Source organism: Mucilaginibacter gilvus (assembly GCF_004054195.1).
Classification (GTDB): domain Bacteria; phylum Bacteroidota; class Bacteroidia; order Sphingobacteriales; family Sphingobacteriaceae; genus Mucilaginibacter; species Mucilaginibacter gilvus.
Map to the genome: position 1 here is coordinate 1 of NZ_SBIW01000009.1, position 55,802 is coordinate 55,802.

Here is a 55,802-nt window from a genome sequence, read left to right on the forward strand (position 1 = left end):
ATGTATTAATAACCGGCGGCATATCGGTTATTTGGGTTTTTAAATTTGCTTGTATGTTTTTATATGTGGTCAAAACTTCGGCTGCACTGTTAGTGGCCTGGGTCATATTAGTGAAATCGTGGGTTTGCCCCGAAATGAAAGCATAGTACTGATTATATACCGATTCGATTGCGTTACCGGTTTGCAACATGCCATCGATCATCAATTGATAATAATCTAATGATACTATGGGTACATAGTTCATGGGGTTGGCATAATAATCAAGTCCTTGCCTTAGTTGATCCATTAAAGCACGGCACTGACGGTAAATACCGTGAAATTCTCTTGCCAGACTTGCAGTATCGGTTGCCTTTGCCGTCAGCCGTGCTATCCATTGATAGTAGTCTAAAGCCGGTGCTAGGTTACCTTGTAAATATTCTGCTTCGGCATACCTCATGCTCAATAATAACAATGCAAGCATGCTGGTATTTTGCACCAATAAATTTGTCTCATCATCACTACGCGCCCCTGCATATGCGCCGGCGTTACCTGCGGTGGCTGCAGTAGTGTTGCCGTCTACCGCGGTATTCCCATCGGCACCGCTGTCAGTACGGTCATCGCTTAATTCCCATATTTCGCGGTGAAAATGATCTTGTGTAGTTGTTTGAATGGCGATACGACCGCCTATGCCCCCTTTGCCGTTCCGGCCCGCCTTCCCTGCCGTTGCCGTGTCCCCGGCACTGCCGCCAACATTATTATGCGTTATTTGGTCATCGCCCAAGGCAACAAATACATTAACATTAATAGCACCGCCGTTACCGCCATTGCCCGAACGGCCACTGTTGCCGCCTTTGCCCGCATTTCCGCCACTCTGGCCGCCAGTAGCCGGCGTAACATCATAGGTATCCGGATTCCTCCTGTCATGTACCACCCGCCGTATTATCGCATCGGTGCCGTTACCACCGTCCCGGCCGTCGCCACCATCTTGCCCAGTCTGCGCCTGCTGCCCCTTGCCCCCATTAGCTTTCAAAATAAGCCGACCGTTGATCGCGCCGGCATTTATAGTAATGTTGCCTGCGTTATTACCAGTTTTAGCAGTAGTTTCCGATGTTATGCCCCCATCCTGGCCATCTGTCCCACCCTGGCCGCTGCTTTCACCACTGTTAGCCTTCGGATTGGAATATGGCATAACCATCGTATTATCATCATCAGCCGTGACGTTAAGTATCGCACCGGCATCGCAGTTGATCACGTGCGCGTAGATAGTGATGTTTTTACCTTTTAATATAAACTCTTTTCCGGGTATTTGAAGCCTGTCCACGTATAGTTCAAGATGCGTGGTTGGGTTAAAGTCAATTTGATCCAATGTATAATTGGCAGCAACTAATGTGGTAATGTCGCCTACGGTTTGCTTTTGAACAGCAAAAAATGGTGGAGTATTCAATGGTTGGGAATCTTTAACGTGATAAATAAGGAGCTTAATATTACAAACAATAATTGAGTTACCAAAGCAGCAAATAAAAAACTTCGCATTATGTGTTACCAAGCACTTTCGTTCCGGCACAGTTATAACGAAATATCCTACATGGTATCGGGTTTTAAACTCGATTTAATTATTTGAGAATACTAAAGACAAGTGTGGCGAAATAGACTTGCTTCTAGCATTTTGCCGAGGAATATTTTTAATGAGATAACTGCACCTGGTTATGAAGTATATGTTGAAGCTTCAGTTCTTCTATAAAGTGGTTAGAAAGTTTTGAGAGCTTTACAAAGCATTCTTCAGTTCGATTTAGCGTTTATTTGGGCCACATGTAAACTAGGGACGTAGCATTCTTGCAGAATTTAAGGTAGATGGCTAGCAAGTAATTGGTTCGATTCCTGTTCCGGCTACCAAACGCGAAATAGCGGCATAGTTCAGTTGCAAGACTGGTATGCCGCTTTCGCTTTTTAGCATAACTTGCTTTAAATAAGCGAAATACAAAAACACAAAATTAATTCTCGGGGTTCGACATTTGTCCGTTTCCCGGTTGTACAAGACACCTTCGGGAAATACCAGATTTTGCAGTCTTTGCTTGATATTGTAGTCCGCCGTTAGCCACTTTTTTGGCAGATTTATAGCTAAATCTATAGCGGTATCGACGCAAGCATCAAGGTTCGACATTTTTAGCGTTGCCTTTGAAAGTTCTTTTTCTAATTCGTCCTTTTCCTCATTACTTCGCTATATACCTGTAATAGAGTTCGCTCGTATTTCCTCCCCGATTAACCGCTCCTCCAAGCGAACAATTTTCTTTTGCAACTCCATGTAATTTTGTTTCACCACTGTCTGCTGCTCGACATAGCCACGTGAATATTGATTGAAATTTACAATAGCCTGTTGTTTGATCAGGTGCAAAACATCTACAGGAAAATCCAAGACAAACCATTCCAATATCTCTACAAAGCGCTGATGTAATACGTTGGCATTACGATTCGTGCGACAGCCTATAGTAGAGCACTTGTAGTAATAGATGTTTTTCTTTTTAACAATATAGCCCCGCAACGGTTGAGAACACTTGTCGCAGTGCAGAAAACGCTTCAGCGGTATACGGTCGTTTTCTTCCTTAATAGAATAACCATGAGTTGTTTCAGCCAAGATGCCGTTCACTTGGAGAAACAGTTCCTTTGAAATGATACCCTCATGATTTCCAGGCAGGATAGCCCCGTCAAGCATTCTGTGCACAATCAGGCCGCAATAGAAGGGATTGCGAAGTATGTCGGCAACCCGCTGATGGCACAGGGCAATGCCGTTCGATGCAAGCCGCTGACGGATTGCCTTACACGTCAAATTCTCTTGCGCCTTCCATAGAAAAGCCTGGCGCAGTATTTTGCCCTTTGCGTTAATTACGATCGTTCGTTTGCCGTTTACATTTACGCTGTTATACCCCAATGGGGGTTTGGTCGGCCAATTGCCTTGCAAGAGCATCTCTTTTAAATTTCAATTTGGCGATCAAATCATAACTAAAGAAGCCCTAAACAAATTTAAAATCCATATAAACCCCAAGCCTGTGATTGGTGTAGTTCCAGTTTACGTCTTACCTTTGGGAGCAGCCGCAGCGGAAGAATATGGTGTCGCTGAACTTAAGACTATTGCTGATTTCTTAAGAGATCTGGTGACAGCAATGAATTTAGCAAAAGGAAGCGGAAAAGATCGCTCAACAGATATTCCTTCCTGGGCTAAAGCGAACAAACCTAAAGAGGGGGAAGCTGGAAAAGATTTTGCTAAGAGATTACTGGATGATCAATATGGTGAAGGAAATTGGTCTGGAACAGGCGGGGGCAGCGAATTTAGTAAACTCAAAAAGTATGGAGACAGATTTGACAAATAAAACTGTAAAAAGAGAAGAAGTATGGATTATTAAAATAAATCTTTACGCTTTTATTTTTAATAACGATGCTTATCTATTGTTTTTAGCTGGCGATATAGACAAACCCTTATTGTTGGACAAAAAGCTTTGTGTTTACACAAAAGAAAGCATGATTGATAAACTGAGTAATATCGGGATATTGATTTTAAATTCAAATGTTTTGGAAGAAGTAGACTTTACAATAAATATCAGTCAAGTTTTAAAGCTAATTACCCTTAATAGCATTGATAATAATGCCGTCATAATAAATGCTTTGAATACTGCTTTTGATGTCCTAAATGCCTTAGAAATTGATTTCCCCAAAGATTATAAATCTATATTATTTTCTTTTGCTGATCATTTGACATTTAATAGAAGATACGGTGCGTTCTTTGTACGAAATAATTTGTCTCGAAGGCAATTGATAGAGGCCACGAGTTGGTTGCTGGAGACAATCTTCCGTAATGTTGTTTTTTGCTAAATGCGGTATCCGATCTCAGTAAGTATGCAACAATAAGACATGCTTGCCATCAAATTCCTAACGTGTGAGAATATAAGGTAAAGTGTTAGGGGGGCAAATGCTTTTTGACAGCGGGTTTCATCTCAGCCTGGCGCGGGTAGGGCGAATCGTAATTACATTTAAGTTCAATTACGTTGTGTGAAGTTTGCACTTATTAATAAATGTTGCAAATTTGGACAACTTAAATTACATCTGTATGAATATCGTACAAAAGGCTCGTGCTATTGGAACAGTATTAGTCTTGTCGGCAATCATCATAGGGGGAGTAGGGTTGAAAGCCCACCTGGCTACTAATGAGTCATATACATGGGGCGGAACATTATTTATGTTTTCCATGCCTGTGCTTGTAATAGGTCTTTTGTTTTGGTCATTTACTATAAATTTTAAAAGACGAGGATAATTACCCGTTTTGGTTCTCCCTGTTTCTTGTGCGTATTTCAATTGCCGCCGTTTTGGTTCGTTCTGGAATTTTAAATTTCAAAAGTACACTTGTGAGACCTGCTGATCACTGTGACCACAGGTATCGGTAAAAGCTCTATCGTTTCTGCGATAGGTTATCAGGCCTGTACCCTCGGCTACAGGGTCTTATATATGCCAATACACCTATGTTATTCTCTATGCTTAAAATGGCCAAAGCTGATGGCTCATATTTCAAAGAAGTAGCAAAAATAGAACCGCAAGAACTACAATTATAAATTCGGTGGCCACCAGTTCGATATCCGGGGCGTCTGTTCTTCTAACCCTGCACGGTAAAAAGGTCGTGTTAAGACTGTTGAACAACGACGCTATGAAGTTCGACCTGAATACGAAGTGTCGAGAAACATCGCGCATGAAGAAGATGAACTTTCCGGGGATTTTAGCGAGCGTGTTAGTATATTGTTAAATGCCTTTAAAAAACCATCTGTCAGGCCTGCCGTCACCGGAAACGAACCCGAATTGTGGCTGCCTGTGGGCGTGGATATAAAAAAACAGATGGAGATCGTCTTGCAGGAGATGATGGTCAATATGAATAAACACAGTAAAGCCACTCAGGCATTTATTGGATTCTCGGTAGTCGACAATTACCTAAAAATAGCATACCGGGATAACGGTGTTGGCGTAGCCAATAATAAAAAGACGGGAATGGGTTTGAAGAATACGGTTTCCCGCTACCCAGAAAATTAGAAAGCCTCAAGTCTTTACGATTTGAGGCTTTTGATTTCTAAACGGCGGGTCGACAAAATCCGGGCTTCCTTGCAAGAAGGAACAAACATTGCGGATGTTATGGCCGCGATGAAGATTAACATAGTGCGGGATGGAGCAGTTGGTAGCTCGTCGGGCTCATAACCCGAAGGTCATAGGTTCGAGTCCTGTTCCCGCTACCGAATCGGGCAAGCTTGAAAAATCAAGTTTTGTCCGATTTTTTTTTGCCCCTAACTCACTGTTTATCACTTAAATTAAGTGTGCCGCTTCGTTCACCCGAGCGGTTCGATAAGTACTCCGTCAAAACACAGTTTTTCAGATATATTATTGAACCGATGATACTGCGCTTAACTGTTGTGTCTGCTTCTAAGTATATTATATTCAAGCAAGTAAAGTGTATTCAAAGCCTTCTCAACGCACCCGTTTAAGTCATATGCAGACCTGCCGAACCCGTCAATTTGCCCTCAAGGATAAGCAGCTTTTTCTCAGATTCCATTTTGATGGTTTTGTAAAAGATCAATTTAACAAGTATATTTATTACTTGTTAAATTGATCTACCGGTTCGTATCTACTCGCCTTCAACACGTAAAAAGATATGAAAACCTAATTACTGCGTTATGGTAACGCTTCCAAGGTCTTTAACGGAACCATTAACTACGGTTACATTGTCGATTGTCTTTACCGCATACGGCGTTACAGGTGCAAAATTTACCCGGTACGTGCCGGCAGCTAAACCAGGAAAGTAAAATTTGCCGGTGGCATCGGCAACCGTCCCCACGGTGTCTGTTCCCATAATCGCATAAACTCTTGGGAATGCAGCTGCCGGGATAACTACTCCCGTCAAAGCGCCCGAGACAGCAGCCGGAATGGCCCTTATCACTGGCTTCAGATTGTATTTGCCGTTACCGGTGGTTACAATTGATTGGGCTGCATCAAAGTCTAACAGCAAAGTATAGGCAATACCAGAGGTAAGGTCATCCTGAACTTTGAGTTTTACCCCTGACGTTTGTCCACTTGGCGTATTCAGGTCATACGAAACGCCATTGATAACTACCCGGTTACCGGTATTATTCAATACTAACCGAACCTCCTGTAACCGACCCGCCGGAACGTCAACGCCTGCCAGCAAGGTATCTTTGCCATTTCTAAAACGAAGGATGTCTATCGGGTTTCCGTTAACCTCTACAATTTTTTCACCACCTGATGAAAGAATAACAACTTGCTTGATATTCAGAATCACGGCATCATAAGCACCTGGAGCATCAGTCAGCTTCACACTAACGCGGGCAGTGCCGGCTGAATTTGAGCTGTCTTTCTTGCAGGATGCAAAACTTAAACCTACAATGGCAACGGAAAATAAAATTAACTTTTTCATATAATTGATTTAAATAGTGTGCTGTGTTAAACGGAAATTTCTTAATAAGGTTTAACCACCGCTTTCCGATAGCATGCGTGGCTCAGTGGTTTATCAGTTGACTATATAAAGCGCAAAACGGGTAAAAAAAGTTAGTGATCATTTACTCTACCTATAAAAGTACTGGCTGGCGGCCTGAAATAGCAAATGCTTTCAAAAGCATGAAGCTGGAGTTGTTTGCGAACAGCCCCATGAAAGCAGCTTATGATGCAATACCGCCCGACAAGACAAAATGGATAAAGTTCCTGGAACAAATAATCGCTTATGCTGGCGAGCCATTTGACATGGGGATGCCAATATTGCCAAACTCAACTCGCCTGTATTGATTATTTCCGGCGACAATGATGGTACGGACAAAGTTGAGTTGATGAAAACGCATCAATTATTGGGGGGATAACTACTGATATGAGCCCGATGCCAAAGTCGCAATTGGCTATTGTTCCTTCGCAGACAGCAAATGGTTCGACTTTAGTCCTGTTCCCGCTACCTCAGAAGCCCTTAGTGAAAACTAAGGGCTTTTTTTGTGAGAAATATTTAGCTCTTCGGGCTTATATACAGAAGGGGTTTACGGAAATATTGAGCAAGCTTGAGATTGGTAGTCCTATTAAACAACTGTAATTAAAGGGCCGTGATCCTGTGATTTTAACCTTCCAAATGCTGTAACATCATATCCATTTTCCTTAAGTTTTTGCTCAAATTCAGGTACCCCTTCTTCGGCAATGGCTACTAACAGTCCGCCGCTGGTTTGCGGGTCGGCCAGAATGTATCTTTGCTCATCAGACAATGTGCTTATTTTATACCCGTAGCTGCTCCAGTTTCGCTGCGTACCACCCGGAAAACATTGCTGCTTTAAATAATAGGGTAACGATGCAATTACCGGAACTTTTTCAAAATCGATCTCTGCAGATAAGCCACTACCTTCGCACATTTCGGAAAGATGGCCTAATAAACCAAAACCGGTTACATCTGTCATTGCTTTTACACTTTCCATCCCCCCGAAAATTTCTCCTAAATTATTTAAGGTTGTCATGCTTTTTAAGGCTATAGCAGCATCTTCGGGAAGTAATAGGCCACGTTTTTGTGCAGTAGACAGTATACCTACGCCAAGCGGCTTAGTTAGGTACAAGCGGCAGCCTATAGTGGCGGTCGAATTCTGTTTAAGGTGCGGGATATTGACCATACCATTAACCGCAAGGCCAAATACAGGCTCGGGGCAATCAATACTATGACCACCCGCTAAAGTAATACCGGCCTCCGCGCAAACCGCTCTGGATCCCTCCAATACTTTTTGCGCCACTTCCGGCGATAGTTTATCAATAGGCCAGCCTAATATGGCAATTGCCATTACAGGTTTTCCACCCATGGCATATACATCACTAATTGCATTGGCAGATGCGATACGGCCAAAATCATAAGCGTCATCTACAATAGGCATAAAAAAGTCTGTGGTAGAGATAAGCGCGGTTCCGTTTCCTAAGTCTAAAACCGCCGCGTCATCTCGTTTGTCATTGCCCACCAATAAACGGGCATCGGGTTTTACCGCAACAGGGTTGTGCAGAATTTTATCGAGCATGGCCGGGCTTATTTTACAGCCACAACCTGCGCCATGCGAATATTGGGTGAGTTTAACCTGTGTAGTGTCCATTATGCTTTGCGGATTGAATATTTGAAACGAAATTTAAGATAGATGCTGTGCTGGCTGGCAAATCTTCAGGATCTATTGTCAATGTATAAACCTTATCTACATCCCGCTTTAACAAGCCCGTACGGTAGGTTTTGTCATAATAAACCAGGGCCAGCCTAATAAATTCTTCCATAGGGCCTTCGCGTATAGCATTAATAGCATTTTTTGTTTGTGCGGGGCCAAGGCGCTTTCGGATACGTTCTGTGCATTCGATCAGAAAGGTTTTATCCAAGCCGCCATATTCCTTTGTGAGCGTGGCTACACGATGTTCCAGGTCGACTTGTATATCTATCATCACCGCGTTGCGCATCTGATGCCAAAAAGCGTTTGGGATAGAACGTTTGCCGATAGTGAGACTTTCATCTTCTGCCCATATCCGCTGTTCTGAATTCATGCTTTTCAAATCGTTGGCTAAATTATTTTCAAACTGTTCCTGTGTGGGTTGTACCATTTTATTCATGGTGCCATAGGTTGAACCTTGATGCTGCGCAAGGTCTTCGAGGTCGATTACCTGTTGGCCACCCAACCTAAGCTCATGAAGTAGTTTTGTTTTGCCCGAGCCGGTCATGCCGCCTACAATGGTTAACATGTAATTGTTTTCAAACTGTAGGTGTACCCAATTGCGATATTTTTTATAACCTCCCTGTATAAGGTATACTTCAAAGCCATACAAGTCAAGCGCCCAGGCCATGGCTCCGCTGCGCATACCGCCCCGCCAGCAATGAACAGATATCTTTTTGTCAGGGGCGATCTGAAGTGCCTGTTTAATAAATCCGGACCATTTGGAACCGGTTAGGTCAAATCCTAAAAGGATTGCTTGTTCTCGCCCTAACTGCTTGTATGTCGTACCTACTTTTACCCTTTCTTCATCATTAAACAAGGGAACACTAAAAGCTCCGGGTATGTGTCCTTGTAAAAATTCGGCAGGTGTACGCACATCAATCAGCGGAATATTTTCTTTAAGCCCGATGAAATCGTTGATAGTGATACTGCGGATCATAGTTTTAATAGGTGAAAATATGGCTTAGACTATTGCCCATGAAATTATCGGATGCAGCCATTAAAAATCCAGTCATTTGGCAGCTAAGGGGTAGCCTTTAGTAACCCAATTCGTATTTAGGTTAACAGGTAAGTTAAGCAGTTTAATATCGGTGAAGCCTGATTTTTTCAGTTCGTTAAAAGCCGGTCTGATGTTTGGACATTTAGTAAAAGGGCAACAACCGCAATATATTACCACCTCTGTATTTTTAGGTAAATCAGCTATAGCACGTCGCAATTTTACCAGGTTTTCGGCGTCGCTCACTGCACCGATGTGTTGGGCACCTTTAATATCCTCGACGGCTCCAATATTTAGGATCAATGGTGTTTTAGCTGCACCGCTCTTAATAGCAGTCGCCAGTTCAGATGGTGCTAATAATTCTTTTTCAATCCAGGGATTATTCATCAGCAACATCGGAATGGCTTTGGGGGATGTTTGTGCTTGCGTAAGGGTGCCAAATGCCAGCAAACCTAAAAGGGTGATCAAACAGATTTTTTTCATAGACAAATTATAATACCGTTATCAGTCAAATATGAGGGTTATAAGTGAAAGGACATAAAATCATTAGGCTAATGATAAGAAGAAAGCATTACTTCGCTACCAAAGCCTCGCCCTCAAAAACCACCCCCGGCCAGCCATGGGCAATAAACTGCCTGATGTTTTGATGGTCTGTAGCGGCAGGATGTGCCAGTACCGACTGATAATGCTCGGCAAATAAGTAAAGCGTGTCCGCAGCGCTTAAGCCGTTTATTTGAGCAAAGGCAAAAACCTTTGCGCTTCCCTGGTTTTGTGTTGCCTCGTTACAGGCCTCGCCATTTTTAAACGCGGTTGGCTGGTGCTTGTAATAGGTTTCTATAAATGTAATGACCTCGCTAAACGCGATAGTGTTTTCTTTTAAACCCGAAATTAAAGTAAGCAGTTGTTCTTTCATGGAGCAGAATAGTTGCCCGAAAATAGAATTAAATAATCTTTTCCCTATATCAATGGAAATTATCTAATAGTGCAAATTAGCAGCTGATTATTGCTTTTCGGCCGACCAGCGGCCCGGGTTTTCAATTGAGCCATCGCTGGATCCTGTCCAGATGCCGTTCATTATTCTGTTATTGGTCGACACATTCATGGTATAAGTTACGCTTTCTATATTACCACTTATGGTTACCGACCGCATGGTGAGCACCTGCGTGGTAGTGTTGTATTCGCCGGTAACGCTATCGGTACCTGAGGCGCTGCCGTCAACGGTGTCCCAAAGAAAAAGGCCGGTGAATTTGTTGTCGCCGCCATCCTGTATCAGGGTGAAGGAGCCTGTCCAGTGCCGGCCATCGTTACCAAGGGCGCTTGTGATTTTCCATTTTCCGGCAAGGGATGGTTCGGGCAGCGATTTCGAACTGCACGATACGATCAACTGTATTATCAATACAGCCAAGAGAATTTTTATAGTACGCATAACCATTAGGAATAAAAGATTGACTTACAGGATAAAGATACGTAATCCTGCTATTTGTTTTATATCCCGATATAATATTGCGCTGAGTTATATCTCGATAAAAAGCGCATATCGGGTGTACCCGGAATACAGAAATCTCGCGGCCGAAATCTGAAGCCTTTACATTTGTGCGTTATCGCTGAAGAATAAAAGCAAAGCCTTTCAAAGGATTAACCAAATATTTCGCACCCATCACAAATGTTTAGTATCTAAGGTTTTACAAGGTTAAAAGGCTAAAAATCACCTAACTTAAAAAAGCAGGTAGAAACCCCTGATTTTAAAATATTTGATTGTAATCACTTATATGCTGTGTATGTTTACATCACACACCTACCGATATGAACGTAAATTTATCACCACTGGAACAACCGACGACCTGCCATACGGACGATTATCTGGATATGCTGCTACATGGTCCTCATAATTCATCTGCTATGGATATGGAATTGAAAAAAATAAATGCCCACGTTGTTCAAGAGGAGGCTCGGATGAGCAGATTGATCACTTCTATCGGTATAACGCTGTTCCTGGTAATGCTCTTTTGCCTGTTTTGCCTTCCGGGAATAGCCTCAACCGGGGTTCTTGTTTTCCCGCGTTAGTTTTCAGACCGGTTGCTTATAATTTATGATGTTACGCTTTGGGGGCCAATCACCATACACTAACTGCCGACTGAAAAACAAGAAAGCCCTAAATCCGAAGGAATTAGGGCTTTTCTATGTATAACGGGTGTTAGTTCTTACTTCAAATTCTCTGCAAAAAAATCAATCGTGCGTTTCCAGGCCAGTTCTGCCGCTGCTTTATCATAACGCGGGGTGGTATCGTTATGGAAACCATGGTTTACGTTCTCATAAACAAAGGCCTGGTATTTTTTACCGTTCTCTTTTAAGGCGGCTTCGTAGGCCGGTGCGCCGGCCATGATCCTGGTATCCAGCGATGCGTTATGCATCATCAGTGGGGCGTTAATCTTGGGCACATCTGCCGCGGCGGGCTGGCTGCCGTAAAAAGGTACGGCTGCTGCCAGGTCTGGTAACCGTACGGCCATCATGTTGGCTATGCCGCCGCCGAAGCAAAAGCCCACTACGCCAACCTTGCCGTTGCAATCTTTGTGTGCTTTAAGGTAATTGTATGCCGCAATAAAATCTTCTTCCATTTCGCCTTTGTCGCGTTTACTTTGCATCTCGCGCCCGGCATCGTCATTACCCGGGTAACCGCCAAGCGGCGTAAGCGCGTCTGGTGCAAGCGAAATAAAACCGGCAAGCGCGGCCCTGCGGCCCACATCTTCAATATAAGGGTTTAAGCCACGGTTCTCATGCACCACAATAATACCGCCGAGCTTCTTTTTAGTATCAATAGGTTTTGATAACAGGCCTTTGATAGTGCCGCCTCCTTTTGGTGAAGGGTAATTGATATATTCTGATTTTAACCGAGGATCGTCTGCTTTGGTCTGCATATTTCCCTTGTAATCGGGCATAAGGAAACTCATTAACGCTGGTACGGTTAGGCCGCCAACGGCATACAGAGATAGTTTTTGTACAAAAGCGCGCCGGTCCAGCCGGTTGTGCGCGTAATCATCATACAGGTCAAACACTTCCTGCTTAATGTCGTCTTTGTTGATCTGGCTCATCGTTATTGGTTTTAATCAAATGTATGTATTCGGGGCAATGGCTTGCAAACCAAATAGTAACAGTGTCGTTACGTGTAATGTTTTGATTTTTATTTTGAGGGATTGATGTACAGAAGAAACGCTTGCTTTACTGCTTTTTAGTATATTCACCGAATACGACAATTGCTTATGAAGAAATCCCTTACCCTTAGCTTACTGATGCTGTCGGCAGCAAGTTTCGCCCAGCAAAAACCATTAATTGGCTTTACGCCAGCATCATCCGCCAAACAAGTAACAGCCGAAAAAACTTACGACGCAGCATTGAGCGCGCAACGCATTGGCGAAACCATAAAAACGCTATCGGCTTACCCGCATAACTTAGGTTCGCCCGGCAGCAAAGCCGTGGCCGATAAAATTTTGGCTATGTATAAAAGTTACGGACTGGATGCCCATATAGAAACCTACACCGTTTTGTTCCCAACGCCAAAAACAAGGGTACTGGAATTAACCGGCCCAATAGCCTATACAGCTTTGTTAAAGGAGCAGGCATTGGCGGAGGATGGTACATCGGCACAGGCCAACCAGTTACCAACATACAACGCCTGGAGCGCCGATGGTGATGTAAGCGGGCAACTTGTATTTGTAAACTATGGCCTGCCCGACGATTATATTAAGCTGGCAGCAATGGGGATAGACGTAAAGGGTAAAATTGTGATAGCCAAATATGGCCGGTCGTGGCGGGGTATTAAACCAAAGGTGGCTTATGAGCATGGCGCTATCGGCTGCATTATTTATTCGGACCCTGCTGATGACGGTTACACTGCGGGAGATGTTTATCCTAAGGGTGCCTATAAAAACGAGTTCGGCGTACAGCGTGGCTCGGTGATGGATATGGTGCTTTACCCCGGCGATCCGCTTACGCCGGGCGTTGGCGCTACCAAAGATGCCAAACGATTGAATAAAGAAGATGCGACTACCATATTGAAGATACCGGTACTCCCCATCAGCTATCATGATGCGCAGCCCCTGCTTGCCGCATTAGACGGCCCCGTGGCTCCTGAGGGATGGGCGGGTTCCTTGCCTATAACTTACCATGTTGGTGGCGGCAAGGCCCTGGTGCATTTAAAACTGGCGTTTAACTGGGATATGGTGCCCGCTTATAATGTTGTCGCGAAAATTAAAGGCTCGGCTTACCCGGATGAATGGGTAATGCGCGGTAACCACCACGACGCCTGGGTAAACGGCGCTAACGACCCTATTAGCGGGCAGGCGGCTATGCTGGAAGAAGCCCGCGCCCTTGGCGAATTACTGAAAACCGGTTGGAAACCCAAACGCAGCATCGTCTATTGCTCCTGGGATGGCGAAGAGCCCGGTTTAATAGGTTCTACGGAATATGCCGAGGCGCATGATAAAGAATTACAGCAAAAAACGGTGGTGTATATCAACTCGGATAGTAATGCCCGTGGATTTTTGGGTGCCGGCGGCTCGCAGGCGCTGGAAAGTTTTATAGACGAAGTAACCCAGGGCGTAACCGACCCACAAACCAAAGTAAGCGTTTTCGACCGTAAAAAAGCGATGCAGCTGGTTAACGCGTCTTCCACAAGCGATAAAAAGGAGATATTAGAGCGCAAGGGGCAAAAACTCGAAGCCTTGGGTTCGGGATCAGATTTTTCCTCGTTCCTGCAGCATTTAGGTATTACCACGCTCGATCTTGGTTTTGGCGGCGAGGACGGCGGCGGCGAATACCATTCCATTTACGATTCCTTTGATGATTACAGGCGTTTTAAAGACCCTGATTTTGCCTATGGTGTTGCCCTTGCTCAAACCGCGGGTCATTCAGTACTGCGCATGGCTAATGCAGAGGTGCTTCCTTTCGATTTCAGAAGTTTGCAGACCACTATCAGCAAGTATGCCACCGAACTTAGCAAACTGGCGGATGATACCCGCGAGACCACAAAAATGGATAACCAATTCGTCGCGGCAAATTACTACAGCATTGCTGCCGACCCAACCCGGCAATACAAAGCTCCCGCAGCTAAAGATACCGTACCCGCCATTGATTTTAAACCGCTTACCGTCGCGTTGGATTCGTTGAAGAAAAGTGCCGATAAACTGGCTGTTTACTGGAGCGCCGCCGTGCTTAAAGATGGCGATCACGATAAACTGAACAAATTATTATACCAAGCTGAGCAGCAATTGTTAACCGCCGACGGCCTGCCCCGCCGGGGCTGGTACAAACACACCATTTATGCCCCGGGTTTTTATACAGGTTACGGCGTTAAAACTCTTCCGGGTATTCGTGAAGCCCTTGAACAACGCAACTGGGCAGAAGCGAGGCAACAGATAGCCGTTGTATCTGGCCGGATAAACGCATTGGCTGCTTATCTTGGCTATGGGGCTAAGTAATTAGTACTGGTTTGATACACCCAAAAATGCAAAGCCCCTGATCAAAATATCGGGGGTTTTGCGTTTGGACCCGACGTAAAATAACGCACAGGTATCCCGATAGAATTAAATCAGCTTTCAGGGCTATCTTTAGGTCCTTGATAAAGAATTAAGATCAATTATTTCGAATAAAGCACACACCTTATGCATAAAGAATATCATGTAACCGGCTCAGAAACCATCAGGGATATTGTTATTGGGATGTCGGATGGTTTAACTGTGCCATTTGCGCTGGCTGCCGGTTTAAGCGGCGCTATCAGTTCATCCGGAATAGTTGTTACTGCCGGGATTGCCGAAATTGTAGCAGGATCTATAGCGATGGGCCTTGGCGGCTTTTTGGCCGGGCGTACCGAAGTGGACCACTACAACTCTGAATTAAAGCGCGAGTATGAAGAAGTTGACAGGGTGCCCGAGCAGGAAAAAGCCGAAGTGAAAACCGTCTTCGCTGCATTTGGCCTATCCGAATCTTTACAGCAACAGGTGGCCGATGAAATGGCAAAGGATAAAGATAAATGGGTAGAATTTATGATGCGCTATGAACTCGGTTTAGAAGAACCCCAGGCTAACCGGGCTACCAGGAGCGCTTTCACTATTGGGGTGTCTTATATAGTCGGCGGCATTATCCCGCTTTCTCCTTACATACTGGTTGAGAATTCTGTGACCGCGCTTTATTATTCCTGTTTGGTTACGCTAATCAGCCTTTTTGTTTTCGGTTACTTTAAAAGTAAACTTACCGGGCAACCGGCCCTCAGCGGAGCAGTTAAAGTAGTTTTTATAGGTGCGCTGGCAGCGGGAGCGGCATTCTTAATGGCCAGGTTAATTAATAACGGGTAGTATTGGCACTTGCCTATCATTTGTTCGGTGTTACGCGATTGTTTTCAGTCATCGTGTGGCGTTCTATCGCATGAAATAAAATTCCTTTAAATTGATGTAGCAAATTATCCTATAGCCACGTAATAGAAATAAAACGCCAAGACATGAAGCGCCTACTCCCTATCCTTGCATTGCTCATTTTATCGGTTGCTGGCTGTAAAAAAGAAAATTCCATAAACGAAACGACGGGTCCGGATCCTATCCCGCCAAAACTGATATCCAGCGATACGCTTACCACGGGCGGGCAATGGGGTATAGCTATAGGGCAAACCAGCGCCGAGATCTATGCAAAAGTACAGGCTATGCGTGGCGAGCGCGGTATCACCTATATGGGTGTTGTTAATAACGTATACAGCAATCTGGAGAGCCTGGAAAATAAGATACCACTGTATTCATCAGTTTATTTGGATGAAACTAAAGGAACAAGCACTGGCATCCAGCTCAATTTTGCCGACGATAAAGTGAAATCGATATATACGAATGATGGCGTACAGCTAAACATGTGGCCTATAGGCAATGGCGCAAGCGCTACGATTGCGGTTGGTGATCCTGTAGATGCCGTATATCAAAAACTGGTTAACATCAAAAACAAAGGTACTTACGCTAATAAATTTGAGCGGATGTCCATCTTTTTTAAAGATGTAAACAAAGCTTACGACCCCCAGATGAGCGCATCGCCGCAATGGTATTTCGTTTCAACCATAAGCGATAAGCGTTACAATTTTGTACAGCTTATTTTTACGGCAGGGAAACTTACCGCTATTTACTCTACTGTTTACGATAACCGGTAACCCGGCTCCTAATACTTAAGCCTGTTTTCGTTTGGCTGTTAAATATTTGCGCACAGGCATATCATAAACTACCATTACCACCCAGGCGAAGCCAACCAATAGTAACATGCTTACCGGTATGATGTAAAATAATTCACTGGTTGTTGGCTTATTGGCGGTATAATAATTAAGAAACATCCATAGCGCTGCGTAATGCGTCATATAAAGCGGGTAGGAGATATTGCCAGAGAATATGCAGATTTTTTTAAACACGGGGCTTAGCACCGACCCTGCCCCCAAAGCTATCAGCAGCGGGAAATAAAATAATACAACAAGTGGTTCTGTGAGCCAGTTCCAGGTTGTAAAGGGCATAATAAAGGCCAGCAGCAGTAATACCGCCAACCCGGCAAAGCCAATTTTGTTTTTTATGATGAGGTTGTAACGGTAAACCAGCAACCCGGCTATAAAAGAATAGGCGATCCGCACGCTCCCGTCCCAAAAGGTGGAGCCCCCCCAGCCGCCCATAATATTGCCCGATAAGTAAGCGACAAAGCAAAGCCCAACGGCGCTAAAAACAGCCAGCAGTAACAGCCATTTGCGGTGGAGCTTATAAAGGATAAACGCGTAAAAGATATTGGCAACATACTCCCAAAATAACGACCATGCCGGCGCATTGAAACTAAACAGGTTAAACGCGCGATCTGTTACTACAGGGTAGGGGATAAGCAAAACGGAGCTTAAAAATACCAGCGCTATTTCGCGTGGGCTGTATAGCTCCGGGTGCCCGCCAAATGGATCGAATAAAAAAGCTAACAAGCCCAATATCGAACCTGAAATTACCAGCGGGTGCAAGCGAATAAGCCTTGATTTAAAAAACTCCCAAACCCCCATAGTGGCAATGCGGTTGTCATAAGCGTAACCAATTACAAAGCCGGATAAGCAAAAGAAAAAATCGACAGCCAAAAAGCCATGTGCTATAAAGTTTTGGCTGTAATCGGTATACACCATTTCCATAAAATGAAAGGCTACCACAGCCATTGCGCCTACGCCCCTCATCCCATCAAGAATTTCGAAATGCTGTTTGGTTTTTAAGGTTTCCGGGCTTAATGTACTCATGTTTATAAATAGGGCGCGGGCCAAAAGTATCATTAAATTTAAAACCCGCTGATGAAAAATCAACGGGGTTTTAAAAAAAGGCAAAGAGAGCCGGGTGATTTGACTTGTTTTTTACTTGCCTCCAAGTTCTATCCAAACCGGGCAATGGTCGCTGGTTTTTTCCCAGCCGCGTACGTGGTGGTCAACCCCGGCGGCCAACAGGCGGCCTTCCAGGCTGGGACTAAGCAAAAAGTGGTCTATCCGCAAACCCGCGTTCCTGCCGTAAGCGTTGCGGAAATAATCAAAAAACGTATAGATCACTTCATCGGGGTAAAGTTTGCGCAGGGCATCTGTCCACCCCTGCTCCACCAGGTTTTTAAAGGCCAGCCGGGTTTCGGGTCTAAAGAGCGCGTCTTCCAGCCATCGCTCGGGTTTATACACATCCAATTCAGTTGGCATCACATTATAATCGCCGGTTAATACTACGGGTAAACCCGAGGCAATCAGGCCCGTGGCATGGCTGGCTAAGCGGCTAAACCAATCGAGCTTATAATCAAACTTGGGGCCGGGAGCTGGGTTTCCATTCGGCAGGTATAGGCAACCAACAACCACATCATTAATAACCGCTTCTATGTACCGGCTTTGTATATCTTCCGGATCGCCGGGCAAGCCTTGGCGCAGCTCTTTAATTTCGAGGCCCCGGGCCAGTATGGCTACACCGTTCCAGCTTTTTTGGCCGTGCCAAATAGCATTGTAACCCGCATCGTTAATAGCTTGCAGTGGGAATTTCTCCTGAGGTGCTTTTAGCTCCTGCAGGCAAACTACATCGGGTTTGGTTTCCTCCAGCCAGCGCAGCAACACTGGCAGGTGGCCATTTACACCATTAACATTATAGGTAGCTATTTTCATATTGGTGGATTTGAGAGGTTGTCGCATTAACGCAAACAAGACCAAAGCTATCAAAACAACCTAAAAAATGAAAGGCCTGTGGTGTTTGACAGCTCAAAATACAAAAACCCCAAATTAAAAACTTGAGGTTTGCGGTGGCACCCTTTTAGGGTGCCATTTATATAGAACCGGATACGATTATGCAGCCAGTAATTGTTTTAAAAACGAAATGTTCTTTTTGCGTTGCTGCTCGGCTTTATATTTTTCCAAATCAGCGTCAATTATCTTTTTCAATTCAATATCGAATGCTTTTAACAGGATGGTGGTTTGTAGTGAAGTTTTCATATTGTTATCAGTTTTAGTTTTTCTTAGATGTTTGATATATATTAATAATAATGCCAAACCTTTGAAGGTTGCTGATGATATCTAAACTATCGCTAAATAGCGCCCATCCGTCATTTTAGTGTCTGGTAAAATATACAATACAGCATTGCGTTTAGGATAAATGCAGCTAAAAATAATCACCAGAAAGGCTTTATATTTGATGCTGACAACACCACATCAAACTACCATGAAATACACTGCATCGCGCCTGTCTGAAGGCAATAAAGTATTCCCCGCCGAAATTTACACCGAAGAGAACGGCGTTACCATCAAGGTCCCCGGCTTATTTAGCGGCGACACGACTACTATCGCTTATGAAAGTATATCGGCAGTAGAAATAGATACACCGATGATCGGCTTTTCAACCATCCGCTTTTACCATAGCGGCAATAAGGTGGAGGCGCACGGCTTCACCAAAAACGATGTAGAGGAAATAAAGGACTATATCGAAAGCGGAAGAAGTCGGGCGAGAGGGTAATGCGTTTGCCGGAGAGTGCTTGCCAATAGCATACACGCTAAAGGCTATGTGTACACTAAACTATAAAAGCGTGCATATCTGTGTTAACCCTGTTAAAATACAACTTATTGATTGATAGCTTTTTATAAAGTTAACATCGGAAATTGTGTTAACTTTTGTAAACTTTTTTATCCTAACTGAAACCGGTGCTATTTTTTAATGATATAAAAATGAATGGTTTTCCGGGTAACAAAGCCCAGGCTTTCGTAAACGCGAATGGCGCGCTCATTATCATGGCGAACATGTAAAAACGGGATCTCCCCAGCGGCAAGTATCCGCTGCACCTGGAATTGTAAAACCTCTTTGGCGTAGCCGCGCCCCAAATAATCGGGGTGGGTACAAACGGCGCTGGCCTCTGCATAGTTAAAAACATGCATCCGCTGCCCGGCCATGGCAACCAGTTTATCGCCATCAAATATGCCGTGGTAATGTCCAAAATCTATGGTCCGCTCAGCAAAGGGACCGGGGTTAGTTAGTTTGGTTAGGGCCATCATTTGCGGTACGTGCGCTTCAGTTAAGAGGATAGGCTCTTCTGTTGTAACGCCTACCGTAACACCATTATGCACCATTTGGAAACACTTAATATATAGCGGTACCTGCCACGGTGCGGGGATCTCCACCTCAAACGGGGAAACAAACCCGAAGGCCCTCCCTGCCGGTGCCATGTGGTACAGCTCTTCAAAGCTTGCTTCTGTGTTAAGTTTAAAACCCACAAATGGTGAAACCTGCGGGTCGAAATATTTGATGCGTTCGTTGCCTTCAGCTAAATTTTTATTGCCCGATGATAAGGCGTTCCAAACGGGGTTATCTAATACGTGGTCCATACAATATAAAAGGTTGGTAATACTACAAAAAAGATGGAGATGCAGCTACCACAGAATTAAAAGGCTACATAGTGATGACGGGCCGGGCGCAAATGATTATTTTTACCCATCTATCCCCAACAAATTTGCGCTACTTTTTCCACATCGGTTACCTCGGCACCAATTATCACGGCTGGCAAAAGCACCCGGACGGCATCAGCGTTCAGCAGGTTTTGGAAGCCTGCCTGAGCCAGGTATTTAAGAAACCAACCTACATAACAGGTTGTGGCCGTACCGATGCGCAGGTACACGCCAGTCAGTTCTTTTTCCATTTGGATGTAGAGGAAGTGTGGGATTTCGATCTGGTCTTCAGGATGAATAATATCCTGCCGGATGATATCTCGGTTTTTGATATCATCACCATGGAGGGCCTGCCACATGCCCGCTTTGACGCCATCGAACGCAGTTACGATTATTTTATGCATACCTATAAGGACCCATTTCTGAACGGTTTCAGTTCGATGTACCTGGTGAAGGACTGGGATATTGCCAATATGCAGCGCGCTGCCGGGTTATTGCTCAACTACACCGATTACCACGCCTTCTGTAAAATGCCGGGCCGTAACGAGCATACCCTCTGCAACATCAGCGAAGCAAAGATATTTACCGATAGCAGGGGCGATAAGCTGCGTTTCCGTATTTCGGCCAACCGGTTCTTGGGGCGAATGGTGCGCATCATCACCGGCAAACTGATAGAGATTGGCACCGGGAAATTAAGTGTAGACGAATTTGAGGCACATCTGATAAACCCACAATTACAGCAACTCATTAAACCGGCCTATCCGCAGGGCTTGTATCTTAGTAAAATAAAGTACCCATACCTGGATTTGCCCCCGCGCAGCGATTTTACCCCAATGCTTGCCCGTGGCCCCAACGGATGGGAAGTATAATTTTAGCTCCTAATATATTTACTGATGAAGTTGGTAAATACTGCCGAAAACAAAGCTGAAAGTAACCGCACCAGGATAACCACCCTGTGATAATGAGAGCGGTCTTAAATGCCTCACCCAGGGATATCGCTTTCACCTCTTAATAATGCCGGGGAGTTGCAGCTCTATCAGGAAAAACACCACAGCGTTCAGCATAAAACGATAGAGGGCCAAATCACGCTGGCAAATCGGTAACTTGTTGTACAGTATAGCCGGTATAAAGTTGCTAAAACGTGGTAAAATAAATAACCAACGGTGTCTTACTTCAGCGCTTTTTTAATGGCGTTATCCGTAACATCGGCCATGATTTTATACCCTGCAACATTGGGGTGTACGCCATCTAAAGTTAATTCGGGCTTTTGGCCGTTGCGGCTGTCTACCAAAGGGCTGAAGTAGTCTAACAATGTGAGGTTATTAGCCGTGGCGAAATCTTTGATCAGTTTATTCAGGGATATTATTTTATCGGCGGGTTGCAGCCCTTTTCGCCATGGGTATTCATTAACAGGCAGGTAGGCACACAGGATCACCTTTATATGGTTTAGCTGTGCCAGCTCCACCATCGAGCGGATATTATCCATAATGCGGTCATTGGTTACATGCCCTTGCGTGCCGGCAATATCATTGCTGCCGGCCAATATTATTACGGCGGCAGGGTTTAAGTTTATTACATCCTGCCTGAAACGGAGCAGCAATTGCGGGAAGATCTGCCCGCTAACACCGCGGTTGATGTAGGTTTTGTTATTGTTGAAATACCCGGGCACCAGTACTTTCCAGCGCTCAAAAATAGAGCTCCCCAAAAACACTACCCGTTTTTCGCCCTCAGCAGGAGGGGGCAGCGTTTTGTTTTCCGCTTCGTAATGGCGCAGGTCGGCCCAGTCATCGCTGAAATTTTCTTTTACCACGACAGCTTTTTTAGCTGTATCGGGTGCTTGCTGTGCAATCAGAGTAGTTGATAGTAAAAGAGCGGGCAACAATAGGGCTAATTTCATCATTACGGTTTTAATGGCTTGTGCAGGCAAATCTACATTCATTTATAAAAAAACAGAAGTGTTTTAAGCTTGATTTTTATGGCGGATATTTATTATATTGGGTACATAAATTGCCTTATTATGAAACACACCAAGTTGATACTACCCCTGATGCTTTGTGCAGTTGCTTTTGGCTTTAAAAATACTCCCAATGCTGATAAATGGGAACAATTATTTAACGGGAAAGACCTTACCGGGTGGGACACCTATATAGGCCCCGACCTGGACGACAAAGGCAAGGCCATTACCGGCACATCAATAGGCCTAAATAACGATCCAAAGCAAGTTTTCACCATTGTAAAGCAGGATGGCGATAAGGTTATCCGTATCTCCGGCGAAAGTTGGGGCGCTATTTCCACCAAAAAAGAATACGCCGGTTACCATTTGCAGCTGCAATTTAAATGGGGCGCGCTTACCTGGGGCCAAAAAAAAGGGCAGAAGATGGATAGTGGCCTGCTGTACCATTCGGGCGGTAAATACGGCGCAGATTATAGTGCCTGGATGAGGTCGCAGGAGTTCCAGATAGAGCAGGGCAATAGTGGCGATTACTGGGGCGTAGCCGGCGGCATGGCCGATATACCGGTAATAAGGCGGTACGAGAAGGATTACATTTACAACGTAGGCGGTATGATGAACACCTTTGCCGAAGGGAGCAAGGCAGGGCGGCACTGCATAAAAGGCGGCGATGCCGAAAACCCGAAAGGCGAATGGAACACGCTTGACCTGTACTGCAACGGCGATACCAGTATACACGTAATAAACGATAAAGTGATGATGGTGCTGTACCACGGCAGGCAAATGGAGAACGGGCGGCCTCAGCCGCTTACCAAAGGCAAACTACAGATACAATCTGAAGGAGCCGAGGTGTTTTATAAAGAGATCATGATACAGCCTATCACTCAATTACCTGTTGAACTGGTTAAACAATAGTGGTGGGTTCAGTGGCGCTTTCAGCAACTTCGTAACTGTAATTACTATGCGGATAAGGCACAATAAATGTTTGTTCTACCCTTTGTGATCTTTTGAAATAGGCTATCCATATACCCGAAAAGATGATCGTCCGGGCCATGTGCGAAGATTCGCTATCTGTTATCGTTATGTTTGCAGCCGTAGCAAAAACATGATCAGCCACAGAAAAAATGGCTCCGTAGGCATAAAAGCCCATAATGTATTTTGGCAGAATGTCGCGCTTATTCAGCAACAATACCAGGCAAAATATAGCGTAGGCTATCATGAAAATATTCCCTGCAGCCTCAAAAACCAGTATTGCCTTATATACTGCATCGGGAGTACCCGGCAGGTGCATGTTCCAATGGCTTGCCTCGAGGTAGCCGCCCGATAGCATGGTATAGCTAACCGCAAACGGCGTTAACGCCAGCCCAATGGCAACCAAAACAAGCCAGCCACCTATTTGCATAAAGTTTGCACCGCGTTCAAATAACACCTCGTGCGTGTGGTTGCGGTAAAGTTTAATGCCTAACAGGGCTAAGCCGGCAGAAAAGGCCAAAAGAAATAACAGCAGCCAATAATTTACGCGGACAGGCACTTTGGTTACATCGGGCGCGTAACTGAAATTGTAGCCCAGTTCATTGTCAGATATTTGCTTCGCATCGGTGCGCGCCTCGTCCAGTTTATTTGCTGGTATAAAGTCTTTTAGCGTGTTAAATTTATAATCGAGGGTTAAGGTATCGCCGGTGGTACCCACGTCTGCGGTAAAAGAGTAAGCTTCTCTTTCTATGCTGGTATTGCTATGCTCAATATTCCAGCCGGAAGTCATAACAACGTTAATTACACTTTGCACGTTATACGGATAGGCAATAGATACCGGCAGTTTTGCCCTGTTACCAATGTTGGGCAGCTGGTCGTTTATATATGATGCGTATAACGAAGCGCTGTATCTGCCGGGTTCTTTATCAGGCTTAAAAAAATCGGGCACCTTGTAATGCTCAATAGTAGTGAGCTGGTTTGTTTTAATATCGTCCTTTATAGTGATAGAGTCAGCTGCCGACTCAACCTTTGGATAGCTTTTGGCATAATAATCCAGGTAGCTCTTTTCGGTTTCGGCCACGCTGTTGGATGCCAGCTTATCCCTTATTCTGTCTGCTTCGTTTAAAGTGTAGGTAGATATTACTTCCAGTTCGGTTTGGCCTTTCTCGCCGTCAATTACCTTGTAGTTTTCGGTGATAACCATTTTGCCGGTTTTTGATGGCGCAATGGCAGTTAGCGCGCTATTGCCGGGTTTAATTACCAACCCTTTGCCATAGTTAGGAAAATAAAGGTTGATGCCGCTGCCCCGCTGGTAAGCTATCGTCGCGTCAATGTACACAGGATTCCCGCTCATCATTGCTACGCAAACGGCATGATCGAACACGGTTGGCGATGGTATAAAATCGCTTACTTTATCCCGGGCACTGGTATTAATAAGCACCATGTGCGCTTCTATACCGTTGGCCATTAAAACAGAGGCCAACAGCAGGGCTTTGTCTTTACAATCGCCATACCGTTGGCTGTAAACTTTTTCGGGGGTGTTGGCGCGGTGCGAGTATTCGCCCAGTTCAATACCCATGTAACGTACCTCATCCTGCACCATTTGCACGGCGCTGCGGAAGTACTTTTCTTTATCGCCGCCTGCAACGGCCTTTAGCCTGGCCACGCGGGCCGCCAGTTCGCCTTTTAAGCCGGTAGCTATCGGGTTCACTTTTTGCGCCCAATCAACCACCTCCTGCCAGTTGCTATAATCGCTTATTTGTATATGGTTGTAGTTGTCAAACCAGCCCGGCTGATTATCGGCATACGGCGGGGCCATTACGGGGTTTAGGTTCCACTCGTAGCACTTTAGCCCGTTCTTATCGCTCAGCGGGGCAACCGGCGCTTTATTAAACGCTTTAAAATTAAGTTTACGCCCCGGCGATACCAATAACGCTTTATACAACTGGGCATACGCTTGGGACCCCTGGAAATACAGATCATCGGTGTAGTTACTGCCAAAAATAGGGTTGCGGCCGGTTATGGTGAAGGCATATTCTATCCGGTCGCCTTTGCGTATATCGTCTAAAATACAAAATGCCGAAAAGCGCCCCTGGTAAATAAAGCGCGACAGTTCCTTCTCATCGGCAATAACTTTAAAAGAGGTAGCCTTTAGGCGGCTAAGGGGTTTGCCATTGCGCCAAACGGTAACATCATGTACATCCAGCCGCTCGTAAGATGGATCGAAGGAGATGGATATTTCCGATCCGTTTTGTATGCCGGCCTCTGATACAATTTCGCGGATAACGTGCTTGTAATCTGCCTGTTTTTCTACGTGTATCTGCTCCTCAAAAAGCTGGTAAAAAAAGCCGTTCTCCACTTGTCGCGCAGGCAACTTTTTATCGGAAAGCTTAAACGTATTGAGCCATGTTGGGCGCGCGGAAATATGCACGGCAGGCGAAGCAGCTTGCGCAATAACCGAATTAAAAAGCAATAGCAAGCCGCCGATAGCGAGAATTAATAGAGGGCCGAATCGTTTACACATACCAGCCATGAAAATAACGAATCTTAAATTATTTACCAATAGTTTAAAATTTATTTCATGCAAATTGCTTAAGTGGCAAACATTTGCGATCAAAAAAATAAAATGGCATAATCTCTTCAACCCTTGCTATATAAAAAATTAATATTTACCATTGTGTAGTGTTGACACATAGTCTTTTTTTGTGTCGATGATAAACCAATTAAACAGCACTAATTTCACGAATAAGGCGAATTACACAAACGGAGGAATGAGGCATGTGTTGCAGGTTTTATACTCCCCAGTGTTTTTGGCGAATAAGCGTTAACCAAACGAATTAAATATATATGAAAAGAAAGTATCTTTTGCTGATAGCTATCCTCCCCGCCATCGCGTCGGCACAAACCAAATACACCGAAAGTAAGAACGGCGATGTGGTAACTGTTACCAATTCCGGCGGCCAAAAGCTGGGTTACTCTGCAACATCGGGCGTTAAAGTTTTAACGGTCGACGGCTTAGCTTTTAAAGACCTCAACAAAAATGGCAAGCTGGATAAGTATGAAGACTGGCGCCTACCCGTGGATGTGCGCGCTAAGGACCTTGCCGGTAAAATGAGCGTGGAGCAAATTGCCGGGTTGATGCTGTACAGCCGTCACCAAATGATCCCATCTATCCCGGTTGGTCCGTTTGCAGGTACGTATAATGGTAAACCACTTGCCGAAAGCGGTGCCAATGCCTGGGACCTGTCAGATCAGCAAAAAACATTTTTAAAGAACGATAACGTGCGCCACGTGCTCATCACCTCCGTGCAAAGCCCGGAAGTTGCTGCCAAATGGAACAACAATGCGCAGGCTTTGGTAGAGAGTATTGGATTGGGTATCCCCAACAATAACAGCTCTGACCCACGCCATGGTACTTTGGCTACTGCCGAATTTAACGCCGGCGCGGGCGGTACAATTTCCATGTGGCCGGGCTCTTTGGGTATGGCTGCCACGTTCGATCCATCGGTTACCCAAAACTTTGGGCACATTGCCGCTCAGGAATACCGGGCGCTGGGTATTGCTACAGCTTTATCCCCACAAGTGGATATCTCTACCGACCCACGCTGGAACCGTGTGAGCGGTACCTTTGGCGAAGATCCGCAACTGGCCGCAGATATGGCAAGGGCCTATATCGATGGTTTCCAAACGTCAACAGGTGATAAAGAAATTAAAAATGGCTGGGGCTTTAACAGCGTAAACGCCATGGTAAAACACTGGCCGGGCGGTGGCGCCGGCGAAGGTGGGCGCGACGCGCATTATGGTTTTGGTAAATACGCGGTATACCCGGGCAACAATTTCCAGGAACATTTTATACCGTTTACCCAGGGCGCTTTTAAACTGAACGGCAAAACAAGTATGGCCGCAGCGGTGATGCCTTATTACACCATCAGCTGGCAACAGGACACCAAAAATCACGAAGCTGTAGCCAACAATTACAATAAATACATCATCACCGACTTGCTGCGCAACAAGTATAAATACGATGGCGTGGTATGTACCGACTGGCTGGTTACCGGTGATGAAACCGTGATCAACAGCTTTTTGTCGGGAAAATCATGGGGGATGGAAAAGGCTACCATTGCCGAACGCCACTACAAAATTTTAATGGCCGGTGTTGACCAGTTTGGCGGTAATAACGATATGGTGCCGGTAATTGCCGCTTACCAGATGGGCGTTAAAGAACATGGCGAAGCATTTATGCGCGCCCGTTTTGAGCAATCTGCCTTGCGTTTGTTAAGAGGCAGTTTTCGCACGGGTTTATTTGAGAACCCTTACCTGGATACCGAAACTACTAAGAAAACGGTAGGTAATGCCGATTTTATGGCGGCGGGTTACCAGGCGCAGCTAAAATCGATAGTGATGCTGAAGAACAAGGCAAATGTATTGCCATTGCAAACCGGCAAAACAGTGTACGTGCCTAAGAAATTCACCCCGGCAGGCGTTAACTTTTTGGGCATGAAAACGCCTGAGAAAAATGAATACCCGGTGAACATGGAGACGGTAAAAAAATATTTTAAAGTGACAGAGAACCCAGAGGAGGCAGATTATGCGCTGGTATTTATTGCCAGCCCGATAGGCCATGGCGGTTACAGCGCGGATGATGTAGCAGCCGGTGGTAACGGCTACCTGCCGGTATCTTTACAATATGGTAAATACACTGCCGAAACCGCCCGCGAAACCAGTTTAGCCGGTGGCGATCCATTGGAGAAATTCACCAATCGCAGTTACAAAGGAAAATCTGAAACGTCAACCAACGTTACCGATCTGGCTATGTTGACCGATACTTACGCCAAAATGAAAGGCAAGCCGGTTATCGTATCAATAAACCTGAGCAACCCAATGGTTTTTGCCGAACTGGAGAAACAGGCCAATGCGATCATTGTAGATTTTGGTGTACAGGGCCAGGCCAGCCTGGATATCCTGACAGGCAAGACAGAGCCATCCGCTTTATTGCCATTACAAATGCCTTTAGACATGAAAGTGGTTGAAGCCCAGTTTGAAGATGTACCGCACGATATGAAATGCTACACCGACAGCGAAGGCCACACCTACGATTTTGGCTACGGATTGAACTGGAAAGGCGTTATAAAAGATGGCCGTACAGCTAAGTATGTAAAGGTTGTGGCTAAACCATAGTATAATCAAATAAAAACCGTCGCCCTGAATTTATTTCAGGATCCCATAGGACAGGTATCCAACCGCGCTTAGCCACTAAGCACGGTTGGTTGCTTTGCAAGTGGGGTGCCGAAATAAATTCGGCAAGACGTGTTAGTTTAGTCCAGTTGTGCTGTTGTCACCAACAATATTTAAATCGTACATTTAACCAACCACTAACCAATTACTATGAAGCGCCTTCTTATCCTCCCTTTGATCTTACTGTGTGGTTGTGCTATGGCACAAACCAAATCTATGGTCGCCAAAATTGATGCCGGCCTGGTACGGGGCGTTTCTAACAGCACCGGCGACGTAATGAGCTATAAGGGGATTCCCTTTGCCGCGCCGCCCGTTGGCGATCTGCGCTGGAAAGCACCTCAGCCGGTAAAAGCGTGGGAAGGCGTAAAGGACTGCACCAAATTTTCTAAAATGCCGGTACAGGCTAAGCCAAATGAATTTGGCGTTTATACCCGCGAATTTTTAATAAAAGATGAACCACTAAGCGAAGATTGCCTTTACCTTAACGTGTGGACCGGGGCTAAAATCCCATCCGAAAAACGCCCGGTAATTGTATGGATTTACGGTGGCGGCTTTAGCAGCGGTGGTACCAATGTGCCTATTTACGATGGTGAAGCTTTGGCCAAAAAGGGAGTGATATTGGTAAGCGTAAATTATCGCGTGGGTATATTGGGCTTTTTTGCCCATCCGGAACTCACCGCGGAATCGCCCAACCACGCATCGGGCAATTACGGCTTGATGGATCAACTGGCTGGCCTGCAATGGGTGAAAAAAAACATAGCAGCTTTTGGTGGCGACCCTACCAATGTAACCATCGCGGGGCAATCGGCAGGCTCAATGAGCGTAAATTGCTTAACCGCATCACCGTTGGGGAAAGGTTTATTCCAAAAAGCCATTGCCGAAAGCGGCGCGTCTTTCTTAGCCGGTCCATTTGGAGGGCCTGATTTGAAGCAGGCGGAAGAGGAGGGCGTAAAAACCGCTAAGAAGTTGCAGGCAAATTCGCTGGCCGAACTGCGCAAATTATCTACCGAAGAATTATTAAAACAAAACGGTGGCCGCCCTATCATAGATGGCTATGTGTTGCCGGCCTCAATTGCCGGGTCCTATGCTGCCGACAAAGAAAACCAGGTTGCACTGCTCACCGGCTGGAATGCGGATGACGCCTTTATTGGCAAGTTAAAAACCGCAGTAGAATATAAAGCCGATATTCAAAAAAGGTACGCGGCAAATTCCGCTGAGTTTTTAAAACATTACCCTGGTAAAACCGATGCAGAAGCCGCAGAATCGCAGATACGAATATCGCGAGATATGACATTTGGGGTTCAAAATTACACATGGGCAAATGTGCAGAGCGCCAAAAAAAAAGCAAAGGTTTACTTGTACCGCTTTACCCGCCGCATGCCCGCTACCGAAGCATTTAAAAAGTACGGCGCATTCCATACCGGCGAGGTTGGTTATGTATTCGACAACCTCAAATTTTTGAATCGTCCGTTCGAGCCGGTTGATCAGCAACTGGCGGATACCATGTCGTCTTACTGGGTGAATTTCGTAACATCGGGTGATCCTAACGGTCCTGGCTTGCCTGCTTGGCCGGTTTATAACAGCAAGGGCAACCAGGTGATGATACTGGGCGAAAAACCCGCCGCAGAGCCATTACCCGATAAAGCCTCGTTGGATTTTATGGTGAAGGAAATGATGAAATAAAAAAAAATTTTTGTCACCCTGAGCGATAGCAAAGGATCTAATAGCGAACTGTGCATCACCGATATACCAATCGACGAACAGATGCTTTACGCTGTTCAGCATGACAATTTTTGAGCATTTACAAGCAGCATACCCCAGCACAGTTTTCACAAAAACAAATTCTACCTTTAGCCAACCTGTTATAAATTTTCTTGCTTATGAAGTTTATCTACACTGCTGTATTGGCATTGGCCTGCTTTACAGTTTCGCTAAGCGCGGGGGCGCAAACTATAAACCCCACATTATTATCCCAGCAATGGAAGGCCTCCTGGATAACGGTTCCTAACGAGCCGGTGCATGAATATGGTATTTACCATTTCCAAAAATCGGTAGATCTGCCAACCAAACCCGCCAGGTTTGTTATCCATATCTCGGCAGATAACCGCTATAAATTATATGTAAACCATACGCTGGTTTCCCTTGGTCCCGCCCGTGGCGATACTTACTACTGGAACTATGAAACTGTTGATATTGCGCAATACCTCATTGGGGGTAAGAACACTATCGCGGCCACCGTATGGAACGATGGCGAATATCGCCCCGAGGCGCAGATAACCCAGCAAACCGCCTTCATTTTGCAGGGCGATACCAGGGTTGAAGAAATTTTTAATACAGATGCAAGCTGGAAATGCGTCCGCGATAATGCGTACAAACCCCTGCTTGGTGTTGGTTACAGTACCTACTACGTAGCAGGCCCCGGCGAACTGGTGGACATGCACAAAACGGTTAAAGATTGGCAGAATAATGATAGTGGTTGGCTCAGCGCGCAAAAAATAGACTGGGGTAGCCCCAAAGGCTTCACCAACGCTTTTGGCTGGATGCTGGTGCCATCGTCATTACCGCAAATGGAAATGAAACAGCAGCGGCTTGTTGCCCTGCGGAAAGCTACAGGAATTAGTGTTCCTGCGTCTTTTCCGGCGGAGAAAACGGCGATCACTATACCGGCCAATACCAAAGCCTCGCTATTGCTGGATCAGTCCTTCCTTACCAACGCCTATCTTACCGTTAACTTTAGCGGCGGTGATAATGCGGGCATCTCCTTCACCTATTGCGAATCGCCGATGAAGAACGTGGGCAACACCTATCAGATAGTAAAACCAAACCGAAACGAGGTGGAGGGCTATAAATTTGTCGGCCGTAAAGACAGCGTGATCTCGGATGGAACCACTAAGCAAAGCTTTACAACGCTGGCATTCCGCACCTACAGATATATTTTGGTAAATATTTCCACCAAAGACGAACCATTGACTATCGACGATATCTACGGCACGTTTACCGGCTACCCCTTTAAATTCAACGCAAAACTAAACGCGGGCAACCCCGAGATGCAGCAAATGCTGGATATCGGCTTCCGTACCGCCCGTTCCTGCGCCATGGAAACCTATTTCGATTGCCCCTATTACGAGCAGCTGCAATATATAGGTGATGGCCGTATTCAGGCGCTGATATCTTATTACAATACCGGCGACGACCGGCTGGCCCGCAACGCCCTTAACCAAATGGATCACTCGCGCCTGGCGGAAGGTATCACCCTGAGCAGGCACCCCTCGTTTAGTCCGCAAATTATCTCCACGTTCTCGCTTTGGTATATCAGTATGCTGCACGATTACTGGATGTACCGCAACGATGAAGCTTTTGTAAAAGACAAACTGGACGGCGCCCGGCAGGTGCTGGCCTTCTTTGCAAAGTATCAGCAAGCCGATGGCTCGCTAAAAAACCCGCCGTACTGGAGGTTTGTAGATTGGGTAGGAACCAAGGGCTGGGATTTTGGCCAGCCGCCAAAAGACGCTGACGGTAACTCGGCCATGCTGGATATGCAATTGCTGTGGACGCTACAGCAAGCCGTCGAAATGGAACGCAAAATAGGCCTGCCCGTTTACGCCGAAATGTACAAGGCCCGCGCGGCAAAATTAAAAGCTACCATTCAGCGCAAGTACTGGGATGCCGCCAAAGGTTTTTATGCCGACGCAAGCGATAAGCGGACCTATAGCCAGCATGCTAACGCGCTGGCTATTTTAAGTGGCGTGGCCGGAGCCAATATCGTTTCGCTTGCCAAAAAAATAGAGGCAGACAGTAGCCTGGTAAAATGCACCATCTACTTCAAATACTATTTGCACCAGGCGCTGGTAAAAGGCGGGCTGGGGAACGATTATATGAACTGGCTGGATGTTTGGCGAAACAACATTAAAATGGGCCTTACCACCTGGGCCGAGATCTCCGACCTGGAGCACGACCGCAGCGATTGCCATGCCTGGGGAGCCAGTCCCAATATCGAGTTCTTCCGTACGGTACTGGGGATAGATAGCTATGCCCCCGGCTTCCGCAAAATAAAGATAGAACCACGCCTGGGCAAGATGGAGAACGCATCGGGCGAAATCCCGCATCCTAACGGCATTGTAGCAGTTAACTATGCAAAAAGCGGCGGGCACTGGGCTATTAATATCAGCCTGCCTATGCGCACCGATGGGGTGTTGGTATGGAAGGGGAAAAGCTACCCTTTAAAGGGCGGGAAGAATTTGTTGCGTATTTAAACCATTGATTTTAATGATTTTTTTGATCTGCGTGATTTTTCATCAGCGCAATCTATTTATCATTAAAATCTACGGTTCAGAAAGCTGCGATAGGGATGGGCGCGTATACCGGCCATAGAGCGTAAGGCCTGCGGCCGTATGAGCATCAGCCAGGGCCAAAGGCATCGCCATTACAACAGTTTATACCTTTATCCACACCATCCTGTTTCATGTTTAGCCAATGTCATAAAGCCGGTATAATTCCGGCGGTTGTAAACCTTTTTAAGAATAAAAGGGTTAATTAACCAGTGTTTCTACATTACGTGGAAAAATTAGGTAGATACAATTTTAAATGTATATTTGACACTTATTAAATGTATAGTGTTTTAATATACATTTTATATTTATTTATTATTAAAAATGTGATATTTACAAACTTTAACACCAACTAACGGCTATAAATACCACGGGTTCATGAAAACAACACCTTCTCAGTTAAAAATCCTCTCTATCGACATTGGTGGTTCCAGCATCAAGGCTACAATTTTGGATAGCAAAGGCACCCTGAAGATGGATTACAAAAAAGTGGTGACGCCGAAACCGGCCACTCCCGAAAATGTGATCAAATCTATAAAAACACTGGTGAAGGATTATCCCGCATACGATAGAGTATCGGTTGGCTTCCCGGGTTATGTGCGCAACGGCATTGTAAAAACTGCTCCAAACCTGGGTAACGATTTCTGGAAGGATGTAAACTTCCGCCTAAAGCTGGAAGAGGCTTTGGGTAAAGATGCACAGGTAGTAAACGATGCCGATATGCAGGGCCTTGGCGTTGTAAGCGGCAAAGGGCTGGAGATGGTAATTACCCTGGGTACTGGCTTTGGTACAGCGTTATTAATGGACGGGCACCTGCTGCCGCATTTAGAGGTGGCGCATCACCCGGTATCAAAAGGCCGCGATTACGATGAATACATCGGCGATATAGCGCTTGATAAAGAAGGCGTAAAAAAATGGAACAGCCGTATTAAAAAGGTTTTCAAGATCCTGAAAACCGTGTTTAACTACGATTACCTGTATATAGGCGGAGGCAACTCCGATAGGCTTACCTTTAAGCTGGATAAAAATATGAAGATTGTAACCAATGCCGATGGCATAAAAGGTGGGGCGAGATTGTGGGCAGAAGATAAACACCCGGTTACACACACAACAATGGCAACCCCAACTAAATAACAAACCTTTCTTTTAATACGACGATGGAAAAACCCAACGAAGCACTCGAAAAATTAGCGATAGATACCGTAAGAATTCTTTCTGCGGACGCAGTACAAAAAGCAAATTCGGGCCACCCCGGCACCGCAATGGCATTAGCACCGATGGGGCACGTATTGTGGAGTAAGTTTTTAAACTACAACCCTAAAAACCCTGATTTTGCAAACCGCGACAGGTTCATCCTTTCTGCAGGCCACGCTTGTATGTTACAATACAGCTTTTTGTACCTAACCGGTTACGACCTGAGTTTGGATGATATCAAAAATTTCCGCCAGATGAACAGCAAAACCGCCGGCCACCCGGAGTACGGTTTGGCACCAGGTATTGACGTAACTACCGGTCCGTTGGGACAGGGCTTTGCAAACGGTATAGGCTTTGCCATCGCTCAAAAACACTTGGCAGCACGCTACAACAAACCGGGTTTCGACCTTTTTAACTATAACATCTATTCTATTGTAAGCGATGGCGATATGATGGAAGGTGTAACCTCAGAAGCCGCATCTTTAGCGGGCCACCTGCAGTTAGGCAACCTGATCTACCTATACGATGATAACCACATTTCTATTGAAGGCAGTACCGATATCGCCTTTAACGAGGATGTTAGTGCCCGTTTCCGTTCATACGGATGGCAGGTGCAGGAAATTGCGGATGTGAACGATACCCACGCTTTAGAACTGGCTATCATCAACGCGAAGACCGAAACCCAAAAACCATCATTGATCCGCGTTCGTTCATTGATCGCTTACGGTAGCCCGAACAAATCGGGTACTGCAGGTTCACACGGTTCGCCACTGGGTGCTGATGAAATTAAATTAGTAAAAGAATTCTTCGGTTTCGATCCGGAAAAATCATTCAACGTACCTGCCGAAGTATTGGAATATTACCATGCTAAAGGCGCCAAAGGTGCTAAGGTTGAGCAAAAATGGAACGAACTATTTGCCAAATACAAAGAGAAATTTCCTGAGTTAGCAGCCGAGTACGAAACCGCGTTTGCCGGCGAATTGCCAAAAGGCTGGGCCGATAAACTGCCCGTATTTAAAGGCAGCGATCCTAAAATGGCTACCCGCCAGGCATCGGGTAAAGTATTGAACGCCGTTGCCGCAGGCCTGCCAAACTTAATTGGTGGTGCTGCCGACTTATCGCCATCTACCGAAACCAACTTAAAAGAGTTTGATTCATTTACATCAGAGAACAGGGCTGGCCGTAACTTCCACTTCGGTATCCGCGAGCACGCTATGGGTTCTGCATTAAACGGTATGTCTTTAACAAAAGGCGTGTTACCGTTTGGCGCAACCTTCCTGCAATTTGCTGATTATATGCGCCCGCCAATTCGTTTGGCTGCCATTATGAAGATAAGCCCGATATTTGTTTACACACATGATAGTATAGGCTTGGGCGAGGATGGTACCACCCACCAGCCAATTGAACATTTGGCATCGTTACGTGCAATCCCTAACGTTACCGTTATACGTCCTGCCGATGCAAACGAAACTGCATTTGCCTGGAAAGTAGCTATTGAGAAAAAAGGCGGCCCAACTGTATTGATCTTCACCCGCCAGGGCCTACCTATTCTTGACCAGGATAAATACGGTAAAGCAAGCGGCCTGGAAAAAGGCGCTTACATATTATCTGAAGCAAGCAAAGGCGTCGACCTGATATTATTAGCGACCGGTAGCGAAGTAGCCTTGATTATGGATGCACAAGCTAAACTGGAAGCAGAAGGTATTTCTACCCGCGTAGTGAGCATGCCATCATGGGAATTGTTTGAAAAACAGGATGCTGCTTACAAAGAATCGGTATTGCCAAAAGCAAGCCGTAAACGTTTGGCAGTAGAAATGGCATCACCAATGGGATGGCATAAATACACTACCGACGAAGGCGATATGCTGGGTATGACCACCTTTGGCGAATCTGCCCCGGCAGAAGAGTTGTTCAAACACTTCGGCTTTACAGTAGATAACGTAGTTAAAAAAGCGAAAGCTTTGTTATAGTATTGAGTTTTGAGTGATGAGTTATAAGTGGTTCGCCTTGTGTAACTCATTACTCACAACCCACAACTCAAAACTAAATGACTTTAATCAGCGAGCTTAAATGGTCCTCGGAGATCATTAACCAAAGCGGTAAGCAAAAGGTAGCGCAGCAAATTGCCGCCATGGTAAAAGATGGCGATATACTTGGTGTAGGCTCGGGTTCTACGGTTTATTTGGCCTTGTTGGCAATAGCAGAGCGCATAAAAGCCGAAAAGTTGAACGTGCTGGCCATCCCTACATCCTTAGAGATATCGATGTTTTTGAGCAAGCTGGGTATACCCATGACCTCCCTGTTTGAACACACGCCCGACTGGCTTTTTGATGGAGCCGACGAAGTAGACCCTAAAAACAGCCTGATAAAAGGGCGCGGCGGGGCCATGTTTAAAGAGAAGCTTTTGATAGCGAGCAGTCCGCTGAGCTATATAATTGTGGATGATACCAAAATAGTGGATAAAATAGGCACCAATTTCCCTATCCCTATCGAAGTTTTTCCACAGGCATTACTGCACGTGGAGGCCGAATTGAAAAAGCTTGGCGCTAACAGCATTGTATTGCGCCCTGCAAAAGGCAAGGATGGACCGGTAATTACCGAGAACAACAATTTGATACTGGATTGTCGTTTTGATGAAGTGCCCGATACCATGGAGCGCGACATTAAATCGATAACCGGGGTGATAGAAAGCGGGCTTTTTATAGGATACAATCTGCAAATTTTAGTAGCAACCAATAATTAATCGGTTTTTTACGCTACCGTAACGCAAGGATGAGATTGGATTAACAATATATCCCCGCAGAATTAAGAACTTTACGTAATACAAAGAGGCTATCAGCCTCATAAACAACAAGAAAAAGAAAATTAATAAAACCTGATATGGCAACTAACAACGTTAAACAAATACACGATTTCGGCCAGAGCATTTGGCTTGACTTTATCGACCGCGAGATCATCTCTTCTGGTAAATTGAAACAACTGATCGACGAAGACGGCGTAAGAGGCGTAACCTCTAACCCAGCCATTTTCGAAAAAGCCATCACCAGCAGTGCAGACTATAATGAAGATATTAAAACCCTTGGCGCTACCGCTGCAACTACCGAAGAGTTATTTTTTGGGTTGGCTGTAAAAGATATACAAGCTGCTTGCGACCTGTTTGAAGGTGTGTATAACGAAGAAGTTGCAGGTGCAGATGGTTACGTAAGTTTAGAGGTATCTCCGTTTTTAGCGCTTGATGCCGAAGGCACTGCCACACAGGCAGAATTGCTTTGGAAACAAGTTGATCGCAAAAACGTAATGATCAAAATTCCGGGTACTAAACCGGGTTTAAAAGCTATACAGGCTTCAATTGCCAAAGGTATTAACATTAATGTTACGCTGTTATTCGGTTTAGAGCGTTACGAAGAAGTTGCCGAAGCCTACATTTCAGGTTTGGAAGAGCATTTAGCCGCCGGCCACAAAATTGGCCACATATCATCAGTAGCCAGCTTCTTTTTAAGCCGTATAGACGTTGTAGTTGATCCGTTATTGGAAGCCAAAGGCGAGAAAGCTTTGGTTGGCGAAGTAGCCATCGCATCAGCAAAAAAAGCATACGAAATTTACAAAAGGGTGTTCAGCACCGAGCGTTGGAAAAAATTAGCCGCCGAAGGCGCAAAACCACAGCGTTTGCTTTGGGCAAGTACCGGCAGCAAAAATCCAGCGTTTAAAGACACCAAATATGTAGAGGCTTTAATTGGCCCTGATACCGTTGATACCGTTCCATTAGAAACTGTTGACGCGTTCCGCGATCATGGTATTGCAGCTAATACCTTAGAATTAGGTTTAGACGAAGCAACCGCAGCTTTAGCCAAATTAAAAGAGTTAGGTATAGACCTGGATGCCATCACCCAGCAACTGGAAGATGAAGGTATCGAGAAGTTTAACAAACCTTTCGAAAAATTGCTGAAAGCGATCGAAGACCAAAAGGATAAAGTATAAGGCTTTAAGTGCCTTGTGCGCAGGGTTCCCCTCTTGATTGGGGGCAGGGGTGTGTTAGCCGCTTGGTTAACACACCCCGCCACCGCGCTAAGACAACCGCACCCCTCTCAAGAGGGGAACATAAAATAGAAGATTAAGTATTAGCCCTGCCTTATGAAATACAAAGACCTCAAGATCCTTTTTTTTGACGTAGGAGGCATTTTGCTGACTAACGGATGGGGACACGAATCGCGTAAGGAAGCTGCGAAGAAATTCGGGCTGGATTACGAAGAAGTGAACGCCCTGCATAACTTCATTTTCAACGTCTACGAAATTGGCAGCATCTCGCTCGACCAATACCTCGATACGGTGATCTTTAACCATCCCCGCGAGTTTGTTCGTGAGGATTTTAAAGAATTCATGTACGCGCAGTCGAAGGAATTGCCCGAGACGCTTGCTTACCTTAAAGAGTGGAAAAAGAATTGCGGTTTCCGTATCATCTCCATCAATAACGAAGGCAAGGAACTGAACGATTACCGGGTGAAGAAATTTAAACTGCACGAGGCCTTTGACGCGTTTATCTCCTCGTGTGAGGTAAAAATGCGCAAACCCGATCCTGGAATCTGGCAGCTGGCCATGGGTATTGCACAGGCATCGCCCGAGCAATGTGTGTATTTCGACGACCGGATCATGTTTGTAAAAACAGCCGAAAAACTGGGCATCCGTGCCTTTCAGCATACCGACTTCGAGACAACTAAAAAAATATTAAACGACCTTAAAGACGAAAACCTCAAATAACATGAGTGCAACAACAGATAAATATGCCTTTGGCATGATAGGCCTGGGTGTTATGGGCCGCAGCTTACTGCTCAACATGGCCGATCACGGCTTCGCGGTAGCAGGGCACGATAAAGACGCCGGCAAAGTATCCTCGCTCAACGAGGAAGCTGGCGACCGTAAAGCAAAAGGCTTTGGCGATGTAAAAGAATTTATATTAAGCCTCACCACCCCGCGTGCTATTATGATGCTGGTACCCGCCGGCAAAATTGTAGATGCCGTAATTGAGGAACTTACTCCATTATTGGATAAAGGCGATATTTTAATTGATGGCGGTAACTCGCACTTTACCGATACCAACCGTCGAGTTGAGGAGCTGGAGGCTATAGGCCTGCATTTCTTCGGCATGGGGGTTTCTGGTGGTGAAGAAGGCGCGCGTAAGGGGCCAAGCATGATGCCGGGTGGCGACAAGCAAGCGTACAACGTAATGAAGCCGATATTTGAGGCTATTGCCGCTAAAGTGGATGGCGTGCCTTGCGTAACGTACATTGGCCCGGGTGCATCTGGTCACTTTGTAAAGATGGTACACAACGGTATTGAGTACGGTATAATGCAGTTATTGGCCGAGACTTACGAGATCATGAAAAAGGGCTTAAAGCTGGATAACGATGCCATCGGTAAAATTTTCGCCGAGTGGAACGAAGGCCGACTGCAGTCCTTCCTGCTGGATATCACCAAAGATATTTTCAAATTTAAAGCCCCTGGTACCGATCATTTGCTTTTAGATGACATTAAAGATGAGGCACGCGCCAAAGGTACCGGCAAGTGGACCTCGCAAAGCGCGATGGACCTGCAGGCCCCTATCCCAACGGTAGATACCGCGGTGTCTATGCGCGATATGTCAAAATACAAAGCTTTGCGTACCCAGGCAGCCGCTATTTACAGCACTGCCGATCACCAGGCTATCGAGGGTAATGCCGAAGAACTGATTGCCGCTTTAGAGCAGGCTTTCTACTTCACCATGATCATCAGCTACGCACAGGGCATGCACATGCTGTCCAACGCGTCAACCGAATACAAATACGAATTTAAGCTCGACGAGATCGCTAAGATCTGGCGCGGTGGCTGTATTATCCGTTCAAAATTCCTCGAGAATATTTACGGGGCGTACGGTAAAGACCAATCATTGGCACATTTACTTTTAGATGGCGATGTGGCCGCCCTTGTAGAAGGCACGCTGCCCGGCATCCGTAAAGTAGTTGCTTCGGCGGTTAACGCGGGTATTGCCATGCCTGCTTACGCGGCATCGTTGGGTTATTTTGATGCTTTCCGCAGCGAACGTATGCCATCAAACTTAACCCAGGCGCAGCGCGATTATTTTGGAGCCCATACTTACGAGCTGATAGGCAAAGAAGGAACTTTCCACACCCAATGGGTACCTAAAAGCTAAATTACCTTTAACTAAAAAAGTTATCACCATGAGTAATGTAAAATCTGACCCTACCATATTTATCATTTTCGGCGGAACGGGCGATTTAAATTCCCGCAAAATTGCCCCGGCCCTCTATAATCTTTTTTTAGATGGCTGGATGCCCAAGCAATTCTCTATCATCGGTACCGGCCGTACCAAGCTAACCGATGAGCAATTCAGAGATAACTTGCATAAAGACATCGACCAATTCTCGCGCAGCGGTAAAACCGACGCCAAGAAATGGGCCGAGTTTGTAAAGAACATCTATTACCAGGTATCAGACGCTACCGACTTTGAAACCTATAAAGAGTTTGGTAAGCGCATAGACGCGCATAACGAAGAATGGAAAACAACTGCCAACGTATTGTTTTACCTTGCCGTTGCGCCGAACTTCTTCCCCATCATAGCATCTAATATCTCCAAAGCCAAACTGGCCGAGGATAAGAACAAGGTGCGGATCATTATCGAAAAGCCATTTGGGCACGATTTGGAGACCGCTAAGGAATTGAACGAATTGCTGAAAGGCATTTTTGATGAGTGCCAGATCTACCGGATAGACCATTACCTGGGTAAAGAGACGGTACAGAACATTATGGCCTTCCGCTTTGCCAACTCTATTATGGAGCCGCTGTGGAACCGTAATTATATAGAACACGTACAGATCTCGGTTACCGAGCAATTGGGCGTGGAAGACCGCGGCGATTACTACGATGGCTCGGGCGCTATGCGCGATATGATCCAGAATCACCTGTTGCAGCTGCTTTGCCACATTGCCATGGAACCACCGGTGAGCTTTGTTGCCGATGAAGTACGTGACCGTAAAGTTGATGTGTTAAAGGCCATGCGCCGATTTAGCCCGGAAGATGTGCGGATGTCCGCCGTGCGCGGCCAATACGGCAGCGGCTGGATGAAGGGGCAGGAAGTGCCCGGCTACCGCGAAGAGGGCAAGGTAGACCCGGATTCGAATACGGAGACCTTTGCCGCATTTAAGTTTTTTGTAGATAACTGGCGCTGGCAAGGTGTGCCGTTTTACGTGCGCACCGGCAAAAGAATGCACCAGTCATCATCGGTTATCAGCATCCAGTTTAAGGATGTGCCGCATTTAATATTTCCTACCGAAGCAGCCGAAAGCTGGCAGCAAAACAGGCTCATTATCAGCATCCAGCCCGAGATGAGCATCCGTTTACAGGTGCAGGCCAAACGCCCGGGTATTGATATGGTGCTGAACGTGGTAGATATGGTATTTGATTACAAAGGAACTTACACCAGCCAGGCACCGGAGGCTTACGAAACACTATTACTGGATACCATGCATGGCGACCAAACCCTATTTATGCGTGGCGACCAGGTGGAAGCAGCATGGGAGCTGGTAATGCCGATTTTAAACACATGGCATAATAAAAAGAGCCTTAACTTCCCTAATTATTCTGCGGACTCGTGGGGGCCGGAAGCTGCCGAGGCATTAATTGCCCGCGACGGTTTCAACTGGTTCACCCTGCCGGTTGCAGGTAAAAAATAAGTACAATGAAACTGAACATATTTAAAACCGCCGACGAAGTACTGGCCAGTTTGGCTGATTTTTTTGCCAAAACAGCTAAGGAAGCCATCGAAAAGCACGACCGGTTTACCGTAGCGCTAAGCGGTGGAAGCTCGCCAAAAAAACTGCACGAGTTGCTGGTGAGCGATTACCGGGATAAAATAGAGTGGAATAAAGTGTGGTTCTTTTTCGGTGACGAGCGCGATGTGCCTTTGACCGATTCGCAGAGCAATTACCTGATGGCGAAGAACACCCTGTTCGATCCGCTGGGGATAGATCCCGCGCATATCTTTCCGGTCCATACAGATCTGGGTGCAGAGGAAGCCGCCAAGCACTACACGCTTAACCTCATCAGTTTTTTCGACGGGCATAACGCCTGTTTCGACCTGGTTATCTTAGGTCTTGGCGATAACTCGCATACCGCGTCACTTTTCCCGCATACTTCGGTACTGAAGGATGAGAGCGCGTCTATCCAGGCGCTATATATCGACGAGGTAAAAATGAACCGTATAACCTTTACCGCCCCGCTCATCAATAATGCGCATCACATCGCGTTCCTGGTATACGGCGAAGGCAAGGCCGAAGCAGTAAAACACATTTTAGAAGACGCCAAAAACATCCCCGAATACCCAGCCCAACTCATTATAGAAACCAGCGATGGCGATTTGCAATGGTTTATGGATGAGGGCGCGGCAAGCAAACTCGAAAAGAAATAATAAAGAAAGCCTCCTTATCGGGAGGCTTTCTTGTTAAATGTGATTTCCTCTTGAGATGGGTTAGAGGTTTATTACTACCACGTTATCGTCAAATTTCCCAAACCTATAGCCAGCGTTCCTTGCTTTCCCCTGCAAAGTATTGTAATTTAGGCTTACATAAAAATTACCCCGCCTATGCAAGATTATCAACAACAACTCCGGGCCATGTTTGTGCCCGAGGACGAGATCCCCGCCCAGCACCGTATAGAAGAGATCCATCAACGCGAATATTTGGTTAACGGCGAAATGCGCCAATGGAACGGCGAAGTAAGCGAAGTTTATTCGCCTGTAATGCTACCCGGTGCCGATGGCGTGCTGAAGCGCAAGCTGATAGGTACTTACCCTGTTTGTACCGAAACCGAGGCGATGGAAGCCATGGAAGCCGCCCTGAAAGCCTACGATAATGGTCGCGGCGAATGGCCTACCATGAGCATTGTAGACCGCATCAAATGCATGGATAAGTTTGTGTACAAGATGATAGAGCAGCGCACGCTGATCGTTAAACTCATTATGTGGGAGATCGGTAAATCTTACGCCGATTCCGCCAAGGAATTTGACCGCACAGTGGAATACATCAACGCCACCGTCGATGGTTTAAAAGATATCGACAGGCAATCTTCCCGCTTTGAGATGGCGGAGGGCTTAGTTGCCCAGATCCGCCGCTCGCCGCTGGGGGTGGTGCTTTGTATGGGGCCGTTCAACTACCCGCTAAACGAAACTTTTACCACGCTGATCCCCGCCTTGATTATGGGCAACACCATCTTATTTAAACCGCCTAAGCATGGTACGCTTTTACATTACCCTTTGCTGGAAGCATTTAAAGATGCCTTCCCTAAAGGTGTGGTGAATACCGTTTATGGCCGTGGCGCGGTAGTTACGCCGGGGTTGATGGCTACCGGCAAGATCAATGTGCTGGCCTTCATCGGTAGCAGCAAAGTGGCCAACGACCTGAAGAAGCGCCACCCCAAAGTGAATCGCCTCCGCGCGGTGCTCAGCCTTGATGCCAAGAACGCTGCCATCGTTACCAAAAATGCCGACCTGAAACTTGCTGTGAGCGAATGTATATTGGGCGCGCTATCCTTCAACGGGCAGCGCTGTACGGCCATTAAGATCATATTTGTGCACAACGAGGTTGCCGATGAGTTTTTAAAGCTCCTGAGCGATGCCGTAGGCGCACTAAAGCCCGGTCTGCCCTGGACAGACGGCGTAAAGCTTACTCCGCTCCCCGAGCCGCACAAACCGGCTTACCTGAAAGAATGCATAGACGATGCAATAGCCAATGGCGCCAAAGTGATGAATGAAAACGGCGGTGTAACTGCCGAATCATTTGTGTTCCCGGCGGTGGTATACCCGGTTAACGAGAGGATGAAACTGTACCGCGAGGAGCAGTTCGGCCCTATTATCCCAGTGATCCCATTTGAGGATATCGAAGAAACGATAGATTACCAGATAGATTCGCCGCATGGGATGCAGGTGAGTATTTTTAGTAATGATGCCAAAGAGATCTCCGCACTGATAGACCCGTTTGTAAACCTGGTAAGCCGCGTAAACATCAACAGCCAATGCCAACGCGGTCCGGATGTTTTCCCATTCACCGGGCGCAAGGACAGCGCAGAAGGGACGCTTTCTGTACATGATGCCTTGCGCTCATTCTCTATCCGGTCGCTGGTGGCCACTAAAATGAACGAAACCAACAAGCAGCTCATCAACGAGATAGTAAACGATAACGACTCGAACTTTTTGAGTACAAAGTATATTTTGTAGAAGGTCAATTTTTACGAGCACGCCGCTCACTACCAGTATAACCTTGTCCCAAATGCCTGTAATAGTGTATTTTAAACACTATAGATTTTTCCTATATCCTATAGATAATTGAAATAAAAGGCCTCCTTTTAAAAGCGTATATTTGTTGTGTAAATTTTAATAAAACATCCATTATGTTAACAATAGGACAACAATTCCCAAAGTTTTCTAAAATAGCCGTAACAAGCCTCGAAAAAGGTAAAGAGTTTGAAACCATCACCTCTGATTTTTTGGTGAATGAAGATAACGTTTGGACCGTAATGTTCTGGTGGCCAAAAGATTTCACCTTTGTGTGCCCAACAGAGATCGCTGAGTTCAACAAAAACTTCGGTGAGTTCCGTGACCGCGAAACCCGTTTAATTGGTGCCTCTACCGATTCTGAGTTTGTACACGCTGCCTGGAGAAGAGACCACGACGATTTGCGCGACCTTAAATTCCCGATGCTTGCCGATACTTCAAAATCATTAGCCGAAGACCTGGGTATTTTAGAGCCAAACGAAAAAATTGCTTATCGCGCTACTTTTATTATTGACCCTACCGGTATCATCCGCTGGGTATGTGTTAACGATTTGAGCGTTGGCCGTAACGTTAAAGAAGTTTTACGTGTATTGGATGGTTTGCAAACAGACGAGCTTTGCCCATGCAACTGGGAAAAAGGCGAAGAAACTTTAACTGTATAATTTTACCACCCCTATATATAGCCCTTGTACCCCTTAGGTGCAGGGCTTTTTTATACCTTAATATATTTACCCATGAACGAAAGTACCGAGATCATACAAGAAATATTGCAAAGCCTTAGCTTGGACACAGCTTACCGCACCGCCAGCCTTACTTTGCTGGAAAAAGGCGAATCGCGCTATTTACGCGATCTTAAGCTGAATTTTACAAGCACCCTTGCTTCGGCACACCTTACGGAAAAAGAATGCGCCCTGATAGGCTTAAGCGCCGCTGTAAACAACAATAATGTACCGCTTATCAATTACTACACCCAATATGCCGAAGCGCAGGGCGCTACTGCTGCCGATGTTGCAGAGGCTGCCGGTTGTGCATCGTTATTAGCATCAAACAATATATTTTACCGTTTCCGCCACTTTACGCAAAAGGAGAAGTATACACAGATCCCCGCGCGCATCCGTATGCAGCTGATGATGAAGCCGGTAACCGGGAAAGAATTTTTTGAGTTGATGAGCCTGGCCATATCTGCCGTTAACGGCTGCGAGATGTGCGTAAACGCGCACGAAGATTCGCTGATAAAGCTTGGCACTACCGAAGAACGTGTATTTGATGCCGTACGCATAGCCTCATTGGTAACCGCCACCGGCAAGATAATTTTCTAAGGATTTATGATTAATAGGAAAGGAGTCTTTTATGGGCTCCTTTCTTGTTAAAATTGTCAACATGAAAATTATATGAAATTAAATTTGGGTTTGTTAATTAAAAAAAACTAATTTTATAGCATAAGATTATAACACCTCTCCTAATCATAATTTTTTTTAACCAACACTTTGTGCATCCGGAGGGGAATTACAAATTTAATTGTTGATTTTTTTGGAAAAACCGTTCAGTTGACAAGACTGAACGGTTTTGTTTTTTAGTGCGAATCGGTAACCGCCTTTAGCTTTTTAAATGGCTGCAGATACAATAACGGTATCGAAAACAGCATCACCAAGCCCGAGATCCAGTAAGCGTCATCATACGACAGCAGCATCGTTTGCCTTATTACGGTTCCTTCTATGGCGGCATAAGCCATGTGCGTAGCATCCAGCATTGATTTGCCTTTTGCAATAAAGCCAGCCGTAAGTATATGCATCCTTTCGGTAAATGCCGGGTTGTAAGGGTTTACGTGCTCTATAAGAGTGCTGCGGTGAAAGCCCTGGCGAATGTGTATGATAGTAGTTAAGGCTGCAATACCAAACGAGCCACCTAACTGGCGCATCATGTTATTTAAACCGGAACCCTGCCCAATTTCCGGGCCTTTCAAATCGGCCATAGCCAACGTAGTTAGCGGTACAAACAATAAGGCCATACCCACGCCCCGTATTAATAAAGGCACAAGCACGTCACTTTCGCCTGTTGCCAGGGTAGAGTTGCTGAGCATCCAGGTAAACACAAAGAACAGGAACATACCCGCGGTAGCCATAAACTGGGCCGGGATACCCTTGTTTAGCATCTTACCGATGAACGGCATCATAAATATGGTACATAAACCACCGGGGAACAAAAGTTCGCCCGTTTGCTGCGCGTTAAAGCCAAGCAAATTCTGGCAGAACACCGGGAACACAAACACCGACCCATACAGCCCAAACCCGAGGATAAAGGAGGTAAACATCCCCACCGAAAAACTTCGATGCCGCATAATGCTGAAGTTAACGATTGGATGGTCGGTACTCATTTCCCGCCAGATGAACAGGAGCGTACCAAGAACCGCTGTAACGGTTAATATAACAATATAAGTTGTTGCAAACCAGTCTTCCGATTCACCTTTTTCCAATATGGTTTGTAAACTGCCTACCGCTAAAGCAAGTAAGCCAATTCCCCACCAGTCGATGGGTTTTTTCTCCTGCTTGGGCGTTTCGTTAATAAACGTGTAGGCCAGGAACGCTGCAAGCGCACCCACAGGTAAGTTTACGTAAAAGATCCAGGGCCATGAGTAGTTCTCGGTAATCCAGCCGCCAATGGTTGGGCCAACAGTTGGGCCTACTACCGCGCCTAAACCGAACAGTGCTGTTGCTGTACCAATTTGCTCGCGTGGCCAGGTCTCTATCAGGATAGTTTGGCCGGTAGATATTAAACCACCGCCTGCAATTCCCTGTAGTATGCGGAACGCCACTAATTCATCAAGCGTGGTAGCGTTACCGCACAGGAACGATGCTATTGTAAATACAATAATAGAGGCCAGGAAGTACTGTTTGCGGCCAAAGCGCCCGCCCAGCCATCCCGACATGGGGAGGATGATTACGTTTGCCACCGCGTAGCCAGTTACCACCCATGCAATATCCTCAAGCGTTGCGCCCAGGTTACCCTGTATGTGCGGTATAGCTACATTTACAATGGTGGTATCTATCAGCTCAAGCAGCGATGCCATAATTACCGTAATGGTAATTATCCATTTTTTAAAGCCAGTTTCAGCCATGTTATTTAGTCTTTTGTAATTACCGAAACATCAACGCTCATACCCGGGCGTAATTTCGCAAGTTCTTCTTTGCTTCCGGTTAGTTTAATTTTTACCGGGATCCGCTGCACAACTTTTACAAAGTTACCTGTGGCGTTATCCGGTGGCAATAACGAGAATTTAGCACCTGTAGCCGGCGAAAAGTTATAAACCGTACCTTCTACTTTCAGGTCAGGGTAGGCATCAACTTTCAAATCAACTTTTTGGCCGTTGCGAATTTTATCAAGCTGGGTTTCTTTAAAGTTAGCGGTGATGAAAATACTATTATCATTCACTATTGAGAACAAAGTTTGACCGGCTTGTACCAATTGCCCTACCTGTACATTCTTTTTAGATACCACACCGGTTGCAGGTGCCTTAATATCGGTGTAAGAAAGCTGCAGTTTAGCGTAATCAATATCAACCTGCTTTTGGGTTACGCCGGTATTGGTAACCTTTAACTGGCTGCGGCTGGTAGCAATTTGCTCTAAAGCGGCTTTATATTTATCGTTTGCAGCGGTGTAGTTTGCCTGTGCAACTTCAAGATCGGCTTTTGCCTGGTCGAACTGCTGGCGGGTTACCGATCCATCCTGAACCAGGTTGGCGTAACGGGCGTAGTCTTTACGAACTTTTTCTAAACGGGCGCGTGCCGATGCAACATCAGCTCTCGCACTTGAGGAATTGGCAGTGGTTGTAGAGATCTGCGATTCGCCAACACCTATGTTAGCGCTTGCACCAACCTGTGCCGCCTGTGCCTGCTCCACTTTAACCTGGTAATCGCGGGCATCTATTTTAACCAGCAGCTGGCTTTTATTTACGTGTGTGTTTTCTTCAAACATAATGCTATCCACATAGCCGCCAACGCGGGCTACTACGGGGCTTATGTCGCCATCTATCTGTGCATCGTCGGTATCAACGTGCTTGCTGAAGTATATGTATTCTTTTACGCCGAAAATGATACCGCCGATAAGTACAATGCCTAATATGATAGGAAGTACTCTATTTGGTTTCTTTTTGGTTTCTGTTTCCTGAGTTGCCATTGTATTTTTATTTTGTATTATTTGTTAAGAGTTCCGGTTGATTTTAATAAAGTATAGTAAGCAAGGCCTGCATCGGCTTTTGCCAGTTCCAGGTTAATTTCGGCCTGGTAAAGCAGGGTTTGCCCGTCGGCACGGTCTATAGCAGATGATATATTGCTTTTGTATTTCGATTCCAGGATCCTGTTATTCTCCGTAGCCTGGTTAATAGATGTTTGCAACAGGTTGATCTTATCTATCGCTGTTTTATAGTTTTGATAGCTTTGGTTTACCTCGTTTTTAATGTTATCAGACGTGATGTCTTTGTTCACAATTACCTCTTCGCGCTGCAGGCGGGCCTCGGTAACCTTGTTTTTGTTGGTCCAAAGGGTGCCGAAGTTCCAGCCAAGCGTAACCCCTAAGGATATCGGCGTAATATATTTACCGCTTTTTGGTATCGGGTTACCCGATACGCCCACATAGTAAGCGCTGCCCGATGCCGAAATCGTGGGCGATGTATTAGCCCGGATGCTTTTGATATTGGTTTCGGCAACTTGTGTGCGCAGGTCCATCTGGCGTAATTCTGCACGATGCGCGAGCGCGGTATCAATATAGTTTGCCAAAGGCGCTGCTGATCTGTCGGCATCTACTATCTGCGCAATGCCTAACTGAGTGGTTTCGGGCAGGCCCAACAGGATATCCATGTTGTAGTTAATAATGCGGCGGTTGTTTTCCAGATCGATACCGTTCAGCTCAATGTTAGAGCGTTGTAGTTGAAAACGCAATACATCGTTCTTGGTAACCAGGCCCTGGTCAAAAAAGCGCTGCGATTGTTTTATCTGCGCATCTATGGTAGCTAAATTCTGCTCAACCACTTTTTTAGCCTGTATTACCTTATAAAGATTATAGTAAGCGTTGATTACGTTGTAAGCGATCTGGTCGCGGTCATTAACAGCATCCAAACGGGCTACCTGGGTAAGCAGGTTGGTGCTTTCGCGGGCGTAACGTAGTTTGTTGCCGGCCCAAATGGTTTGGTTTAACGACACCGTACCCAGATAAGCGTTCGCGCTGCTTGGCAGGCTCAGGCTTTCTTCGCCAAATTCAAGCTTGTGGGCAGGGATCTGCGCGCGGTTGTAACCAAAACTGGCCTTACCGGTTGGCAATGCCTGGTCTTTAGCTTGTTCAAATTGCGATACCGCCTGGTCTATCTTTGATTGTGATAGTTTTAGCGTTTTGCTGTTTTCCAATCCCAGCTTAACGGCTTCGTCAAGCGTAATGGTTCTGTCTTGTGCCGCTGCCGGGTTGGTAATAAGTAATGCCGTAATTAATACAGCAAAACTACCCGCGGCTTTAACAGCTCTTGTTAGTAGATGAGGTTTCAAGGGACTATGATTTATTGTTGTCATTTTAGTTTTGTAGGTAAGCTTTCAAAAGGTTCTTCAAATATTTTTTAAGGCGGGGTTTTAGCTTGTCTTCCTGGGCCTCCCCATCCAATACATCATAACCTAATACAACCGACGAAATATGCGGCGTGTTGATGATGTAGTTTTTTGTACCGAACACAGTAGCCACCAATAATTCCTGGTCGGTATCTTTTTTAAACTCGCCGCTTTTTACGCCATCAGCTATAATGCCTTGAAAAACGGTTACGTTCTTCATTACAATAGCAGTTATTTTATCGGTAAGCTCAGATTTTTTTGTTTTAGATATTTCACGGTGCAGCATAATGTGGAAACAATTGTTGTTCACTACCTTTTCTACATAGCTTTCTATATACTTATCCAGTTTTTCCCATGGCGAGATGCTGGCATCGTCGCCAATTTCGGCTAATACTTGCTGAAACAAGGCTATTCGGCGTTCAAAAATGGCCAGGAATACACCCTCTTTAGAACCGAAGTAATAATTAAGCATAGCCATGTTTACACCGGCTTCGCCGGATATAGCACGGGTAGATGCCCCATCGTACCCGAATTCTGCAAAGATCCTTTCAGCTACATCCAGGATATGATCCTTTTTATCTGTCTTCTCTTTTTCCATTATGGTTGTTATCACGGCACAAAACTAATCAAACGATTGATTAGTGGAAATTATTTTTGTCAAATAAATGTAAGACATTGATAATCATGCTAAAAAAAATTAATCGATTGATTGGTTTTTGATTGGATGCCGTGCTTTTAAATGAGATTAGTTTATACAACCATAGATTTTTAACCCGACAGATTTAATGATAACATCGGCCCGGATTATATTTTTGTAACTAAAACAAGCGCTTTTTATGTTAACCCTGTGAAATTACAATACATTGATTAACAGTAGCTTAAAAATAGAATTTTTGAATTGTGTTAAGCTATGTTAACCCTAATTACCACGCAGGGATGTTTGATGGTTAGAAAAAATGGGCCAGATTGACGGGAGCCACAGAAGGGCTTACTTAATCGGATATGCTGCCTTTTAATGCGCTATATCCCTTAGGAGCGGGGAACTATTCTTAGAGTAATTATCACCTCCGTATAATATTATTGATACCTTATCCGGGCGTTACCTGTTTATAATATATTTGTTCTTATGAAGCGTACTTTGCTGTTTACCCTCGCCTTATTTCTTGTTTATCAAAGCCTTAATGCCCAAACATCACCGCCGAGTGATATTGGCACCATACAGCAGAATTTTAGAAAACTAAACGTTTTAGGCAGCATATTATACATTGCCGCCCACCCCGATGACGAGAACACCCGCCTGCTGGCCTACCTGGCACAGGAAAAGCACTACCGCACGGGCTACCTCTCCCTCACTCGTGGTGACGGCGGCCAAAACCTGATAGGAAATGAACAAAGTGAACTACTGGGGTTGATACGCACGCAGGAATTATTGGCCGCGCGCCGTATAGATGGCGCCGAACAGTTCTTTAGCCGCGCTACTGATTTTGGTTTCTCCAAAAATCCCGAAGAGACTTTAAAATTTTGGGACAAGGATAAAATACTGGGCGATATGGTTTGGGTGATCCGCAAGTTCCGGCCTGATGTTATGATATGCCGATTTCCTACCACCGGCGAGGGCGGGCACGGGAATCATACTGCTTCGGCAATTTTAGCGCAGGAAGCTTTCAGCGCCGCCGCCGACCCAAAGCGCTACCCGGAACAACTGAAACACGGCGTTAGCACGTGGCAAGCCAAGCGTTTGCTTTGGAACACCTTTAACTTTGGCAATACCAACACCACATCTGAGGATCAGTTTAAACTGAACGTAGGTACCTACAACCCCATATTAGGTAAAAGCTACGGCGAAATAGCTGCCGAAAGCCGCAGTAACCACAAAACACAAGGATTTGGCTCGGCCCGGCAAAGGGGCGATGCCTTTGAATATTTTAAAACCATTTTGGGCGATGCCCCAAAAACCGACCTGATGGACGGCGTAGAAACCGGCTGGAGCCGCATCCCGGGAGGGAACGTTATCGGCACACAAGTGGCTGCCATCACCAAAAGCTTCAGCAATTTAACGCCGGAAGCATCTGTACCAGCATTGGTTGAGCTGTTGGGCAAAGTGGATATGGAATTTGGCAATGATAAAGCCATGCAAACGGTACGATTGATACCATCGCGGGTAGAAGACTACACCTTTTGGCATCAGCAAAAAACTAAGGAAGTTAAAGATTTGATTGCAGCCTGCGCGGGATTATGGTTTGAGAGTTATGCGGCAGAGCCGAGCTATGCGGTAGGCGATAGTATGATAGTGAACAATCAATTTGTTTTTAGAAGCCGCGTGCCAATATATTCTGTAGAAATATATGGTGGAGGTAGGGAGATTCTTAAAAAAATGAGTTATGATGCACCAATGTCTTCTTCAAGTGAAGTTAATACGCTTAGTTTTAATGGCAAAGGCAAAGTTCCAAGTGCAACCATAACCCAACCTTATTGGCTCGATTCGCCGCATAGTATTGGATCGTACACGCTGGCAAAAGATACTTTAGCGGGTAACCCGGAGAATCCGGATGCACCCAAGGTTACCTATACCTTTAATATCAACGGTAAGGATATAAGCTACCAGCGCAGTATCGTGTTTAAATACGTTGACCCTGCCCGTGGCGAGATCTACCAGCCTTTGGAAATTACCCCACCTGTTACCGCCAACATTGCCGAAATGGTTTATGTATACAATAACCCTGCCCCCCAAACCATACAGGTAAAACTAAAAAGCTTTACCAATGCAAGCGGCAGCATCAGCATAAAACCTATCCCCGGCTGGAAGATAACTCCGGAGAAGATAGATTTTACAGGCAGAAAAAAAGGAGACGAATGGACAGTAGCGTTCAGCGCAGGGCCAACGGAGACCAAATCTAACACCGTAAAGTTTGATGTGATTACTACGGTTAACGGGAAATCATTCTCGCAGGGCTTGCTTAATATTAAATACAACCACGTGCCTGCTATCACCATTTTCCCGCCGGCTCAAGCCAAGCTGGTGAATATCGATCTTAAAATTGCCGGCAAACGCATTGGTTATATTGCCGGTGCCGGTGACCTGGTGCCAGATGCCCTGCGCGAAGTTGGGTACGACGTACACCAGTTAAGCGAAAGTGAAATAATCAATAGTGACTTAAGCGTTTACGACGCCATTGTTATCGGCGTGCGTGCTTACAACGTTAACCAGCGCCTGGCCTACGAGCAGCCCAAACTGATGGAGTATGTGAAAAACGGCGGCAACCTGGTGGTACAATACAATAATAACAACGGACTGGTTACTAAAGCTATTGGCCCGTACCCTTTCCAGGTGGTAAACCAGAGGGTAACCACGGAGGATTCGCCGGTTATCCTTTTAGATAACGATAGCCCGGTACTTAATTATCCCAACAAAATAACACAGCAGGATTTTAACGACTGGATACAGGAGCGCAGCGTTTATATGGTAAGCAACATAGACCCGCAATACAAAACTCCGCTGCAAATGGGCGACCCCGGTGAAGCAAAGAGCAATGGCTCTTTAATTGTAGCCGATTACGGCGCAGGCCGTTTTGTATATACCTCGTTGGTTTTCTTTAGAGAACTGCCCGCAGGTGTGCCCGGTGCGTACAGGTTGTTTGTGAATTTGCTGAGCAAGCCTGCTAAAACAGCAGGTGTTGGATATCTCAAGTAGAAGAGCGTAAATGCCTCCGGACAACCGGAGGCATTCTCTGTAAAAACCATACCAGTCCGCAATATTATTCTTTAAACGCGGCCTGCATCATTTGTTGCAGTTCTACTTGGTGGCTTTGCACGGCTTGCTGGCCCAGTTCGGCACCTTTTTGCAGTAAAATGGGTTGCTTTTCGTTCAGCTTTAGTCCCAGTGGCGAACGATAGAATGTTGCGAGATCTTTTAATTCTTTTTCGGTGAATTGCTGGGCATATAAACTGGCAAGCTGATCTTTCATCACATCCCAGTTTACGTATTTTGCTACAAAACTATTCATCACTTCAACAAACTTGCCGCGTTTATCTTCGGGCAAGTTAGTGCTGGCCTGTTTCAGCATCACGTCCATACTCAATTTAAAGTGCTCATCCGCTCTGGAGGCTATAATAACATCTTCGGCGGCCTTTAATTGCGTTGGGGTAACAGTTGTTGTTTGCGCCTTAACTGCCGAGCAGAACAACAAAAAGGCAATGATCAGTTTAAATTTCATTACTAAATTTTTATAAATATTTTACGGGTATAAAACACCCACATTACCAGCCAAAGTATAGCCACAATTAAAATAGCACCAAGCAACGACGCGTTTACCGGCGAAAAGTAAGGGGCGATCAAGTGCTCGTAAATAGTTTTGCCATCCCACTTAATGAGGTTGTAATAATGCGGTATAAATCCCGACAATACATAGGCGGCGATGGCATTGGTGCCAAAAACCACAAAAGGGTAAGTGAAGCGTTTTTGGCCCTGCACATCTATCAGCCAAAAGCATAGTGCCAAGCCGATGGTAGCCAGTCCGCCGGTATAGAGTACAAAAGAACTTGTCCAAAGGGCTTTGTTGATGGGGAAAAACAAATCCCAAACCAAGGCCAGCAACACGGCTACGATACCATAGGTGAACATCCAGCTTACTTTGATGCTGTCGTCGCGGTCTTTTCGTTTTAGCCAGGTGCCCACACGGATGCCCAACAGTCCCGTGGCTATAGCTGGCAAAGTGCCAAGCAAACCTTCCGGATCCCAGGTGTGCGAGGAAAGCCATAGATGGTCGGGGGTAAGCAGGGTGCGGTCTATCCAGGCACCAAAATTTGTTTCGGGCTCCAGATTGGCGTATCCAACGCCGGGAACGGGTACAAACGTCATCAACAAATAATAGCCCACCAGCGAGATAACAAAGATCCAATCGCGGGTTTTTTGCGAGGTTTTGAGGTATAGAAGGGTGCATATAAAGTATACCATGGCAATACGCGGTAACACGCCCGGTAAGCGCAGTTTACTTAGATCAAAATTCCAGCGAAGGATAATTTGGGTAACCCAGGTGATAAGGATGAGCGTTACCATACGACGTAATGCCGTCAGTATCATTTTTGATTGGCCCATTCCGCTTGCCTTTTTGCTTTCCATGGCGTAAACGATGGATACGCCCACCATAAACAGGAAGAAGGGAAATACCAGGTCGGTAGGCGTACAGCCATTCCAAACGGAATGTTCTAAAGGTGCATAAATATGGCCCCAGTCGCCGGGGTCGTTAACGAGGATCATACCTGCTATAGTGATGCCCCGAAACACATCAAGCGAGAGCAGGCGGGGGGATTTGGTAAGGGCTGTGGTCATTTATATTGTTTTAGATCAATTAATCTTCGTCGGATCCGGGTGTGTACATACACAAATTTATACTGATGCCGCGTTCGGCTGCGGCTTTTATTAATTCCATTGGAATATGCTGGTTTTGCTCAAGGCCGTTCGTCGGGTTAAAAGTTACACCAAAGTCTAAGTAAACGTAATCCGGGCCATTGTCAGTTTGAATGTGTCGGAGCGCCTCCTTATTAGTGTTTAGGTATTCGATAGCGTCGGTCACCTGTTGGTTAAAGGCATCAAAATCAGCCTTGCTTACCTGGAGCATGCAACCCGAGCTTTCAAACTTTCGACCATCGGGCTTAGATTTATATACATCTTCGCCTTTGTAAAATATCGAATAAGGCAATAACCCGCTGTTTTCAACGAAGGCGTCAACATCAAAAATTTTACCGTTAAGACGTAATATACAAGACATCAATTTGTTTTTTGGAGACGCGATATTTTACGTCTCCTTATGAATATTTAATACTATGTTATTGCGGCCCGCAAAAGGCATTTGGTCTGTGGCGCATTTGCCCCATTGCGGTGCGTTCGCGGTTGTTCGGGCTGTTCGCGCCCGCATGCGAACGCGAACAAAGGCCCGGTTTTAAAACTTATACCTCACAAACGCCTCCATAGCCGCATACTCCGCCATACCCAGTTTATCGTAGCAAACGGCAGTTTCGCGGTTGCGGTCCTCGGCACGTACCCAAAACTCGCGGGCATCATCACCGGGGAATA

Annotated in this window: 48 protein-coding genes, 1 tRNA gene and 2 pseudogenes; 27 read left to right on the top strand and 24 right to left on the bottom strand. The window is 45.7% G+C overall.

The genetic code is table 11. From position 1 onward, the window contains the following. The 3 genes and pseudogenes from EPL05_RS19085 to EPL05_RS19095 all read right to left on the bottom strand — a co-directional run. Positions 1–1,423 (bottom strand): annotated as a pseudogene (locus EPL05_RS19085) (hypothetical protein); the annotation flags it as partial. A 411-nt stretch (positions 1,424–1,834) separates the two neighbouring features. Beyond that, entirely contained in the window at positions 1,835–2,140 is a 306-nt protein-coding gene (locus EPL05_RS19090; RefSeq protein WP_128535599.1) for a hypothetical protein, read from the bottom strand. Positions 2,141–2,197: 57 nt separating this feature from the next. Beyond that, the gene (locus EPL05_RS19095) at positions 2,198–2,941 is read right to left on the bottom strand and encodes a recombinase family protein (protein WP_128535600.1); all 744 of its coding nucleotides are present in this window, start codon (positions 2,939–2,941) and stop codon (positions 2,198–2,200) included. 82 nt (positions 2,942–3,023) lie between these two features. Between EPL05_RS19095 and EPL05_RS19100 the strand changes: the two genes are divergently transcribed. From EPL05_RS19100 to EPL05_RS19125, 5 genes are all read left to right on the top strand, one after another. Beyond that, positions 3,024–3,344, top strand: coding sequence for a hypothetical protein (locus EPL05_RS19100; protein WP_128535601.1), 321 nt, complete (start codon positions 3,024–3,026; stop codon positions 3,342–3,344). Beyond that, entirely contained in the window at positions 3,322–3,843 is a 522-nt protein-coding gene (locus EPL05_RS19105; RefSeq protein ID WP_128535602.1) for a hypothetical protein, read from the top strand. Before EPL05_RS19100 ends, EPL05_RS19105 begins: the two co-directional genes overlap by 23 nt. Positions 3,844–4,078: 235 nt before the next feature. Further along, entirely contained in the window at positions 4,079–4,282 is a 204-nt protein-coding gene (locus EPL05_RS19110) for a hypothetical protein (RefSeq protein ID WP_128535603.1), read from the top strand. A gap of 410 nt (positions 4,283–4,692) precedes the next feature. Further along, complete coding sequence (locus EPL05_RS19120) at positions 4,693–5,046, top strand: sensor histidine kinase (RefSeq protein ID WP_128535604.1); 354 nt, start codon at positions 4,693–4,695, stop codon at positions 5,044–5,046. A gap of 124 nt (positions 5,047–5,170) precedes the next feature. Next, positions 5,171–5,243 (top strand) — tRNA-Met (locus EPL05_RS19125). 428 nt (positions 5,244–5,671) lie between these two features. Here the strand turns inward: EPL05_RS19125 and EPL05_RS19130 are convergent. The 6 genes from EPL05_RS19130 to EPL05_RS19155 all read right to left on the bottom strand — a co-directional run bounded on the left by EPL05_RS19130 (position 5,672) and on the right by EPL05_RS19155 (position 10,624). Next, positions 5,672–6,439: a DUF4382 domain-containing protein gene (locus EPL05_RS19130; RefSeq protein ID WP_128535605.1), complete on the bottom strand. Its 768-nt coding sequence runs from the start codon at positions 6,437–6,439 to the stop codon at positions 5,672–5,674. 643 nt (positions 6,440–7,082) lie between these two features. Beyond that, positions 7,083–8,123, bottom strand: a complete 1,041-nt coding sequence (selD, locus tag EPL05_RS19135; RefSeq protein ID WP_128535606.1) for a selenide, water dikinase SelD — start codon at positions 8,121–8,123, stop codon at positions 7,083–7,085. Next, a complete protein-coding gene (mnmH, locus tag EPL05_RS19140) occupies positions 8,104–9,162 on the bottom strand; it encodes a tRNA 2-selenouridine(34) synthase MnmH (RefSeq protein ID WP_128535607.1) in 1,059 nt (352 codons plus the stop codon). The genes selD and mnmH overlap by 20 nt, the downstream gene beginning before the upstream one ends. Positions 9,163–9,234: 72 nt before the next feature. Further along, entirely contained in the window at positions 9,235–9,702 is a 468-nt protein-coding gene (locus EPL05_RS19145) for a rhodanese-like domain-containing protein (protein ID WP_128535608.1), read from the bottom strand. An 88-nt stretch (positions 9,703–9,790) separates the two neighbouring features. Further along, on the bottom strand, positions 9,791–10,132 hold the full coding sequence (locus tag EPL05_RS19150) for a HopJ type III effector protein (protein ID WP_128535609.1): 342 nt from the start codon (positions 10,130–10,132) through the stop codon (positions 9,791–9,793). Between the two features lie 87 nt (positions 10,133–10,219). Further along, positions 10,220–10,624, bottom strand: coding sequence for a hypothetical protein (locus tag EPL05_RS19155; protein WP_128535610.1), 405 nt, complete (start codon positions 10,622–10,624; stop codon positions 10,220–10,222). 398 nt (positions 10,625–11,022) lie between these two features. On the opposite strand from EPL05_RS19155, the gene EPL05_RS19160 reads away from it, so the two are divergent. Beyond that, the gene (locus EPL05_RS19160; RefSeq protein ID WP_128535611.1) at positions 11,023–11,283 is read left to right on the top strand and encodes a hypothetical protein; all 261 of its coding nucleotides are present in this window, start codon (positions 11,023–11,025) and stop codon (positions 11,281–11,283) included. Positions 11,284–11,420: 137 nt separating this feature from the next. On the opposite strand, the gene EPL05_RS19165 is transcribed toward EPL05_RS19160, so the two are convergent. Beyond that, a complete protein-coding gene (locus EPL05_RS19165; RefSeq protein WP_128535612.1) occupies positions 11,421–12,308 on the bottom strand; it encodes a dienelactone hydrolase family protein in 888 nt (295 codons plus the stop codon). A 168-nt stretch (positions 12,309–12,476) separates the two neighbouring features. Here EPL05_RS19165 and EPL05_RS19170 point away from each other — a divergent pair, with 168 nt between their 5' ends. The 3 genes from EPL05_RS19170 to EPL05_RS19180 all read left to right on the top strand — a co-directional run bounded on the left by EPL05_RS19170 (position 12,477) and on the right by EPL05_RS19180 (position 16,396). Continuing rightward, positions 12,477–14,693 (top strand): transferrin receptor-like dimerization domain-containing protein, encoded by a 2,217-nt coding sequence (locus tag EPL05_RS19170; protein WP_128535613.1) that lies wholly within the window; start codon positions 12,477–12,479, stop codon positions 14,691–14,693. Positions 14,694–14,876: 183 nt separating this feature from the next. Next, positions 14,877–15,566, top strand: coding sequence for a VIT1/CCC1 transporter family protein (locus EPL05_RS19175; RefSeq protein WP_128535614.1), 690 nt, complete (start codon positions 14,877–14,879; stop codon positions 15,564–15,566). 143 nt (positions 15,567–15,709) lie between these two features. Beyond that, complete coding sequence (locus EPL05_RS19180) at positions 15,710–16,396, top strand: hypothetical protein (RefSeq protein WP_128535615.1); 687 nt, start codon at positions 15,710–15,712, stop codon at positions 16,394–16,396. A 15-nt stretch (positions 16,397–16,411) separates the two neighbouring features. Here the strand turns inward: EPL05_RS19180 and EPL05_RS19185 are convergent, their stop codons facing one another. The 3 genes from EPL05_RS19185 to EPL05_RS24090 all read right to left on the bottom strand — a co-directional run bounded on the left by EPL05_RS19185 (position 16,412) and on the right by EPL05_RS24090 (position 18,703). Next, entirely contained in the window at positions 16,412–17,491 is a 1,080-nt protein-coding gene (locus EPL05_RS19185; RefSeq protein ID WP_128535616.1) for an acyltransferase family protein, read from the bottom strand. Positions 17,492–17,602: 111 nt separating this feature from the next. After that, a complete protein-coding gene (xth, locus tag EPL05_RS19190; RefSeq protein WP_128535617.1) occupies positions 17,603–18,379 on the bottom strand; it encodes an exodeoxyribonuclease III in 777 nt (258 codons plus the stop codon). 177 nt (positions 18,380–18,556) lie between these two features. Continuing rightward, the gene (locus EPL05_RS24090) at positions 18,557–18,703 is read right to left on the bottom strand and encodes a hypothetical protein (RefSeq protein WP_166727753.1); all 147 of its coding nucleotides are present in this window, start codon (positions 18,701–18,703) and stop codon (positions 18,557–18,559) included. Positions 18,704–18,929: 226 nt separating this feature from the next. Here EPL05_RS24090 and EPL05_RS19195 point away from each other — a divergent pair, with 226 nt between their 5' ends. Further along, positions 18,930–19,220, top strand: a complete 291-nt coding sequence (locus tag EPL05_RS19195) for a PH domain-containing protein (RefSeq protein ID WP_128535618.1) — start codon at positions 18,930–18,932, stop codon at positions 19,218–19,220. 188 nt (positions 19,221–19,408) lie between these two features. On the opposite strand, the gene EPL05_RS19200 is transcribed toward EPL05_RS19195, so the two are convergent. Further along, a complete protein-coding gene (locus tag EPL05_RS19200) occupies positions 19,409–20,083 on the bottom strand; it encodes a GNAT family N-acetyltransferase (RefSeq protein ID WP_128535619.1) in 675 nt (224 codons plus the stop codon). A gap of 125 nt (positions 20,084–20,208) precedes the next feature. Here EPL05_RS19200 and EPL05_RS19205 point away from each other — a divergent pair, with 125 nt between their 5' ends. Continuing rightward, the gene (locus EPL05_RS19205) at positions 20,209–21,012 is read left to right on the top strand and encodes a tRNA pseudouridine synthase A (RefSeq protein WP_128535620.1); all 804 of its coding nucleotides are present in this window, start codon (positions 20,209–20,211) and stop codon (positions 21,010–21,012) included. Between the two features lie 299 nt (positions 21,013–21,311). On the opposite strand, the gene EPL05_RS19210 is transcribed toward EPL05_RS19205, so the two are convergent. Further along, positions 21,312–22,082 (bottom strand): SGNH/GDSL hydrolase family protein, encoded by a 771-nt coding sequence (locus EPL05_RS19210; RefSeq protein ID WP_243837331.1) that lies wholly within the window; start codon positions 22,080–22,082, stop codon positions 21,312–21,314. Positions 22,083–22,160: 78 nt separating this feature from the next. Here EPL05_RS19210 and EPL05_RS19215 point away from each other — a divergent pair, with 78 nt between their 5' ends. Beyond that, the gene (locus EPL05_RS19215) at positions 22,161–23,009 is read left to right on the top strand and encodes a 3-keto-disaccharide hydrolase (RefSeq protein ID WP_128535621.1); all 849 of its coding nucleotides are present in this window, start codon (positions 22,161–22,163) and stop codon (positions 23,007–23,009) included. Here EPL05_RS19215 and EPL05_RS19220 read toward each other — a convergent pair. Then, the gene (locus tag EPL05_RS19220) at positions 22,999–25,590 is read right to left on the bottom strand and encodes a DUF3857 domain-containing protein (RefSeq protein ID WP_166727754.1); all 2,592 of its coding nucleotides are present in this window, start codon (positions 25,588–25,590) and stop codon (positions 22,999–23,001) included. The genes EPL05_RS19215 and EPL05_RS19220 overlap by 11 nt on opposite strands. A 323-nt stretch (positions 25,591–25,913) precedes the next feature. Between EPL05_RS19220 and EPL05_RS19225 the strand changes: the two genes are divergently transcribed. The 14 genes from EPL05_RS19225 to EPL05_RS19290 all read left to right on the top strand — a co-directional run bounded on the left by EPL05_RS19225 (position 25,914) and on the right by EPL05_RS19290 (position 45,460). Then, complete coding sequence (locus EPL05_RS19225) at positions 25,914–28,244, top strand: glycoside hydrolase family 3 protein (RefSeq protein WP_128535623.1); 2,331 nt, start codon at positions 25,914–25,916, stop codon at positions 28,242–28,244. Positions 28,245–28,451: 207 nt separating this feature from the next. After that, positions 28,452–29,984: a carboxylesterase/lipase family protein gene (locus EPL05_RS19230; RefSeq protein WP_128535624.1), complete on the top strand. Its 1,533-nt coding sequence runs from the start codon at positions 28,452–28,454 to the stop codon at positions 29,982–29,984. 197 nt (positions 29,985–30,181) lie between these two features. Then, positions 30,182–32,554 (top strand): alpha-L-rhamnosidase-related protein, encoded by a 2,373-nt coding sequence (locus EPL05_RS19235; RefSeq protein WP_128535625.1) that lies wholly within the window; start codon positions 30,182–30,184, stop codon positions 32,552–32,554. 453 nt (positions 32,555–33,007) lie between these two features. Continuing rightward, on the top strand, positions 33,008–33,763 hold the full coding sequence (locus EPL05_RS19240) for an ROK family protein (protein ID WP_128535626.1): 756 nt from the start codon (positions 33,008–33,010) through the stop codon (positions 33,761–33,763). A gap of 23 nt (positions 33,764–33,786) precedes the next feature. Next, positions 33,787–35,793, top strand: a complete 2,007-nt coding sequence (gene tkt, locus EPL05_RS19245) for a transketolase (protein WP_128535627.1) — start codon at positions 33,787–33,789, stop codon at positions 35,791–35,793. Positions 35,794–35,870: 77 nt separating this feature from the next. Next, positions 35,871–36,566: a ribose 5-phosphate isomerase A gene (gene rpiA, locus EPL05_RS19250; protein WP_128535628.1), complete on the top strand. Its 696-nt coding sequence runs from the start codon at positions 35,871–35,873 to the stop codon at positions 36,564–36,566. 137 nt (positions 36,567–36,703) lie between these two features. Further along, positions 36,704–37,801: a transaldolase gene (tal, locus tag EPL05_RS19255; RefSeq protein WP_128535629.1), complete on the top strand. Its 1,098-nt coding sequence runs from the start codon at positions 36,704–36,706 to the stop codon at positions 37,799–37,801. A 153-nt stretch (positions 37,802–37,954) separates the two neighbouring features. Next, positions 37,955–38,578 carry an HAD family hydrolase gene (locus EPL05_RS19260; protein ID WP_128535630.1) on the top strand — a complete coding sequence of 208 codons (624 nt, stop codon included), beginning with the start codon at positions 37,955–37,957 and terminating at the stop codon, positions 38,576–38,578. A gap of 1 nt (position 38,579) precedes the next feature. Beyond that, positions 38,580–40,007 (top strand): NADP-dependent phosphogluconate dehydrogenase, encoded by a 1,428-nt coding sequence (gene gndA / locus EPL05_RS19265; protein ID WP_128535631.1) that lies wholly within the window; start codon positions 38,580–38,582, stop codon positions 40,005–40,007. A gap of 28 nt (positions 40,008–40,035) precedes the next feature. After that, the gene (zwf, locus tag EPL05_RS19270; RefSeq protein ID WP_128535632.1) at positions 40,036–41,547 is read left to right on the top strand and encodes a glucose-6-phosphate dehydrogenase; all 1,512 of its coding nucleotides are present in this window, start codon (positions 40,036–40,038) and stop codon (positions 41,545–41,547) included. A gap of 5 nt (positions 41,548–41,552) precedes the next feature. Next, on the top strand, positions 41,553–42,281 hold the full coding sequence (pgl, locus tag EPL05_RS19275; protein ID WP_128535633.1) for a 6-phosphogluconolactonase: 729 nt from the start codon (positions 41,553–41,555) through the stop codon (positions 42,279–42,281). Positions 42,282–42,485: 204 nt separating this feature from the next. Further along, the gene (locus EPL05_RS19280; RefSeq protein WP_128535645.1) at positions 42,486–44,084 is read left to right on the top strand and encodes an NADP-dependent glyceraldehyde-3-phosphate dehydrogenase; all 1,599 of its coding nucleotides are present in this window, start codon (positions 42,486–42,488) and stop codon (positions 44,082–44,084) included. Between the two features lie 173 nt (positions 44,085–44,257). Continuing rightward, positions 44,258–44,803: a peroxiredoxin gene (locus EPL05_RS19285; protein ID WP_128535634.1), complete on the top strand. Its 546-nt coding sequence runs from the start codon at positions 44,258–44,260 to the stop codon at positions 44,801–44,803. Positions 44,804–44,875: 72 nt separating this feature from the next. Then, positions 44,876–45,460, top strand: coding sequence for a carboxymuconolactone decarboxylase family protein (locus EPL05_RS19290; protein ID WP_128535635.1), 585 nt, complete (start codon positions 44,876–44,878; stop codon positions 45,458–45,460). 254 nt (positions 45,461–45,714) lie between these two features. Here the strand turns inward: EPL05_RS19290 and EPL05_RS19295 are convergent, their stop codons facing one another. From EPL05_RS19295 to EPL05_RS19310, 4 genes are read right to left on the bottom strand one after another with little or no spacing between them, the layout of a single operon-like run. Then, positions 45,715–47,256 (bottom strand): DHA2 family efflux MFS transporter permease subunit, encoded by a 1,542-nt coding sequence (locus EPL05_RS19295; protein ID WP_128535636.1) that lies wholly within the window; start codon positions 47,254–47,256, stop codon positions 45,715–45,717. Positions 47,257–47,261: 5 nt separating this feature from the next. After that, positions 47,262–48,314 (bottom strand): HlyD family secretion protein, encoded by a 1,053-nt coding sequence (locus tag EPL05_RS19300; protein ID WP_128535637.1) that lies wholly within the window; start codon positions 48,312–48,314, stop codon positions 47,262–47,264. Positions 48,315–48,331: 17 nt separating this feature from the next. Continuing rightward, positions 48,332–49,696: a TolC family protein gene (locus tag EPL05_RS19305; protein ID WP_128535638.1), complete on the bottom strand. Its 1,365-nt coding sequence runs from the start codon at positions 49,694–49,696 to the stop codon at positions 48,332–48,334. Between the two features lies 1 nt (position 49,697). Further along, complete coding sequence (locus EPL05_RS19310) at positions 49,698–50,327, bottom strand: TetR/AcrR family transcriptional regulator (protein WP_128535639.1); 630 nt, start codon at positions 50,325–50,327, stop codon at positions 49,698–49,700. Between the two features lie 528 nt (positions 50,328–50,855). Between EPL05_RS19310 and EPL05_RS19315 the strand changes: the two genes are divergently transcribed. Further along, a complete protein-coding gene (locus EPL05_RS19315) occupies positions 50,856–53,420 on the top strand; it encodes a PIG-L family deacetylase (RefSeq protein WP_128535640.1) in 2,565 nt (854 codons plus the stop codon). A gap of 64 nt (positions 53,421–53,484) precedes the next feature. On the opposite strand, the gene EPL05_RS19320 is transcribed toward EPL05_RS19315, so the two are convergent. The 4 genes and pseudogenes from EPL05_RS19320 to EPL05_RS24380 form a co-directional block, all read right to left on the bottom strand. Further along, positions 53,485–53,943, bottom strand: coding sequence for a DUF2059 domain-containing protein (locus EPL05_RS19320; protein ID WP_128535641.1), 459 nt, complete (start codon positions 53,941–53,943; stop codon positions 53,485–53,487). 2 nt (positions 53,944–53,945) lie between these two features. Continuing rightward, positions 53,946–55,058, bottom strand: coding sequence for an acyltransferase family protein (locus EPL05_RS19325; RefSeq protein ID WP_128535642.1), 1,113 nt, complete (start codon positions 55,056–55,058; stop codon positions 53,946–53,948). Between the two features lie 19 nt (positions 55,059–55,077). Then, a complete protein-coding gene (locus EPL05_RS19330) occupies positions 55,078–55,497 on the bottom strand; it encodes a hypothetical protein (protein WP_128535643.1) in 420 nt (139 codons plus the stop codon). Between the two features lie 171 nt (positions 55,498–55,668). Further along, positions 55,669–55,802, bottom strand: a pseudogene (locus EPL05_RS24380) (PIG-L family deacetylase); the annotation flags it as partial.

What these genes read in the sequence shown, in the direction of transcription:
- EPL05_RS19090 (WP_128535599.1), bottom strand. Translation starts at nt 2,140, where the DNA reads ATGTCGAACCTTGATGCTTGCGTCGATACCGCTATAGATTTAGCTATA.
- EPL05_RS19095 (WP_128535600.1), bottom strand. Translation starts at nt 2,941, where the DNA reads ATGCTCTTGCAAGGCAATTGGCCGACCAAACCCCCATTGGGGTATAAC.
- EPL05_RS19105 (WP_128535602.1), top strand. Translation starts at nt 3,322, where the DNA reads ATGGAGACAGATTTGACAAATAAAACTGTAAAAAGAGAAGAAGTATGG.
- EPL05_RS19110 (WP_128535603.1), top strand. Translation starts at nt 4,079, where the DNA reads ATGAATATCGTACAAAAGGCTCGTGCTATTGGAACAGTATTAGTCTTG.
- EPL05_RS19130 (WP_128535605.1), bottom strand. Translation starts at nt 6,439, where the DNA reads ATGAAAAAGTTAATTTTATTTTCCGTTGCCATTGTAGGTTTAAGTTTT.
- selD (WP_128535606.1), bottom strand. Translation starts at nt 8,123, where the DNA reads ATGGACACTACACAGGTTAAACTCACCCAATATTCGCATGGCGCAGGT.
- mnmH (WP_128535607.1), bottom strand. Translation starts at nt 9,162, where the DNA reads ATGATCCGCAGTATCACTATCAACGATTTCATCGGGCTTAAAGAAAAT.
- EPL05_RS19145 (WP_128535608.1), bottom strand. Translation starts at nt 9,702, where the DNA reads ATGAAAAAAATCTGTTTGATCACCCTTTTAGGTTTGCTGGCATTTGGC.
- EPL05_RS19150 (WP_128535609.1), bottom strand. Translation starts at nt 10,132, where the DNA reads ATGAAAGAACAACTGCTTACTTTAATTTCGGGTTTAAAAGAAAACACT.
- EPL05_RS19160 (WP_128535611.1), top strand. Translation starts at nt 11,023, where the DNA reads ATGAACGTAAATTTATCACCACTGGAACAACCGACGACCTGCCATACG.
- EPL05_RS19165 (WP_128535612.1), bottom strand. Translation starts at nt 12,308, where the DNA reads ATGAGCCAGATCAACAAAGACGACATTAAGCAGGAAGTGTTTGACCTG.
- EPL05_RS19170 (WP_128535613.1), top strand. Translation starts at nt 12,477, where the DNA reads ATGAAGAAATCCCTTACCCTTAGCTTACTGATGCTGTCGGCAGCAAGT.
- EPL05_RS19175 (WP_128535614.1), top strand. Translation starts at nt 14,877, where the DNA reads ATGCATAAAGAATATCATGTAACCGGCTCAGAAACCATCAGGGATATT.
- EPL05_RS19180 (WP_128535615.1), top strand. Translation starts at nt 15,710, where the DNA reads ATGAAGCGCCTACTCCCTATCCTTGCATTGCTCATTTTATCGGTTGCT.
- EPL05_RS19185 (WP_128535616.1), bottom strand. Translation starts at nt 17,491, where the DNA reads ATGAGTACATTAAGCCCGGAAACCTTAAAAACCAAACAGCATTTCGAA.
- xth (WP_128535617.1), bottom strand. Translation starts at nt 18,379, where the DNA reads ATGAAAATAGCTACCTATAATGTTAATGGTGTAAATGGCCACCTGCCA.
- EPL05_RS24090 (WP_166727753.1), bottom strand. Translation starts at nt 18,703, where the DNA reads ATGAAAACTTCACTACAAACCACCATCCTGTTAAAAGCATTCGATATT.
- EPL05_RS19195 (WP_128535618.1), top strand. Translation starts at nt 18,930, where the DNA reads ATGAAATACACTGCATCGCGCCTGTCTGAAGGCAATAAAGTATTCCCC.
- EPL05_RS19200 (WP_128535619.1), bottom strand. Translation starts at nt 20,083, where the DNA reads ATGGACCACGTATTAGATAACCCCGTTTGGAACGCCTTATCATCGGGC.
- EPL05_RS19210 (WP_243837331.1), bottom strand. Translation starts at nt 22,082, where the DNA reads ATGAATGTAGATTTGCCTGCACAAGCCATTAAAACCGTAATGATGAAA.
- EPL05_RS19215 (WP_128535621.1), top strand. Translation starts at nt 22,161, where the DNA reads ATGAAACACACCAAGTTGATACTACCCCTGATGCTTTGTGCAGTTGCT.
- EPL05_RS19220 (WP_166727754.1), bottom strand. Translation starts at nt 25,590, where the DNA reads ATGTGTAAACGATTCGGCCCTCTATTAATTCTCGCTATCGGCGGCTTG.
- EPL05_RS19225 (WP_128535623.1), top strand. Translation starts at nt 25,914, where the DNA reads ATGAAAAGAAAGTATCTTTTGCTGATAGCTATCCTCCCCGCCATCGCG.
- EPL05_RS19230 (WP_128535624.1), top strand. Translation starts at nt 28,452, where the DNA reads ATGAAGCGCCTTCTTATCCTCCCTTTGATCTTACTGTGTGGTTGTGCT.
- EPL05_RS19235 (WP_128535625.1), top strand. Translation starts at nt 30,182, where the DNA reads ATGAAGTTTATCTACACTGCTGTATTGGCATTGGCCTGCTTTACAGTT.
- EPL05_RS19240 (WP_128535626.1), top strand. Translation starts at nt 33,008, where the DNA reads ATGAAAACAACACCTTCTCAGTTAAAAATCCTCTCTATCGACATTGGT.
- tkt (WP_128535627.1), top strand. Translation starts at nt 33,787, where the DNA reads ATGGAAAAACCCAACGAAGCACTCGAAAAATTAGCGATAGATACCGTA.
- rpiA (WP_128535628.1), top strand. Translation starts at nt 35,871, where the DNA reads ATGACTTTAATCAGCGAGCTTAAATGGTCCTCGGAGATCATTAACCAA.
- tal (WP_128535629.1), top strand. Translation starts at nt 36,704, where the DNA reads ATGGCAACTAACAACGTTAAACAAATACACGATTTCGGCCAGAGCATT.
- EPL05_RS19260 (WP_128535630.1), top strand. Translation starts at nt 37,955, where the DNA reads ATGAAATACAAAGACCTCAAGATCCTTTTTTTTGACGTAGGAGGCATT.
- gndA (WP_128535631.1), top strand. Translation starts at nt 38,580, where the DNA reads ATGAGTGCAACAACAGATAAATATGCCTTTGGCATGATAGGCCTGGGT.
- zwf (WP_128535632.1), top strand. Translation starts at nt 40,036, where the DNA reads ATGAGTAATGTAAAATCTGACCCTACCATATTTATCATTTTCGGCGGA.
- pgl (WP_128535633.1), top strand. Translation starts at nt 41,553, where the DNA reads ATGAAACTGAACATATTTAAAACCGCCGACGAAGTACTGGCCAGTTTG.
- EPL05_RS19280 (WP_128535645.1), top strand. Translation starts at nt 42,486, where the DNA reads ATGTTTGTGCCCGAGGACGAGATCCCCGCCCAGCACCGTATAGAAGAG.
- EPL05_RS19285 (WP_128535634.1), top strand. Translation starts at nt 44,258, where the DNA reads ATGTTAACAATAGGACAACAATTCCCAAAGTTTTCTAAAATAGCCGTA.
- EPL05_RS19290 (WP_128535635.1), top strand. Translation starts at nt 44,876, where the DNA reads ATGAACGAAAGTACCGAGATCATACAAGAAATATTGCAAAGCCTTAGC.
- EPL05_RS19295 (WP_128535636.1), bottom strand. Translation starts at nt 47,256, where the DNA reads ATGGCTGAAACTGGCTTTAAAAAATGGATAATTACCATTACGGTAATT.
- EPL05_RS19300 (WP_128535637.1), bottom strand. Translation starts at nt 48,314, where the DNA reads ATGGCAACTCAGGAAACAGAAACCAAAAAGAAACCAAATAGAGTACTT.
- EPL05_RS19305 (WP_128535638.1), bottom strand. Translation starts at nt 49,696, where the DNA reads ATGACAACAATAAATCATAGTCCCTTGAAACCTCATCTACTAACAAGA.
- EPL05_RS19310 (WP_128535639.1), bottom strand. Translation starts at nt 50,327, where the DNA reads ATGGAAAAAGAGAAGACAGATAAAAAGGATCATATCCTGGATGTAGCT.
- EPL05_RS19315 (WP_128535640.1), top strand. Translation starts at nt 50,856, where the DNA reads ATGAAGCGTACTTTGCTGTTTACCCTCGCCTTATTTCTTGTTTATCAA.
- EPL05_RS19320 (WP_128535641.1), bottom strand. Translation starts at nt 53,943, where the DNA reads ATGAAATTTAAACTGATCATTGCCTTTTTGTTGTTCTGCTCGGCAGTT.
- EPL05_RS19325 (WP_128535642.1), bottom strand. Translation starts at nt 55,058, where the DNA reads ATGACCACAGCCCTTACCAAATCCCCCCGCCTGCTCTCGCTTGATGTG.
- EPL05_RS19330 (WP_128535643.1), bottom strand. Translation starts at nt 55,497, where the DNA reads ATGTCTTGTATATTACGTCTTAACGGTAAAATTTTTGATGTTGACGCC.